The 56641-nt window shown below is 72.6% G+C and carries 51 protein-coding genes (1 of these 51 cut by a window edge); 32 read left to right on the top strand and 19 right to left on the bottom strand.

Annotation, left to right across the window (positions count from 1 at the left end; translation table 11 throughout):
• Positions 1-655: 655 nt before the first annotated feature.
• Together KME79_RS16755 and KME79_RS16760 are read right to left on the bottom strand one after the other, a co-directional pair.
• Complete coding sequence (locus KME79_RS16755) at positions 656-1924, bottom strand: FG-GAP repeat protein (RefSeq protein WP_219545205.1); 1269 nt, start codon at positions 1922-1924, stop codon at positions 656-658.
• A 175-nt stretch (positions 1925-2099) separates the two neighbouring features.
• A complete protein-coding gene (locus KME79_RS16760) occupies positions 2100-2564 on the bottom strand; it encodes a winged helix-turn-helix transcriptional regulator (protein WP_219545206.1) in 465 nt (154 codons plus the stop codon).
• Between the two features lie 95 nt (positions 2565-2659).
• Between KME79_RS16760 and KME79_RS16765 the strand changes: the two genes are divergently transcribed.
• The 10 genes from KME79_RS16765 to KME79_RS16810 all read left to right on the top strand — a co-directional run bounded on the left by KME79_RS16765 (position 2660) and on the right by KME79_RS16810 (position 10554).
• The gene (locus KME79_RS16765; protein WP_219545207.1) at positions 2660-3313 is read left to right on the top strand and encodes a DUF899 domain-containing protein; all 654 of its coding nucleotides are present in this window, start codon (positions 2660-2662) and stop codon (positions 3311-3313) included.
• 36 nt (positions 3314-3349) lie between these two features.
• The gene (locus KME79_RS16770; RefSeq protein WP_219545208.1) at positions 3350-3868 is read left to right on the top strand and encodes a pyridoxamine 5'-phosphate oxidase family protein; all 519 of its coding nucleotides are present in this window, start codon (positions 3350-3352) and stop codon (positions 3866-3868) included.
• Positions 3869-4108: 240 nt separating this feature from the next.
• Entirely contained in the window at positions 4109-4678 is a 570-nt protein-coding gene (locus tag KME79_RS16775; RefSeq protein ID WP_219545209.1) for a hypothetical protein, read from the top strand.
• Positions 4679-4731: 53 nt separating this feature from the next.
• Positions 4732-5340 (top strand): sensor histidine kinase, encoded by a 609-nt coding sequence (locus KME79_RS16780; RefSeq protein ID WP_219545210.1) that lies wholly within the window; start codon positions 4732-4734, stop codon positions 5338-5340.
• A complete protein-coding gene (locus KME79_RS16785) occupies positions 5337-5756 on the top strand; it encodes a response regulator (RefSeq protein WP_308248938.1) in 420 nt (139 codons plus the stop codon). The genes KME79_RS16780 and KME79_RS16785 overlap by 4 nt, the downstream gene beginning before the upstream one ends.
• 65 nt (positions 5757-5821) lie before the next feature.
• Positions 5822-6541 (top strand): ABC transporter ATP-binding protein, encoded by a 720-nt coding sequence (locus KME79_RS16790; RefSeq protein WP_219545211.1) that lies wholly within the window; start codon positions 5822-5824, stop codon positions 6539-6541.
• Positions 6538-7263 carry an ABC transporter permease gene (locus KME79_RS16795; RefSeq protein ID WP_219545212.1) on the top strand — a complete coding sequence of 242 codons (726 nt, stop codon included), beginning with the start codon at positions 6538-6540 and terminating at the stop codon, positions 7261-7263. The genes KME79_RS16790 and KME79_RS16795 overlap by 4 nt, the downstream gene beginning before the upstream one ends.
• Complete coding sequence (locus tag KME79_RS16800) at positions 7257-8471, top strand: sensor histidine kinase (protein WP_219545213.1); 1215 nt, start codon at positions 7257-7259, stop codon at positions 8469-8471. The genes KME79_RS16795 and KME79_RS16800 overlap by 7 nt, the downstream gene beginning before the upstream one ends.
• A gap of 4 nt (positions 8472-8475) precedes the next feature.
• Positions 8476-9120, top strand: a complete 645-nt coding sequence (locus tag KME79_RS16805) for a response regulator (protein ID WP_219545214.1) — start codon at positions 8476-8478, stop codon at positions 9118-9120.
• 54 nt (positions 9121-9174) lie between these two features.
• Positions 9175-10554: a N,N-dimethylformamidase beta subunit family domain-containing protein gene (locus tag KME79_RS16810; protein ID WP_219545215.1), complete on the top strand. Its 1380-nt coding sequence runs from the start codon at positions 9175-9177 to the stop codon at positions 10552-10554.
• A 12-nt stretch (positions 10555-10566) separates the two neighbouring features.
• On the opposite strand, the gene KME79_RS16815 is transcribed toward KME79_RS16810, so the two are convergent.
• Positions 10567-10974, bottom strand: coding sequence for a PPOX class F420-dependent oxidoreductase (locus KME79_RS16815; protein ID WP_219545216.1), 408 nt, complete (start codon positions 10972-10974; stop codon positions 10567-10569).
• A gap of 52 nt (positions 10975-11026) precedes the next feature.
• Between KME79_RS16815 and KME79_RS46320 the strand changes: the two genes are divergently transcribed.
• Positions 11027-13393: a glycoside hydrolase family 95 protein gene (locus KME79_RS46320; RefSeq protein ID WP_281429398.1), complete on the top strand. Its 2367-nt coding sequence runs from the start codon at positions 11027-11029 to the stop codon at positions 13391-13393.
• Here the strand turns inward: KME79_RS46320 and KME79_RS16825 are convergent.
• Positions 13380-14546, bottom strand: a complete 1167-nt coding sequence (locus KME79_RS16825) for a cytochrome P450 (RefSeq protein ID WP_246639973.1) — start codon at positions 14544-14546, stop codon at positions 13380-13382. The genes KME79_RS46320 and KME79_RS16825 overlap by 14 nt on opposite strands.
• A gap of 172 nt (positions 14547-14718) precedes the next feature.
• Here KME79_RS16825 and KME79_RS16830 point away from each other — a divergent pair, with 172 nt between their 5' ends.
• The 13 genes from KME79_RS16830 to KME79_RS16890 all read left to right on the top strand — a co-directional run bounded on the left by KME79_RS16830 (position 14719) and on the right by KME79_RS16890 (position 28654).
• Complete coding sequence (locus tag KME79_RS16830; protein ID WP_219545218.1) at positions 14719-15921, top strand: cytochrome P450; 1203 nt, start codon at positions 14719-14721, stop codon at positions 15919-15921.
• Complete coding sequence (locus KME79_RS16835; RefSeq protein WP_219545219.1) at positions 15918-17120, top strand: cytochrome P450; 1203 nt, start codon at positions 15918-15920, stop codon at positions 17118-17120. The genes KME79_RS16830 and KME79_RS16835 overlap by 4 nt, the downstream gene beginning before the upstream one ends.
• Before the next feature lie 10 nt (positions 17121-17130).
• Positions 17131-18621, top strand: a complete 1491-nt coding sequence (locus KME79_RS16840) for an acyl-CoA synthetase (RefSeq protein WP_219545220.1) — start codon at positions 17131-17133, stop codon at positions 18619-18621.
• Positions 18622-18693: 72 nt separating this feature from the next.
• A complete protein-coding gene (locus KME79_RS16845) occupies positions 18694-19617 on the top strand; it encodes a PaaX family transcriptional regulator (protein ID WP_308248939.1) in 924 nt (307 codons plus the stop codon).
• A gap of 97 nt (positions 19618-19714) precedes the next feature.
• On the top strand, positions 19715-20620 hold the full coding sequence (locus KME79_RS16850) for an SDR family oxidoreductase (RefSeq protein ID WP_219545221.1): 906 nt from the start codon (positions 19715-19717) through the stop codon (positions 20618-20620).
• Between the two features lie 9 nt (positions 20621-20629).
• Positions 20630-21085: a MaoC family dehydratase gene (locus KME79_RS16855; protein ID WP_219545222.1), complete on the top strand. Its 456-nt coding sequence runs from the start codon at positions 20630-20632 to the stop codon at positions 21083-21085.
• A gap of 163 nt (positions 21086-21248) precedes the next feature.
• A complete protein-coding gene (locus KME79_RS16860) occupies positions 21249-22142 on the top strand; it encodes a transporter substrate-binding domain-containing protein (RefSeq protein ID WP_246639970.1) in 894 nt (297 codons plus the stop codon).
• Positions 22139-22978 (top strand): amino acid ABC transporter permease, encoded by an 840-nt coding sequence (locus KME79_RS16865; RefSeq protein ID WP_219545223.1) that lies wholly within the window; start codon positions 22139-22141, stop codon positions 22976-22978. The genes KME79_RS16860 and KME79_RS16865 overlap by 4 nt, the downstream gene beginning before the upstream one ends.
• Positions 22978-23799 (top strand): amino acid ABC transporter ATP-binding protein, encoded by an 822-nt coding sequence (locus tag KME79_RS16870; RefSeq protein ID WP_219545224.1) that lies wholly within the window; start codon positions 22978-22980, stop codon positions 23797-23799. The genes KME79_RS16865 and KME79_RS16870 overlap by 1 nt, the downstream gene beginning before the upstream one ends.
• Positions 23796-24917, top strand: coding sequence for a CapA family protein (locus KME79_RS16875; RefSeq protein WP_219545225.1), 1122 nt, complete (start codon positions 23796-23798; stop codon positions 24915-24917). The genes KME79_RS16870 and KME79_RS16875 overlap by 4 nt, the downstream gene beginning before the upstream one ends.
• Positions 24910-26148, top strand: a complete 1239-nt coding sequence (locus tag KME79_RS16880; RefSeq protein ID WP_219545226.1) for a CaiB/BaiF CoA transferase family protein — start codon at positions 24910-24912, stop codon at positions 26146-26148. Before KME79_RS16875 ends, KME79_RS16880 begins: the two co-directional genes overlap by 8 nt.
• A 245-nt stretch (positions 26149-26393) precedes the next feature.
• Positions 26394-27386: a 2-hydroxyacyl-CoA dehydratase gene (locus tag KME79_RS16885; RefSeq protein WP_308248940.1), complete on the top strand. Its 993-nt coding sequence runs from the start codon at positions 26394-26396 to the stop codon at positions 27384-27386.
• Positions 27374-28654 carry a 2-hydroxyacyl-CoA dehydratase family protein gene (locus KME79_RS16890; RefSeq protein ID WP_246639971.1) on the top strand — a complete coding sequence of 427 codons (1281 nt, stop codon included), beginning with the start codon at positions 27374-27376 and terminating at the stop codon, positions 28652-28654. The genes KME79_RS16885 and KME79_RS16890 overlap by 13 nt, the downstream gene beginning before the upstream one ends.
• An 87-nt stretch (positions 28655-28741) precedes the next feature.
• Here KME79_RS16890 and KME79_RS16895 read toward each other — a convergent pair whose 3' ends face one another.
• The 10 genes from KME79_RS16895 to KME79_RS16940 are packed head-to-tail and all read right to left on the bottom strand — an operon-like array spanning position 28742 to position 40657.
• A complete protein-coding gene (locus tag KME79_RS16895; RefSeq protein WP_219545227.1) occupies positions 28742-29881 on the bottom strand; it encodes an ABC transporter ATP-binding protein in 1140 nt (379 codons plus the stop codon).
• Between the two features lie 9 nt (positions 29882-29890).
• Entirely contained in the window at positions 29891-31609 is a 1719-nt protein-coding gene (locus tag KME79_RS16900; RefSeq protein ID WP_219545228.1) for an ABC transporter permease, read from the bottom strand.
• On the bottom strand, positions 31606-32658 hold the full coding sequence (locus tag KME79_RS16905) for an ABC transporter substrate-binding protein (RefSeq protein ID WP_219545229.1): 1053 nt from the start codon (positions 32656-32658) through the stop codon (positions 31606-31608). Before KME79_RS16905 ends, KME79_RS16900 begins: the two co-directional genes overlap by 4 nt.
• Entirely contained in the window at positions 32655-33794 is a 1140-nt protein-coding gene (locus tag KME79_RS16910; RefSeq protein WP_219545230.1) for a CapA family protein, read from the bottom strand. Before KME79_RS16910 ends, KME79_RS16905 begins: the two co-directional genes overlap by 4 nt.
• The gene (locus KME79_RS16915) at positions 33791-35254 is read right to left on the bottom strand and encodes an MmgE/PrpD family protein (protein WP_219545231.1); all 1464 of its coding nucleotides are present in this window, start codon (positions 35252-35254) and stop codon (positions 33791-33793) included. Before KME79_RS16915 ends, KME79_RS16910 begins: the two co-directional genes overlap by 4 nt.
• Positions 35251-36297 (bottom strand): ABC transporter ATP-binding protein, encoded by a 1047-nt coding sequence (locus KME79_RS16920; protein ID WP_219545232.1) that lies wholly within the window; start codon positions 36295-36297, stop codon positions 35251-35253. Before KME79_RS16920 ends, KME79_RS16915 begins: the two co-directional genes overlap by 4 nt.
• Entirely contained in the window at positions 36294-37274 is a 981-nt protein-coding gene (locus tag KME79_RS16925; protein WP_219545233.1) for an ABC transporter ATP-binding protein, read from the bottom strand. The genes KME79_RS16920 and KME79_RS16925 overlap by 4 nt, the downstream gene beginning before the upstream one ends.
• Complete coding sequence (locus tag KME79_RS16930; RefSeq protein ID WP_219545234.1) at positions 37271-38107, bottom strand: ABC transporter permease; 837 nt, start codon at positions 38105-38107, stop codon at positions 37271-37273. Before KME79_RS16930 ends, KME79_RS16925 begins: the two co-directional genes overlap by 4 nt.
• The gene (locus KME79_RS16935) at positions 38104-39081 is read right to left on the bottom strand and encodes an ABC transporter permease (RefSeq protein ID WP_219545235.1); all 978 of its coding nucleotides are present in this window, start codon (positions 39079-39081) and stop codon (positions 38104-38106) included. Before KME79_RS16935 ends, KME79_RS16930 begins: the two co-directional genes overlap by 4 nt.
• A 4-nt stretch (positions 39082-39085) precedes the next feature.
• Complete coding sequence (locus tag KME79_RS16940; RefSeq protein ID WP_219545236.1) at positions 39086-40657, bottom strand: ABC transporter substrate-binding protein; 1572 nt, start codon at positions 40655-40657, stop codon at positions 39086-39088.
• Positions 40658-40876: 219 nt separating this feature from the next.
• On the opposite strand from KME79_RS16940, the gene KME79_RS16945 reads away from it, so the two are divergent.
• Genes KME79_RS16945 through KME79_RS16955 form a run of 3 tightly spaced genes read left to right on the top strand, consistent with a single transcriptional unit; the run spans position 40877 to position 45426 of the window.
• Positions 40877-43015 (top strand): acetate--CoA ligase family protein, encoded by a 2139-nt coding sequence (locus tag KME79_RS16945; protein WP_219545237.1) that lies wholly within the window; start codon positions 40877-40879, stop codon positions 43013-43015.
• A complete protein-coding gene (locus KME79_RS16950) occupies positions 43008-44234 on the top strand; it encodes an FAD-dependent oxidoreductase (protein WP_219545238.1) in 1227 nt (408 codons plus the stop codon). Before KME79_RS16945 ends, KME79_RS16950 begins: the two co-directional genes overlap by 8 nt.
• A gap of 10 nt (positions 44235-44244) precedes the next feature.
• Positions 44245-45426, top strand: a complete 1182-nt coding sequence (locus tag KME79_RS16955) for a thiolase family protein (protein ID WP_219545239.1) — start codon at positions 44245-44247, stop codon at positions 45424-45426.
• Between the two features lie 37 nt (positions 45427-45463).
• Here KME79_RS16955 and KME79_RS16960 read toward each other — a convergent pair whose 3' ends face one another.
• Positions 45464-46510, bottom strand: coding sequence for an NAD(P)-dependent alcohol dehydrogenase (locus KME79_RS16960; RefSeq protein WP_219545240.1), 1047 nt, complete (start codon positions 46508-46510; stop codon positions 45464-45466).
• A gap of 70 nt (positions 46511-46580) precedes the next feature.
• Positions 46581-46754, bottom strand: coding sequence for a hypothetical protein (locus KME79_RS16965; RefSeq protein WP_219545241.1), 174 nt, complete (start codon positions 46752-46754; stop codon positions 46581-46583).
• Between the two features lie 212 nt (positions 46755-46966).
• Between KME79_RS16965 and KME79_RS16970 the strand changes: the two genes are divergently transcribed.
• A complete protein-coding gene (locus tag KME79_RS16970; RefSeq protein ID WP_219545242.1) occupies positions 46967-47959 on the top strand; it encodes a LacI family DNA-binding transcriptional regulator in 993 nt (330 codons plus the stop codon).
• Positions 47960-47993: 34 nt separating this feature from the next.
• Here the strand turns inward: KME79_RS16970 and KME79_RS16975 are convergent, their stop codons facing one another.
• Positions 47994-48962, bottom strand: a complete 969-nt coding sequence (locus KME79_RS16975) for an SDR family NAD(P)-dependent oxidoreductase (RefSeq protein ID WP_219545243.1) — start codon at positions 48960-48962, stop codon at positions 47994-47996.
• A gap of 65 nt (positions 48963-49027) precedes the next feature.
• Between KME79_RS16975 and KME79_RS16980 the strand changes: the two genes are divergently transcribed.
• Entirely contained in the window at positions 49028-49585 is a 558-nt protein-coding gene (locus tag KME79_RS16980; protein ID WP_219545244.1) for a TetR/AcrR family transcriptional regulator, read from the top strand.
• 3 nt (positions 49586-49588) lie between these two features.
• Here the strand turns inward: KME79_RS16980 and KME79_RS16985 are convergent, their stop codons facing one another.
• Positions 49589-51217 (bottom strand): FAD-dependent oxidoreductase, encoded by a 1629-nt coding sequence (locus KME79_RS16985; protein WP_219545245.1) that lies wholly within the window; start codon positions 51215-51217, stop codon positions 49589-49591.
• A 138-nt stretch (positions 51218-51355) separates the two neighbouring features.
• On the opposite strand from KME79_RS16985, the gene KME79_RS16990 reads away from it, so the two are divergent.
• Both KME79_RS16990 and KME79_RS16995 read left to right on the top strand, forming a co-directional pair.
• Complete coding sequence (locus KME79_RS16990; protein ID WP_308248941.1) at positions 51356-52504, top strand: SGNH/GDSL hydrolase family protein; 1149 nt, start codon at positions 51356-51358, stop codon at positions 52502-52504.
• Positions 52505-52684: 180 nt separating this feature from the next.
• Positions 52685-53953, top strand: coding sequence for an aKG-HExxH-type peptide beta-hydroxylase (locus KME79_RS16995; RefSeq protein WP_219545246.1), 1269 nt, complete (start codon positions 52685-52687; stop codon positions 53951-53953).
• A 9-nt stretch (positions 53954-53962) separates the two neighbouring features.
• On the opposite strand, the gene fxsT is transcribed toward KME79_RS16995, so the two are convergent.
• Positions 53963-56467 carry an FxSxx-COOH system tetratricopeptide repeat protein gene (gene fxsT / locus KME79_RS17000; protein ID WP_219545247.1) on the bottom strand — a complete coding sequence of 835 codons (2505 nt, stop codon included), beginning with the start codon at positions 56465-56467 and terminating at the stop codon, positions 53963-53965.
• A 135-nt stretch (positions 56468-56602) separates the two neighbouring features.
• On the opposite strand from fxsT, the gene KME79_RS17005 reads away from it, so the two are divergent.
• A protein-coding gene (locus KME79_RS17005; RefSeq protein WP_219545248.1) for a hypothetical protein crosses the window boundary here: on the top strand, positions 56603-56641 show its start. The gene runs 150 nt beyond the window's last position; only the first 39 of its 189 coding nucleotides appear in the window; the start codon lies at positions 56603-56605; its stop codon lies beyond the right edge, outside the window.

Raw genomic sequence — 56641 nt, forward strand, 5'->3', positions numbered from 1 at the left:
AGCCCCGGCACCCCGTCAGTCATCGGATCCGCTGGTCACGGTGGCGACGTCGGCATCAGGCCCGCGCCCGTCGCTGTCATTACCAACGTCAGCGACGACTCATCGATCACTAAATGCGGCTGGAGTATTAGGAGCAGGCGGAGTCTCGACCTTGGTGTACCTGTTCAAGAATCCAGACAAGATCGGCCGGTGGTGGCCGAAGGTCCAAACCTCTTGGTACGACGGTCGCTTGGAGGCTGAGAAGGCCAAGCGGGCGTACGAAGCTCTGCGCACAGTTGGAACCGAGATGCGTGAGCTTGAACCATGATCAGGTTCCGCCTAGTCCGCCGTACAGGTCCATGTCGACCGCTCCCTCGGGGAGTTGCTCGTCACAGTCGCCGTGGTACAGCTCGCATCGAGAGCTTCTCGCCTTCGCCCACGAAAGCGTGGCTTCAGCGCCGCCCATCTGTTCGGCGCCGCCTTCTACTCCGGCGGGCATCTCCGCCGCGCGCAGGGATTTCCTGGGTGAGACGGGCAGGGGAGTGCCGAATCCTGCCGTGGGCGGCCGCGTCGCTCACCCCAGGCCGCCGCTACGCCCGCGTGGTACGCGACCTCGGCCTCACCTGGAACGACGGCGGAGGCAGCTCCGACCCCACCCCAGGTGGTCTGCGGAAGGTCATCGGCAGCCTCGGGCCATGCCGCCGCAGGAGAAGCTGGTCAGGACCCTCCTGCCATCGGTCACCCAGATCTTGACACCGTTCGCGGGGACACCGCCGGACAGGGGAGCGGCGAGGAGCAGTTCGTCGTCCCCGTCCCCGTCGTAGTCTCCCGCCGCCAGCGGCGCTGCGTCCATCCCGCCGATGGCCTCACTCGTCCGCAGTCCTCCCGCTCCGCCCCAGAAGATCCGGGACGGAGTGGGAGGCTGCCACCCGTAGCTCCTCCCGCCGAAGGCGAGGTCGTCCCGGCCGTCTCCGTCGAAGTCTCCGGTGACCGCCGCGCCGGTGCCTTCGAACATCCCACGACGGCCGTTGCCGTAGAGGACGGTCAGCCGGTTGCCGTCCTGGGGTGCCTCGAAACCGACCGCGAGATCTCTGCGACCGTCACCGTCGAAGTCACCGAACGCGGCCACAGTCCCCCATTGAAGTCCACGCCCCTGTTTCGCCAGGCCGTCCCGGTCCGCGCTGAAAAGCTGTGTGGTGGTCTCTTCGGCATGTCCTGCGACCAGCGCTGTGGAACGGCGCCCGTCGATCTCGTCGGCGGTGAAGCTCTGGAAATCGACGGACGTCGGCTGGCTGGTGTGGCGGGCCGGGAGCCCGGTGCGGCTGAACGGGCCGTACAGCACCATCAGGCTCCCTTTCCCCTCACCCCATGCGCCCGCTCCGTCATAGGGGGCCAGCGCCACGTCGCCGACGCCGTCCCCGTCGAAGTCACCGGCGACCATGGCCTCCACCGCCTTGTCCTTCGGCAGAGGTACTCGGGTCGGGGTAGGGGTCCTGAGGCCGCGCGGACCGCCCCAGGAGATGAGCGGCCGGTCCTGGCACGATGGAACGGGGCTACACCCTTTGAGCAGGATGTCGTCGAAGCCGTCGCCGTCGAAGTCCGCCCTGTTATCCGTATGAAGCAACTCGAACGCGTTCACGGCCGGTGCGGACAAGCCCTGCTCGTCGCGTACCGGCAGGACCGTCCGAGATTCGGGGTCGAGCCCTCGGGGCGAGCCGTAGACGACGCCTAATGAACCGAAATCGAAGAACAGATCCGCGTAACCGTCACCGTTGACATCGTCGGCACGTCGGCTGCCGAGACCTGTGGATGGCGTGGACGCGGTGATCGGCGTGGGCGGTGAGGCACTGTGACCGGCCGCCGTAGGCAGACCCTTGATGTAGGGCGCGCCGCACCCTGGCAGAGCCAGTATCAGGACCAGCCAGGCGCCCAGTCTTCGCCGCATGAGGCCACAGCCTACGACCGGCCTGCTATGACCGCGGTGAGTCGGTCTCTCGGCGGTCGTTCGTAGGAGATGCCGACGCCGGCACCCTCGTCGGACATCGACATTCCCCTTGTCCTGGCCAGCACGCGCTGCGTCATGGAGGTGCCGGTCTGAGCAGCTGGTGGCGGGGCTTCGGTCAAGCGCCGCCGTCTTCTGCTCCGGGGCCCGGCAGCATGTCGACGTCCGTCGCGCGCATCGGCTGCCCGCAGGCCGAGCAGCGCAGTTCCACATGGCTGGTCCGGCCGCAGGCGTGGTGACGGTACAGCGTGGGCGGACCGGAGTCTCCGGACGTCCAGCGGTCGCCCCAGCGCGCCAACACCAGCAGCAGGTCGCACAGCTCCAGGCCCTTCTCGGTGAGGGTGTACTCGTGCCGGACGGGACGCTGTGAGTACTCCCGGCGTTCCAGCACACCGCTTTCGACCAGCCACTTCAGCCGGCCGCTCAGCACTTTGCTGGAGATGCCGAGGTCGCGCTGGAGATCGTCGAAGCGCTCGATGCCGACATAGACGTCGCGCAGGATCAGTGGGGACCACGGCTCGCCGATGATGTCCAGGGTGCGGGCGATGGAGCAGGTCATGTCGCCGAACCGGGTGCGCTGCATGAGCCCCAGCCTAGCCGACCAGCTTCCCTTAGGGAATCGACTCCGGTAGGGTCTGGCCCGTCACTTTCCTTAAGGAAGCAACAAAGGAGCGGCCGATGACCCGACCCCCGATCGTCTCGGAGCAGGAGTGGCGCAGCGCCCGGGACGCCCTGCTGGTCAAGGAGAAGCACCTCACCCGCGCGCAGGACGCCCTGGCCGCCGAACGGCGGCGGCTGCCGATGGTCAGGGTGGACCGCGAGTACCGGTTCGACGGCCCGGACGGCACGAGAGGGCTGCCGGACCTCTTCGACGGGCGCAGCCAGCTCATCGTGTACTCCTTCATGTGGCACGGAGCCCACGAACTCTGCTCCGGCTGCGCGATGTTCACTGACAACGTCGGCCACCTGGCGCACCTGCACGCCCGCGACGTCTCCATGGCGCTGGTCTCCACCGGGCCGCTGGCCGAGATCATGCCGTCCAAGCGGCGCATGGGCTGGACCATCCCGTGGTACGCGGCGCCGGACGGCGCCTTCAACCGGGACATGGACGCGGGCGACGGGTTCGCGGTGAACGTCTTCCTGCGCGACGGCGCGGACGTCTATCGCACGTACGTCACCACCGGACGAGGCGTCGAACGACTCGGCAGCAACTGGACCTTCCTCGACCTGACCCCGTACGGACGGCAGGAGACGTGGGAAGACTCACCCGAAGGCCGGCCGCAGAGCCCGCCCTACCACTGGTGGCGGCTGCACGACGAGTACGGCTCCTGAACCGTCCCGCGATCCATCCGAAAGGGAAACACTGCCATGTCCTACCCGACTCCCCGTGCCGAGCTTCTGTTCAGCGAGGCCGACGCGACACCGATGAGCACCGACCCCGCCTCCGTGCGACCGTGGACCCACGCGCAGGCGTGCGTGGGGGAGACGCCGAAAGCGTGGCTGTCGACGGTACGGCCCGACGGGCGCCCCCATGCCATGCCGTTGATGCCGGTCTGGGCCGACGGAGCCCCGTGTTTCACCACCCGCCCCGGCTCGCGCAAGGGCCGGAACCTGGCCCACAGCGGCCACTGCGTCCTCACCGTCGCCGGGGCGGACCTCGACCTCGTGATCGAGGGCGTCGCCGCCCCTGTCCTCGACCCGGACCGGCAGCGGGAGGTGGCCGACGCGTTCGTGGCGAAGTATCAGTGGCGACTCTCCCCGCGCGACGGCCGCGTCTACGACGACAGCCTGCCCGGCTCACCGGAGTACGGTCTCTATCGGATCACCCCCCTTCGCGCCTACGGCTACGGCGCCGACGGCCGGACCGCCACCCGCTGGCGCTTCTGACGCGGTCCCCCACCACTTGACGGGACAGGCCGCCGCTCGTCCTGGTGGCGAGATGTCCGCCAGATGCCCGGCTGCCGCCCTGGCCGTGCGATCTTCGGCGATGGAGGGTGAGGAGTGCGGCGTCACGCCGCTGCCAACCGGCCCCGGAGCCCTCTCCGCCGACTCGGACGAAGGTCTTCGCGCAGGCCGTCCGTGGCCCCCCTTGACGGGGGCGTTCCACGTCAGCAGAAGGAGACTGACATGCGTACTCGCCCGAAACCTCCGACGATCGCCACGGCCCGCAGGCACAGCCGCTCCATCGCCGCGCTCGCCCTGGTGGCCTGCGGCGTCGCCGCCGCCCCGGCGGCGGCGGCGTCCACCGAGAGCCCCGCCCCCACCCGCTCCTGCTCCGTCCTGCTGGAGCCGATCAAACCGGGGGAGACGTTCTCCCGAGTGGTCAAGGAGGTGTGCGCGGACACCATCGAAAAGGCGGACCTGGCCGCCCTCGGCGGGACGCGGACCGCCGCGGAGGCGACGCTGCTCCTGGAGGCCGCCGACAACATCAACCAGGGCCTTCCGAGGTACCGCTGGTGGGGCTACTCCGGCCCCTGCGACACCGCCGGGTACGGCATCCGCGACCTCGGCGTCATGTGGAACGACAGGATCTCCTCCTGGCGGCAGGGTCATTCCCGCTGCAACTACCTCAACGTGTGGGAGCACAACTCGTACCAGGGCGCGAAGAGGTACTGGCACAACTGGACCAAGGTGGACTACGTCGGCGACGCCTGGAACGACCGGATCTCCTCGATGCATATCCATTACGAGCCGTAGGGCGGGCGGACCGCCGGGGACCCGTTCGTCATCCTCTCGGCCCGTAAGCCGACATGAGGACGTGTACGGCGACGAGGACGACGATCCAGACCACGGCACGCCTGGTCGGCGGGGGGCCGTCGCCCTGGCGCTGGCCGTCGGCTACGCCGGTGCGCGCCGCCCTGGCCGTCATCGAGCGGACCAGCCGGGGCACGCTCGCCGAGATCCACCGGGTGCTCGGTCTCCTGCGGTCCGACGGCGACCTCGCGGAGGGTCCCGTGCCCGTTCCCGGCATAGCGGATCTGCCCGAGCTGGCCGCCCCCGCCCGCGCGGCCGGGGTCGAGGTCGACCTGACCGTCCGCGAGGAGGCCCGCCTCCCACCCGCGCTCGCCGTGTCGGTCTACCGGATCGTGCAGCAGGCGCTGACCAACGTCGTCACCCACGCGGGGCCCACTCGCTGCTCGGTCACCGTGGACATCGACGAGTGGGCAGCCGCCATCGAGGTCGTCGACGACGGCCCCCGCCACGGCCGCCCCCCGCGCGCGGCCGGCGGCGGACACGGCCTGATCGGCATGCGCGAACGGGTCAAGCTGTACGGAGGCTCGTTCAGCGCCGGATTCCGGCCGGACCGCGGCTTCCGCGTCACGGCTCGCCTGCCCTGCGAGAACGGCACCGTGACGTGAGCGGCGACGCCCCCGCCCCGCCGATCCGCGTCCTGCTCGCCGAGGACCAGCTCCTCGTACGCGACAGCCTCAAGGTCCTCATCGACGCCACACCGGGGCTGACCACCGTGGGCGAGGCCGGCACCGGCGCCGAAGCCGTGCGCCTGGCCCGGCTGCGGCGACCGGACGTCGTCCTCATGGACGTCAGGATGCCGGACCTGGACGGCATCGAGGCGACCAGGCGCATCTGCGCCGACCCCGCCGGCGCAGGGATCCGCGTGCTGATCCTCACCACGTTCGACCAGGACGAGTACGTGTACGCGTCACTCAGAGCCGGTGCCAGCGGATTCCTCCTCAAGAGCGCCTCGGCGACCGACCTCCTGGCCGCCATCCGGGTCGTCGCCGCCTACGAGAGCGGGCTCGTCACCCGCCGATGACCGCCCGGCCCCCATCAACCGATCGGTGGATGTCGGCGGCGGCGCCCGGCGGCGAGGCTCGAAGCATGACAGCGATCATCGAGATCAACGAGCTGAGCAAGAGCTACAAGGCGGGCAAGGCGGTCGACGGCGTCACCCTGACCGTGCGGCGCGGCGAGATCTTCGGCATCGCCGGCCCCAACGGCGCGGGCAAGACCACGCTCGTGGAGTGCGCCTCCGGGCTGCGCCGGCCGGACGGCGGCACCCTGCGCGTGCTCGGCCTGGACCCGTACGACGACCGTCGCGCGCTCCTCCAGCGCATCGGCGCCCAGTTGCAGGAGGCGGCCCTCCCCGACGCCATCAAGGTAGGCGAGGCGTTGCGGATGTACGCCTCCTTCTACGACAAGCCGGCCGACTGGCGGGCGGTCATGGACGAATGGGGGCTCGCGGACCGGAGACGGGCCCGCTTCGGGAACCTGTCCGGCGGCTGGAAGCAGCGCCTGTTCATCGCGCTGGCCCTGGTCGGCAACCCCGAGGTCGTCTTCCTCGACGAGCTCACCACCGGCCTTGACCCCGCCGCCCGCCGCACCACGTGGGGCCTCATCCGCGAGATGCGCGGGCGCGGCGTCACCGTCGTGCTGGTCACCCACTTCATGGACGAGGCGGAAACGCTGTGCGACCGCCTCGCCATCGTCGACCGCGGCCGCGTCGTCGCCGAGGGCAGCCCGCGTGAGCTGATCGCCGAGGTGGGAGCCGACTCCCTGGAGAACGCGTACTTCGCCCTGACCGAAAGGGAAATGGCATGAAAGGCCTCGCGAACGTCGTCGCCGTCGAGCTCAAGCTGATCGTCCGTGACCCGATGTCGGCCTTCTTCGCGCTCGTCTTCCCAGCGATCATGCTCTGGGTCAAGCTGCGCGGCGGCAACAAGCCCTTGCGGGGCGGGACGCCGCTGATCGACGCCACCGTGCCGATGCTGACCGTGTTCGTCATCGGCCTGGCCACGCTGGTCGTGCTCCCCGCCACGCTGGCCCACTACCGGGAGCGCCGGGTCCTGAAGCGGCTGCGCGCGACCCCGGCCTCCCGCGCCATGCTGTTCGGGGCACAGTGGGCGGCGCACATGCTGCTGGCGGTGCTCGGCTCGGCGCTGCTGATCGTCATCGGCCTGGTCGCGTTCGGGCTGACCGCGCCGGCGAACGTCGTGGGCGTCCTGGTGGCGTGGCTGCTGGGCGCGCTCAGCCTGGGCTCCATCGGGCTCCTGCTCGGCGCGCTCGTCCCCACCGGCCGCGCCGCGACCGTGATCGGGCTGGCCGTGTTCTTCCCGATGGTGTTCCTGTCCGGCGCCATGATCCCCCGGGAGACCATGTCCGGCTCGATGCGCGCGATCGGCGATCTCCTCCCCATGGCTCCGGCGGTCCAGGCGGTCCGCGACGGCTGGGCGGGCGGCGCCCCCTCACCGCTTACGCTGGGCGTCATGGTCGCGATCTCGATCGTCGCGGGCGGCCTCGCCCTCAGGACGTTCCGATGGTGACGACCGACCCGGGCCTGACGCGCTGGGACCGGGTCCAGGCCGCGCTGCCGTACCTGCTGGTCCTGCTTCCCGCGCTCTTCGCCCTGCTGCGGGAGTGGCGGCTGGAGGTGCTGGTCCTGGCGCTGTTCGCGGTGGCCTGGCACTGGCTGATGGTGACCTCCCACCCTGGCTGGATCGCCCGCCCGGTGGTGCTGATCGCCTACTTCGCCGTCCTGCTCGCCGTCATCGGGGTCCTGGTCAGGATCGACAACGTGTTCACGGTGACGGGGCTGGGAGCGTTCGTCCAGTGTTTCGCCCTGCTGCCGGGGTTGTGGGCGTACGGCGGGGTGGCCGTGACGGTCGGCGTGCTGATCGCCGCCCGCCCGCAGCTCGGGCGCACCCCGGTCGAGCTGCTCGGCTCCTTCGTCGTCGGGGTGCTGGCCGCCTCCACCGTCGGCCTGGTCATCAAGGCCGTCTCCGACCAGAACGACCAGCGCAAGGTGATGATCGCGGAGTTGCGGGAGACGAGCGCCAAGCTGGTCGCGCTCGCCGACGACAACGCGAACCTCCAGGCCCAGCTGCTGACCCGGGCCCGCGAGGCCGGCGTGCTGGAGGAACGGCAGCGGATGGCCAGGGAGATCCACGACACCGTCGCGCAGGGCCTGACCGCCATCCTCACCCAGATGGAGGCCGTCGGCGACGTGCCGCCTCCGGCCCGTGCCCGCCTGGACACGGTTCAGGCCATGGCCAGGGAGAGCCTGACCGAGGCCCGCCGCTCGGTGCAGGCGCTGCGCCCGGCGTCTCTCCAGCACGAGGGCGAGCTGGCGGCCGTTCTGGAGAGGCTTGCGGCGACCTGGTCGCGGAACACCGGCGTGCCCGCCGCCGTGTCGATCACCGGCGACCCCCGGCCGCTGCACGCGGAGGTGGAGACGGCCCTGCTGCGGGTGGCGCAGGAGGCACTGGCCAACGTGGCCAAGCACGCCTCGGCCGGGCGGGTCGGCCTCACGCTCTCGTACATGGACGACGTGGTGGCGCTGGACGTCCGCGACGACGGCGCCGGCTTCGCCCCGGCGGCCGCGTCCCACGGCGAGGGCTTCGGCCTCGTCGCGATGCGCCAGCGCGTCACCCGCCTGGCCGGGAGCTTCGCGATCGAGTCCGCCCCCGGCCAGGGCACCGGCGTCTCCGCCACCGTCCCGGCCATCCCCGCCGACCCCGACCCGGGACTGTGAGGCCATGCCGCCGATCCGTTTGATCATCGTGGACGACCACCCGATCGTCCGCGACGGCCTGCGCGGCATCTTCGCCGCCGACGCCGGCTTCGAGGTCGTCGGCGAGGCGGCCGACGGTCCCGAGGCCCTCGCGGTGGCCCTGCGTACGGACCCTGACGTCGTGCTCCTGGACCTGCGCATGCCGAGGATGAGCGGCGTGGAGGTCATCCGCCGGCTCCGCGAGCAGACGCCCGGCATCCACGTGCTGGTCCTGACCACGTTCGACGATGACGCCGACGTCCTGCCGGCGATCGAGCAGGGCGCCACCGGCTATCTCCTCAAGGACACGCCCCGCGCCGACCTGCGCCGTGCCGTGCTGGCGGCCTCCCGCGGCGAAACCGTGCTGTCTCCGACGGTGGCCGGTGTGCTGACGGCGAAGGACCGCCCACCGGAGGCGCCGCGCACGCTGAGCCGCCGCGAACTCGAGGTGCTCAAGCTGATCGCCCGGGGCGCGACCAATCGCGACATCGCCGGGAAGCTCTTCATCACCGAGGCGACGGTCAAGACGCATCTGCTCCACGTCTTCGCCAAGCTCCAGGTGAAGGACCGGGCGGCGGCGGTGGCGGCGGCGTACGAGATCGGCCTGCTCAGACCGGCCGCCGACGGCTGAGGGTAAGTACTTCGCCAAAGGCGGGCACCCGTCCGCGGACGGGCGTGAGCATGGGTGACCGTGCGTCATGTCCTCGCCGTCCTGGTCCTGCTCACCGCCGGCTGCGCCGCCACCGCGCCGGTCGCCCCCGGGCCCGCCTCGGTGTCCGCCGGAGCCTCAGAACGCGCCGCGCCCGCGCAGGCGCCGCCCGCGCCGTGGCGCATCACCGAACGTGGCGGCGAGCACGAGATCGAGGGGTACGCCGACCGGGTCAGCGTGCTGCCGGGGGAGCGGTTCCGGCTGCTCGTCTCCACGACCGCGCCGCGTTTCACCGCGTCGGCGTTCCGGATGGGCGCCCGGCCGGTGAGGGTCTGGCGTTCCACGCCGGTCGCCGGGACCCGGCAGCCGCCGCCGCGGACCGTCGAGGGCATGGTGACCGCCGCTCACTGGAAGCCCTCGCTCACCGTCGACACCACCGGCTGGGCCGAGGGCGCCTATTTGGTGCGGCTGGACGCCTCGACGGGCGGCCAGCGCTACGTGCCGATCACCGTGCGCTCGTCCTCGGCCGAGGGCCGGGTGGTGATCGTCAACGCCGTGACCACCTGGCAGGCGTACAACCTGTGGGGAGGACGCAGCCTCTACAGCGGCCCCGGCGGATTCGACGACCGGTCACGCAAGGTCACCTTCGATCGTCCGTACGACGGCTCGGGTGCCCGGCTCTTCCTGGACTTCGAGTGGAACGCCATCCGGCTGGCCGAGCAGAGCGGAGTGCCGCTGGCCTATCTGACCAGCCTCGACCTGCGGCCCGGGGCGTTGGGCGGCGCGCGGGCCGTGGTGTCGCTGGGGCACGACGAGTACTGGTCGCCGACGATGCGGAAGGTCGTCACGCAGGCCCGTGACGCGGGCGCGAACCTGGCCTTCCTCGGGGCCAACGCCGTCTACTGGCGGATCGGGCTGCACGGCAGGACGGTCATGTGCGACAAGGAGACCCGGTGCCCGCTCTGGCGGCGGTCGGAGCCGGAGAGCGGGCTGGTCGGGCAGATGTACGACTGTTTCCCGGCCGAGGCGACCTACCGGGTGAGCAGGCCGGGCCACTGGATCTTCGAGGGGACCCGGGGCAGGAGCTTCCCCGGGCTGGCCGGCGTGGAGACCGACAAGGTGTCGCCAGGCTCACCGGACGACATCGAGGTGCTGGCCGAGTCGCCCGTCGACTGCGGCGGCCGGGCCACGGTGAGCCACACCACCTACTACGTCGCCCCCAGCGGCGCCGGGGTGTTCGCCTCCGGCACGATGCGCTGGGTGTGCGGCATGAAGGGCGCGGCCTGCGGCCACGGCGTGACCCGGGCGGCCTCCGCCTTCACCCGCCGCGCCACGCTCAACCTGCTGACCAGGTTCGCCGAGGGGCCGGCGGGGGACTGCTCGAACCCGTCGTCCGGGTGCTCCGGCCGGGCCTGAGACGCCGGCGCGTCACGCCGCGTTCCCCACCACCCGCTCCGGCGTGATGCGGATCGTCACGCGCACCTTGTCCGGGGGCAGCCGGAGGTACTCCTCGCCGGCTCCTTCGCCCTCGTACTCCTCCGCCAGCCGCACCGCCAGTCGCCTTCCCTCGTCCTCGGTGACCGTCGCGACCCCTCGGACCTCGACGTACCTGTCGGGGTCCGCAAGGTCGAACACGCTGAGGCTGACCCGTGGGTCCCGCTCCAGGTTCACCACCTTGCGCCTGCCGGCCTGGGAGGAGATGACCACGTCGTCGCCGTCGGTGCCGACCCAGACGACCGAGGTCTGCGGACTGCCATCGGGGTTGAGGGTGGCGAGAACGCCGAGGTTGGGGGCGCTGAGGATGCTCCGGGCAGTGTCGCTGAGAGAGATGCTCATGATCGGCAGCATAGAGGGCCATATCCGGTGAGATCGCGGGACAATGGCCGCCATGCCCGACGAACTGACGCTCTGGTACGAAGAGCCCGCCGTCAACTGGGAGACCCAGGCGCTGCCCATCGGCAACGGGCCGCTGGGCGCCATGGTCTTCGGTGGCGTGGCCACCGAGCGGATCCAGTTCAACGAGAAGACGCTGTGGACCGGCGGTCCCGGCCACGACGGCTACGACTTCGGCGACTGGAGGACACCGCGTCCGGACGCCGTGGCGGAGGTCCGGCGGCGGATCGACCGGGAGGGCAGGGTGCCGGCCGAGGACGTGGCGGCCGTGCTGGGGCAGCCCAAGACCGGGTTCGGGGCGTACCAGACCTTCGGCGACCTCCACCTGGACTTCGGCGCGCCCGGCGGCGCCGGAGGTTACCGCCGTGAGCTCAGCCTCAGTGAGGCCGTGGCGCGGGTGCGCTACACCGCCGGGGGCGTCACGCACACCCGCGAGTACTTCGCCGCCAACCCCGGCAACGTGATCGCCGGGCGCGTCTCCGCCGACCGGGGTGGCGCGGTCTCGTTCACGCTGCGCCACACCTCGCCCCGGGACGACAAGACCGTCACCGCCGAGGGCGGCCGGCTCACCGTCCGGGGGCGTCTCGCGGACAACGGGCTGGTCTTCGAGGCCCAGGTCCAGGTCATCGTCGCGGGCGGCACCCGTACGGACACGGGGGAGACGATCACGGTCACCGGGGCCGACAGCGCGGTCTTCGTCCTGTCGGCGGGGACCGACTACGCCGACACCTACCCGCGCTACCGGGGCGAGGACCCGCACGCCCGGGTCACTGCCGCCGTGGACGCGGCCGCCGCGCTGGGCTACGACGCGCTCAGGGCCGCCCACGTGGCCGACCACCGCGCGCTGTTCGACCGGGTGCGGCTCGACCTCGGGCAGTCCGCGCCGGAGAGCGGTCCAGGAAAGGGTGAGACCGGCGGGTCCGCTGGTCTGGAACGGGGTGGTCCCGGAAGGGGGCCCGCTGGTCCGGTGCCCACTGACCGGTTGTTGCGGGGTTACACGGGCGGCGACGGTCCGGACGAGCGCGCGGTGGAGGCGCTGATGTTCGCCTACGGCCGCTATCTGCTGATCGCGTGCTCGCGGGAGAACGACATCCTCCCCGCGAACCTGCAGGGCGTGTGGAACGCGTCGACCAGCCCGCCCTGGTCGGGCGACTACCACGTCAACATCAACCTGCAGATGAACTACTGGCCCGCCGGACCGGCCAACCTGCACGAGACGGCCGTCCCGTACGACAGGTTCGTCCGGGCCCTGGTGGAGCCGGGCCGCAGGACGGCGAGGGAGATGTACGGCGCCCGAGGCTGGGTGGTGGGCAACGAGACGAACCCCTTCGGCTTCACCGGGGTGCACGACTGGCCGACCGCCTTCTGGTTCCCCGAGGCGGCGGCCTGGACGGCGCGGCACCTCTACGACGGCTACCGGTTCACCGGGGACCTGGAGTATCTGCGGGAGACCGCCTATCCGGTGATCAAGGGGGCGGCCGAGTTCTGGCTGGACTTCCTGCACACCGACCCGCGCGACGGCCTGCTCGTCGTCTCGCCCAGCTACTCGCCCGAGCACGGCGACTTCTCCGCCGGCGCCGCGATGTCGCAGCAGATCGTACGGGAGGTGCTCGAAAGCGCGCTGGCCGCGGCGGCGGCGCTCGGCGTGGACGAGGAGTTCAGGGCGGCGGCGGAGGCGGCGCTCGGCAGGCTCGACCCGGGGATCCGGATCGGGTCCTGGGGGCAACTGCAGGAGTGGAAGGAGGACCTGGACTCCAGGACCGACACCCACCGGCACGTCTCCCACCTTTACGCGCTGCACCCCGGCGACCGGATCGCGGCAGGCACGCCGGAGGCGGAGGCGGCGGCGGTGTCGCTGGAGGCGCGCGGCGACGGCGGCACCGGCTGGAGCAAGGCCTGGAAGATCAGCTTCTGGGCGCGGCTGCTGGACGGCGACCGCGCTCACCGGATGCTCGCCGAGCAGCTGAGGACCTCGACGCTGGACAACCTGTGGGACACCCATCCGCCGTTCCAGATCGACGGCAACTTCGGCGCGACCGCCGGCATCGCCGAGATGCTGGTGCAGAGCCACCGCGGCGAGGTGCACGTGCTGCCCGCGCTGCCCGCCGTGTGGAAGGACGGCTCGGTGTCGGGGCTGCGCGCCCGGGGCGACGTGACCGTGGACGTCTCGTGGCGTGACGGCGTCGCCGAGACCATCACCCTGCGCCCGGGCCGCACCGGCCCCCTCACCGTCAGGACATCCATCGCGAACCACTGCCACCTCCACGACGACGATGACCGGGAGGCCGCGCCGCGCCGCGCCGGTGACACCCTCACCTGGGAGGGCGTCGCGGGGCGGAGTTATGTGATCAGCCGGTGGTGACGGTGAGGCCGCGGATCTCGTAGCCGCCGATCTCGTCCTTGAAGCCGACCCTGGGCGCCGTCGCCATCCGGATCCCCGGCAGTGCGAAGAGCCGGGTGAGGAACATGTCGGTCTCCAGGATGGCGATGCCCGCGCCGGGACACCGGTGCGGGCCGTCGCCGAAGGAGAGCACCGCCGGCCCGGCGCCCGCGTCGAGGGCCCGGCCGGGGCACGCGGACAGCGGCTCGGAGCCCACCGCCCGGGGGTCCGCGTTCACCTCGTCGACGAGCAGCTCGACCACCTCGCCCGCGGGAACGGTGACCTGCCCGGGGAGTTCGAGGTCCGCCGTGGTGCGCCGCCGCAGCCGCGCCACCGCGGGGTCGAGCCGCAGCAGCTCGTGCAGCACGGCCAGCCGCTCCGGCTCCTCGGCCTTCAGGTACCGGTCGAGCAGCGCCTCGTCGGTGAACAGCTGCCACGCGGCGACGCAGATGAACTCCCGCGTCGTCACCATCCCCGCCGCCGCGAACGTCAGGCACTCGCCGAGGATCTCGGCGTCGGTGCACCCTTCGGCGATCAGGTGGGAGATGAGGTCGTCGCGCGGCTCCCGGCGGCGAGGCCGGACCGCGGGGCGGACGTCGGCCAGGTAGATGCTGCCCCAGCTGTAGATCTGCCGCCCCATCCAGTAGATCCCGCTCAGGCTGGTGAAGCCGGGCCTGCCGAACTTTTCCGGGAAGAAGCGCTCCAGCCTGCGGCGGATGCCCGGCCTGCTCTCGGTGAGGCCGATGACCGCGCTGGCCACGCCGATCGCCATGCCGAAGCTCAGGTCGGACAGCTGCGCCGAGCCGTCCGTACGCAACCTGGCGAGCGCGCGGTCGGCCATGTCCGCCATCAGCTCGCGGTAGTGCTCGTCCACGCGGCGCGGCGTGAAGTAGCGCGCGGTCTGCCGCCGGTGCTCGCGGTGTTCGGGGCCGTCGCGGTAGAGGACGGGCCGACGGATCCCGGCGGGGGCCTTGTCCACCGTCTCGACGCCCAGCCCGGCCTGCACGGTGGCGTCGGCGCGCAGCACGGCCCGCGCCTCGGCGTATCCGCGCACCTGCCAGGTGCCGTCGGCGGCCCGGGTCACCGGGCAGGTCCCGGAGGCGTCGGTGCGCCTGATCTTGCGGGCGTCGTCCATCACCTGACTCGGCTCCTGTCTCGGCGTCTGAGCACACGGATATCACCGCACCGCGATTGTGAGCAAGGGTCGTCTTGCCCAAGCCGTCACTATGTATATGCGTCACGTTGACGTACGCGAAAAAAAATGTCTAATGTTGAGGCGACAAGCCTGTGCGCACCTGAGGAGAGGCATGGCCGAGCCCGCCCGCGAACTCACCCACGACTTCGATCCGCTCGAGCCGGAGACCTTCACCAGCGCGCACGCGCTGTACCAGGACATGCGGTCACGCTGCCCGGTCGCCCACAGCGACGCCTACGACGGCGGGTTCTGGGCGCTGTTCCGGTACGAGGACGTCAGGCACGTCCTGGAGACCCCGGCCGTGTTCACCACGTCGGTGCAGAACACCGTGCCGAAATTCGCCTTCACCGGCCGCCGGCCGCCGCTGCACTTCGACCCGCCCGAGCACACCGCCTACCGGCGGGTGATCAACCGCTTCTTCACCAGGGGCAAGATGGCCGCGCTGGAGCCGCGGGTCAGGGAGTTCGCGGCGAGCCTGCTCCAGCCGCTGATCGACGCCGGCGAGGGCGACGTGGCGGTCGACTACGCGCAGAAGTTCCCCGCGCACGTATTCGCCGCCTTCTTCAATCTGCCGACCGAGCTGGCCGAGCTGATCAAGGAAATCAGCGCAGAATACGTGGCGGCCATCCAGATCGTCGACACGGATAACGTCGTGCGTTTGAGCCGCCGCCTGTACGAGATCGCGCAGGCGGTCATCGACGAGCGTCGCGAGCATCCGATGGACCCGGCCGAGGACCTCACCAGCGCGCTGATGCGGGCCGAGTACGAGGGCGCGCCGCTGCCCGCCGACATGGTGCTGGGCTGCGTCAGGCAGCTGCTCGTCACCGGGATGGTGGCGCCGAGCGTGTTCGTCGGCAACATGTTCGTCCACCTGAGCGGCGACCCGGAGCTCGCCGGGCTGCTCCGGAAGGACCCTGCGCGGATCCCGGCGGCCGTGGAGGAGTTCCTCCGCCTGTACGGACCGTACCGCGGCATGGCCAGGACGGCGCGCGAGGACGTGGTCCTGGGCGGCCGGCTGATCAAGGCGGGGGAGCCGATAGCGCTGGTCTACACCTCGGCGAACCGCGACGAGCGCGTCTTCCCCGACGGCGAGAACTTCCGGTTCGACCGGCCGAACCTCGCCAGGCACCTGGCCTTCGGCGCCGGCGTGCACACCTGCCCCGGCGCGCCGCTGGCCCGGATCATGCTGGTCACCACCCTGGAGGAGGCGCTGGCGCGTACGACCTCGTTCGAGGTGAGCGGGGAGATCGGGATGGCCCGCTGGGCCGAGTGGGGCACCAACTCCGTCCCGATGCGGTTCGAGGCGCGGGCATGACGGCCGGTCCCACCGGACCGGTGTCCGAGGACTTCGACCCTGACAGCGCCGGAACGGTGCGCGAGAGCCTGGACCTGTACGCCCGGCTGCGCGCGGAGTGTCCGGTCGCGCGCAGCGGCAGGTACGGCGGCTTCTGGGCGCTGACCCGCTACGCCGACGTGGCGGCGGCGGCCGGCGACCCCGCGACGTTCATCTCGTCGGTGCGCGCCGTCGTGCCCAGCGACCCGCGCGGACTGCGCCGCCCGCCGCTCAACTACGACGCCCCGGCCCACACGCCCTACCGCAGGGCGCTCGACCGTACACTGCGACGCGCCCGCGTCGCCCGGCTGGAGCCGCGGCTGCGCGAGCACGCCGCCCGCGAGCTGACCCCGCTCGTCGAACGGGGCGGCGGCGACGTGGCCCAGGAGTTCGGCGCCCGGTTCCCCGCCTGGGTCACCACCGAATGGCTGAACCTCGATCCCTCGCTCGCCCCCGAACTGGCCGTCACGGCGGCCCGGTGGGTGCGAGCCTGGCGGGAGCTGGACCGCGACGTCGTCAACGCGATGAGCGAGCGCATGTACGCCATCGCCCGGGACCTCGTCCGCCGCCGTCGCGCCGACCCGCGGCCGGTCGAGGAGGACCCGGCCAGCTCATTGCTGGCCGAGCGGCCGGACGGGGAGCCGCTGGAGGAGGAGCACATCGTCGGCGCGCTGCGTCAGTGCCTGGTCGTCGGCATGGTGGCCCCGCCGATCCTGCTCGGCTCCATCTGCGTCCACTTGTCGCGCGACCAGGCACTGCAGTCGGCGCTGCGCGAGAACCCCGCCCTGATGCCGGCCGCACTGGAGGAGTTCCTGCGGCTCCACACGCCCTACCGGGGCTTCGCCCGCACGGTGTCCAGGGAGATCGAGCTGCACGGGCGCCGCATCCTCCCGGAGGAGCCGGTCACCCTGGTCTACGCCTCGGCGAACCGGGACGAGACGGTGTTCCCCGATCCGGAGGAGTTCGTGCTGGACCGGCCGAACATCGCCGCCCACCTGGCCTTCGGGCGCGGCAGGCACGCCTGCGCCGGGATGCCGCTGGCCCGGCTGTCGATGCGGATCGCACTGGAGGAGCTGCTGCGGCGCACGTCGAGGATCGAGGTGTGCGGCCCCGTGGAGAGCGCGCGGATGCCGGAGATCGGCGCGGTGTCCGTGCCCGTGCGGCTCGAACCGGCTCGCTGAGGAGAGACATATGCGCAATGAGGGAATCGGATCGTGGCCGCGCCGCCGGGCACGGAAGACGCCCGGCCGGGTCGCGGTCGTGCACGACGGCGTGGACCGCACCTACCGGGAGCTGGACGACCGGGTGACGAGGCTGGCCCACGTGCTGCACGCGTCGGGGGTGCGGCGCGGCGACCGGGTGGCCTACCTGGGGGAGAACCACCCGGCCTTCCTGGAGACGCTGTTCGCCGCCGGGGTGCTGGGGGCCGTGTTCGTGCCGCTGAACACGCGGCTGGCGGGTGAGGAGCTCACCTACCTGCTGGCGGACTCGGGCTCGGCCGTGCTGGTGCGCGGCCGGGGCTGCGACGCCCCCGCCGATTTGGGCGTGCCGGTCCTGTACGTGCACGACGGCTACGAGGAGCGGCTCGCCGCGGCGCCCGGCACGGCCTTCGACGAGCCGGTCTTCGCCGACGACCCTTGCCTGATCATGTACACCTCCGGCACGACCGGGCGGCCGAAGGGCGCGGTGCTCACCCACGGCAACATCACCTGGAACTGCCTGAACGTGCTGGTCGACCTCGACCTGGCCGGCGACGAGGTCACGCTCGTCACCGCGCCCATGTTCCACACGGCCGCGCTCAACATGACGTGCCTGCCCACCCTGCTCAAGGGCGGGCGGGTGCTCGTCGAGCCGGCCTTCCGGCCGGAGCCGGCGCTCGATCTCATCGCGCGTCACCGGGTCACGTTCCTGTTCGGGGTGCCCACCATGTTCGACGCGCTCGCGTCGGCGGACAGCTGGGGGTGGGCGGACCTGTCGTCCGTACGCACGATGCTGTGCGGCGGCGCGCCCGTGCCGGAGGCGCTGATCCACACCTACCTCGAACGCGGCCTGTCGTTCGTGCAGGGCTACGGGATGACCGAGACGTCACCCGGGGCGCTCTGCCTGGACCGGGACATGAGCCGGCGCAAGGCGGGGTCGGCCGGGGTGCCGCACTTCTTCACCGACGTGCGGGTCGTCGGCGCGGGCGGCGCGGACGCGGGGGAGGACGAGCCGGGCGAGGTGCTCGTGCGGGGGCCCAACGTGATGCGCGGCTACTGGAAGCGGCCCGCCGACACGCGGGCCGTGCTCGCCGGCGACGGCTGGTTCCGCTCCGGCGACGTGGCGACGGTGGACGGCGACGGCTACGTCTTCATCGTCGACCGGATCAAGGACCTGATCATCTCGGGAGGGGAGAACATCTACCCGGCCGAGGTGGAGAACCTGCTGTACGAGCATCCGGACGTGGCCGAGTGCGCCGTGATCGGCGTGCCGCACGACAAGTGGGGCGAGGTCGGCAAGGCCGTCGTCGTGCTCAGGGCGGGCGCCGTACCCGACGAGGCCGCGCTGCTCGACCACCTGAGACGGCGGCTCGGCCGGTACAAGGTGCCCGCCAGCGTGGAGTTCGTGCCCGCGCTGCCGCGCAGCGCGGCCGGGAAGGTGCTCAAACCACAACTCCGTCGCGAGTACGCGACCAGGACCTGAGGACGTATACCCACATGTCCACGACGATTTGGTAACGCGCGTATGCGGAAGCGTCATACGTATACTGCTGATGTGACTGACGGTGGATGGTCTGAGGCAGGAGAGGTCGATCTCCCGCGCTTTCAGGTGGGCGCGCCCCCACAGCACCTGATTACGACGCTCCTGGGCGACTACTGGTTCCGCAGGGCGGAGCAGTTGCCGTCCGCGGCGCTGGTGCGGCTGGCGGAGGAGTTCCGCGTGTCGGCGGTGGCCGCGCGGGCCGCGCTCAGCCGCCTGGCCCGGCGCGACCTGCTGGAGTCGTCGAAGTCGGGCCGGCGCACCTACTACCGGCTGACCGACAGGGCCTCGGCGGTGCTGTCGGAAGGGCGCCACCGCATCATGTCCTTCGGCCTCGAACAGGGCGTCTGGGACGGCACCTGGGTGGTGGCCGCCTTCTCCGTCTCCGAGGAGCAGCGCGACCTGCGGCACGCGCTGCGCACCAAGCTGCGCTGGCTCGGCTTCGCGCCGCTCTACGACGGGCTCTGGGTCTCGCCGACGGCCGGCGCCGAGGGCGCGGCCGAGACGCTCGCGGAGCTGGAGGTGGCCACCGCCACGATCTTCCGCGCCCAGGCGCTGGACATCCCCGGCATGCGCGCCCCGCAGCTGGCGTGGGACTTCGACCAGCTCAGGCGCAACTACGACGAGTTCCTCGCGCGATACTCGCCGCTTCTGACCCGGGTGCGCAACGGCGCGGTGGGTGCCTCGGAGGCGCTGGTGGCGCGCACCGGGATCATGGACACCTGGCGCACCTTCCCCAACTTCGACCCCGATCTGCCCGCCGAGCTGCTGCCGGACGACTGGCCGCGGGCCGCCGCCCGGGACGTGTTCGTGGAGATCTATGACACGCTCGGGCCGCTCGCGGAGATCCGCGTCAAGCAGATCGTCGCAGAGTTCGAGCCCGATCTGGCCGAGCTGGTCGCCCACCATCGCACCAGCTCCATCCTGGCTGCAAGCTGACACCCCAATCCCGGACGATACAAAACGAGACAGGTTCATTGACGATCGACATATGAGTGCCCTACGTTAGCGTGCAGAGCGTGAGAGAGGGCTGTCGATGGATCTGTCAGACAAGGTGAGCGTCGTCACCGGGAGCGGCCGCGGGCTGGGGCTCGCCTACGCCAGGGCGCTGGCCGCGCGCGGCTCCGCGGTCGTCGTCAACGACGTGGACGCCGCGGCCGCGGCGTCGGCCGTGAAGGAGATCGTCGCCGCCGGCGGCCGGGCCGTCGCGGAGGTCGCCCCGGTGGGCGACACCGAGACGGCCGAGCGGCTGGTGGACCGGGCGGTGACCGAGTTCGGCCGGCTGGACGTGATGTGCACCAACGCCGGCATCCTGCGCGACCGCGTGCTGTGGAAGATGTCCGACGACGACTTCGACGCCGTGGCGAAGGTCCACCTGCGCGGCACGTTCACGTGCGTGCGGGCGGCCGTGCGGCACATGCGCGAGCGCGAGGGCGGCGGCCGGGTGATCGTCGCCGGCTCGCCCGCCGGCCAGCGCGGCAACTTCGGTCAGACCAACTACGCCGCGGCCAAGGCCGGCATCGCGGCCATGGTGCGCACCTGGGCGATGGAGTGCGCCAAGGCGGGCGTCACGGTCAACGCCGTGGTGCCGAACGCCGCCACCGAAATGACCAGGACCATTCCCGCCTTCGCCCCGCACATCGAGGCGCTGGAGCGGGACGGCGTGCCGCTGCCCGCCTCACTGCGCCAGGGCGTCGGGTTCGGCACCGCGGAGGACGTCGCCGGGCTCGTCGTCTACCTGGCCTCCGACGCCTCCGCCGGCGTCACCGGCCAGTGCATCGGCATCGGCGGCGACAAGCTGTCGCTCTGGTCGCACCCGCAGGAGATCAGCGTCGCCTTCCGCGACGGCGGCTGGAGCGCCGAGGACATCGCCGCCGCCTGGCCCGCCTCGGTCGGCGCCCGCCAGGAAACGTACGGCATCCCCGCCCCGGACCTCGGATAAGGAGTCACCATGCCCGTCAGAGTCAGCGGCCTGGACGAGATCAGGACCCTCGCCGGAACCGACCTCGGCGTCACCGACTGGATGGAGATCACCCAGGACCGGGTGAACACCTTCGCCGACGCCACCGACGACCACCAGTGGATCCACGTCGATCCCGTCAGGGCGGCCGAGGGCCCGTTCAAGACCGCGATCGCGCACGGCTACCTGACCATGTCGCTCGTCATCCCGCTGTTCGGGCGGCTGCTCCAGATCGAGGGCATCGGGATGGCGATCAACTACGGGCTCAACAAGGCCCGCTTCCCCGCGCCGGTGCCCGTCGGCGCCCGGATCCGCCTGGCCGGGAAGGTCGTGGAGGTCGAGGAGGTCAGGGGCGGACTCCAGCTCACCGTGGACTTCGCCGTCGAGGTCGAGAACGCGGCCAAGCCGGCGTGCGTGGCCCAGGCCGTCTACCGCTATCTTGCCTGATTTTAGAATCCAGTTCTCTTCCCAGAAGCGCCCATATCACCCTAGAGTGCTGCTAATTCCCGTAGGCACCAGGGCTTCTTGACAGGCGTGTGCCACAAAGTGTGACATTAGTGGCCACGATCGCAACAGCATTTGCATCCCACCGGTCGCGGGAGGACCCACCATGAGATTGTCAAGGACCGCCCTCGCGGCCGTGGCTGCGCTGGCCCTCGCCAGCCTTGCGGCCTGCGGCGGAAGCGACGCACCGAGCTCGCCGGCGCAGGGCGGCACCAAGCTGTACGAGGCGCTACCCGATGCCGTCAAGGAGGCGGGCGTCATCCGATTCGCCGGGGATTCACACCCGCCGTACCGGATCGTCGCCAATGACGGCAAGACCGTCACCGGCATCGACAAGGAGCTCCAGGACGCGCTCGCGAAGGTGCTGGGCGTCCGCACGGAGATCACCATCGTCGGCGGGCTCCCCGCCGCGCTGTCGGGCATGCTGGCCTCCCGGTACGACGCGTTCAACGGCCCGGTCAAGGACACCGCCGAGCGGGAGAAGCAGTTCGACGCCATCGTCTGGATGGTCAGCCGGACCTCCTACCTCGTCCCCAAGTCCGCCTCCTCGACGATCCAGAGCTCCGGTGACCTGTGCGGCAAGAAGGTCTCGGGAACGGCGGGCAGCATCGTGGAGGACCAGGTCAAGCGCCTGACCGAGTGGTGCGTCAAGCAGGGCAGGCCCGAAGTGTCCTTCCTCGGGCTGGCCGACACGAACGGCACCATCCTGGCCGCCAAGTCCGGCCGCGCCGACGCCGCCGGCATGACCGAGAGCGCCGCGCTCGACGCGATCTCCAAGGAGAAGGACGCCTTCACGTACGTGACCCAGACCGACGAGCAGGGGGCCGGCGTCGACCAGCTCGCCATGCTGGTGCCCAAGGCCGGCGGCCTCGGCCCGGTCATGCTCGACGCGTTCAAGGAGATCTTCGAGAACGGCGAGTACAGGCGGATCGTCGACAAGTACGGCCTGCAGAACGTCGCCGTCGACGAGCCCGGGTACAACACCGCGGCAGCCCAATGAGCGAGGCCCGCACGGTCGACGTCGCCGCCGCCCGCCCGCGCGTCCGCCCGATGCGCTGGGTGGCCGGCGCCGTGATGCTCGTGCTGGCCGCGCAGCTCGGCTGGTTCCTCTACACGAACCCGCGCTTCGAGTGGCCGGTGGTCGGCCAGTACCTGTTCCACCCGAACGTCCTGCTCGGCCTCGGCATGACCGTGCTGCTGACCGTCATCTGCATGACGCTCGGCAGCGGGCTCGGCGTGCTGCTCGCGGTCGGCCGGCTCAGCGCGTTCCGGCCGCTGTCCTGGGCCTGCACTCTCTACATCGGCTTGTTCCGCGGGGTGCCGCCCCTGGTGCAGCTGCTGTTCTGGTTCAACCTGGCCTACCTGCTGCCGCGGATCTCGCTGGGCGTCCCGTTCGGGCCCACGTTCGCCTCCTGGCCGACCAACACGGTGATCAGTGCGCTGACCGCCGCGATCATCGGGTTCACCCTGCACGAGGCCGCCTACATGGCGGAGATCGTCCGGGCCGGGATCCTCGGGGTGGACGCCGGGCAGAGGGACGCCGCCCGCGCCATGGGCTTCACCGCCGGGCAGAGCTTCTTCAAGGTCGTGCTGCCGCAGGCCATGCGGGTGATCATCCCGCCCACCGGCAGCCAGTTCATCAGCCTGCTCAAGGGCACCTCGCTGGTCAGCGTGATCGCCCTGGCCGACCTGCTGTACTCGGTGCAGGTCATCTACAACCAGACCTACCAGATCGTGCCGCTGCTGATCGTCGCCTGCTTCTGGTACCTGATCGTGGTCACCCTGCTGTCCGTCGGCCAGCAACGCCTGGAACGCCACTTCGGGAAGGGACAGTGATGAGCGGCGAGCCGGTCCTGCGCGTACGGGAGGTCCGCAAGAGCTTCGGCGACCACGCGGCGCTCGACGGCGTCAGCCTGGAGGTGCGCGAGGGCGAGGTCGTCACCGTGATCGGCCCGTCCGGCTCCGGCAAGTCCACTCTCGTCCGCTGCGTCCACCAGCTGGAGGCCATCGACGGCGGCGCCATGTACCTCGACGGGGAACTGCTCGGCCACGAGTTCCACAGGGGCCACCTGCGCCCCCTTCCCGCCAGGAAGGTGGCCGCCCAGCGCAGCCGGATGGGCATGGTCTTCCAGCAGTTCAACCTGTTCGCCCACTGGAGCGTGCTGCGCAACCTCACCGAGCCCCAGGTCCTGGTGCACGGCACGCCCGTGGAGAAGGCACGGGAGGAGGCGCTGCGCCTGCTGGAGCGCGTCGGGCTGTCGGACAAGGCACAGGCGCACCCCCGCCAGCTCTCCGGCGGCCAGCAGCAGCGCGTGGCCATCGCCCGCGCCTTGGCCACCAACCCGCGGATCATGCTGTTCGACGAGCCGACCAGCGCGCTGGACCCCGAGCTGGTCGACGAGGTGCTGAGCGTGGTGCGCGACCTCGCCGGGGGCGGCATGACCATGATCATCGTCACGCACGAGATGAGCTTCGCCCGCGAGGTCGCCGACCGGTGCGTCTTCATGGAGAAGGGCCGCGTCGTCGAGACCGGCACCCCCGAAGAGATCTTCGAACATCCCCGATCGCCCCGCCTGCGGGCGTTCCTGTCGCGCTTCTCCGGACGCGCGGCCGAGACCCCGCACGACCGCGTGCTCGAGGAGGAGACCGCGTCATGACCCTCACCGTGATGTCCGTCGGCGACCTGGTCGTCGACGAGCCGGACCCCGCGTCGTTCTTCGCGCCCGTCCGCGACACGCTGCGCCGCGGCGACGTGGTGATCGGCCACGTCGAGGTGCCGCACAGCACGTCCACCGCCCAGGTCAGCACCGACGTACCGGCGCCGCCCGCCGACCCGGCCGCGCTGCCCGCCATCGCCGACGCGGGCTTCCACATCGTGACCCTCGCGGGCAACCACGTCTACGACGTCGGCGACCAGGGCGTGGCCGACACCATCAAGTACGCGACGCAGGCCGGGCTGGCCACCGCCGGCGCCGGCATGAACCTCGACGAGGCCCGCCGCCCCGCCGTCGTCGAGCGCGGCGGGCTGCGCGTCGGCGTGCTCAGCTACAACTGCGTCGGCCCGCGCGAGTCCTGGGCCGGCAGCGCCAAACCAGGCTGCGCGCCCATCAAGGTCCTCACCCACTACGAGCTCGACCACGCCAGCCCCGGCGGGCCGCCCACCGTCTACACCTTCGCCGATCCCGGCCACCTGGAGCGGATGGCCGCCGACGTGGCCGCGCTGCGCGAGCGGGCCGACATCGTGCTCGTCTCCCTCCACAAGGGCGTCGGCCACACCCCGGCCGCGCTCGCCATGTACGAGAAGCCCGTCGCCCGCGCCGCCGTCGACGCCGGCGCGCACGCCGTCTTCGCCCACCACGCGCACATCATGCGCGGCATCGAGATGTACCGCGGCGCGCCCATCTACCACGGGCTGGGCAACTTCGTCACCGTCACCCACGCGCTCACGCCCGCCCCCGGCGCCGACGACGACCGCGCCGCCTGGGCGCGCCGCCGCGTCGAGCTGTACGGGTTCGCGCCCGACCCTGACATGCCCTACTACCCCTTCCACCCGGAGAGCCGCAACACCGCGATCGCGACCTGCCGGTTCGACGGGTCGGGGCTGGTCTCGGCCGGGTTCGTGCCCTGCTGGATCGACGACGCGGGCCGGCCGGTGCCGCTCGGCGACGGCGAGGACGGCCGGAGGGTCGCCGCGTACATCGAGCGGATCACCCGCCAGGCGGGGCTGAACGCGGAGTTCGGCTGGGACGGCGACGAGGTGGTGCTGCGTGGCTGACCGCCCCCTCGCCGGACGCACCGTCATCGACCTGACCACCGCGCTCTCCGGCCCGTACGCGACGCTGTTGCTCGCCGGGCTCGGCGCCCGCGTGATCAAGGTGGAGAACCCGCTCACCGGCGGCGACAGCTCCCGCAACAACTCGCCCTACGTCGGCGCCGGTGGGCTGACCGCGGTCCGGGGCGAGGGCGACGACATGTCGGTGTCGATGATGCTGCGCGGGCGCAACAAGCAGAGCGTCACGCTCAACCTCAAGCATCCCCGTGCCCGCGAGGTGCTCGCCGGCCTGGTCAGGGTGGCCGACGTCATGGTCGACAACTACAGCGCGGGCGTCACCGACCGGCTGGGCGTCGGCTACGACTGGGCGCGGGAGGTCAACCCGCGCATCGTGTGCACGTCCGTCAGCGGGTTCGGCGCCCAGGGCGGGCCCGGCTCCGGCAAGGCCATGGACACGATCGTGCAGGCGCTCAGCGGCGTGATGATGACCGCCGGCGCGCCCGGCGAGCCGCCCGTCCGCTTCGGGCTGCCCGTCGGCGACCTGGTCGCGCCGCTCTACGCGGTGATCGGCACGCTCGCCGCGGTCCTGCAGGCCGACGCCACCGGGCACGGGCAGTACGTCGACGTGTCGATGCTCGGCGCGCTCACCTCGCTGGTGGCGTGCGAGCCGTTCGACGCGTACGAGAAGCTGGGGCTGCCGTCGCGGACGGGCGCGACCGTGCCCCGGCTGGCGCCGTTCGGCACGTTCCCGGCCGCGGACGGCTGGTTCGCGCTGTGCGGGCCGACCGACGCGTTCGCCCGCGGCCTCTTCGCCGCCCTGGACCGCGACGAACTCGGCGCCGATCCTCGGTTCGCCACCCGCGACGCCCGCGTCGCCCACGCCGCCGAACTGCACGACCTGCTCGCCGCGTGGGCTGCCGAGCGTCCGCTCGCCTCCGTCCTGGACCTGCTGGCCCGGCACGGGGTGCCCGCCGCCGAGGTCCGCGACCCTGTCGCCGCCGTCCGCGACCCCATCGTCCTGTCGCGCGGCGAGGTCGTCCCCCTGGCGCATCCCCGCCACGGCCGGGTGGAGGACCTCCACGGCACGGGCGTGCCCATCCGCTTCTCCGGCGCCGACGCGGCCCTCGACCAGCCCGCCCCCGCCCTCGGCGAGCACAACAACGAGATCTACGGCGGCCTGCTGGGCTACTCCGACGACGACATCAAGTCCCTCGCCGACGACGGAGTGATCTGACAGTGCCCGCCGGACCCCTCACCGACCCGGAGCAGCCGCCCTCTCCCGCCGGGCGCGCGTCCGCCCCTGCCACCTTCTCTGAGCAGCCGGCTCCTCCCGTCGACCGGGCGTCCACGGAGGAGCGGGTTGGTCGCGGAGCCGTTCATGCCATCCCCGCGGAGGGTTCGCCGGGGAGGGGGTCTTCGGCGCTGGAGGCTCTGGAGGACGCCTACGCGCAGGCAAGCGGGCGTGCCGGGAGCGCGTTCGTGGTCGGGTACGTCGGCGCTGACGTGCCCGTCGAGTTGCTGACCGCCGCCGAGGCCTTCGCCGTGCGGCTCACGGGGGATCCGGACGCGGACTCCGCAGCGGGGGACCTGTATCTGGGTACGGGCGTGGATCCGATGGCGCGTTCCATCCTGTCGAGGCTGCTCACGGGCGCGTACGGTGAGCTGGACCGGATTGTGGTCGCGCATGACTGCGAGGCGTCGCTGCGCCTGTTCTACGCGCTGCGCGAGCTGCGGCGGGTCGAGCCGGGCGCGGGGGTGCCCGAGCCGTATCTGGTCGACGTCCGTCACCTGCCGCACCGCACCACCGCACGTTACAACCGGCGCAGGATCGGCGAGTTCGCCGCCCGGCTGGCCGCCTGGACCGGGCGCCCGCTCGACGTGGCGGGCGCGGTGGCCGCGCACGACGAGCGCCGGCGCCTGCTGGCCGCCGTCGCCGGGCTGCGCCGGGAGAGGCCGGCCCGCCTGACCGGCCGCCAGTTCCTCGCGGTCGCCAACGCCCCGCTGCCCCTACCCGAGCATGTCGCGCTGCTGGAGAAGCTGCTCTCCGAGGCCGCCGGCCTGCCCGCCCACCACCGCCGCCGGGTCTTCCTCACCGGCGGCGACCACGACACCCCGCACGTCTACGAAGCCATCGAGGCGGACGGACACGTCATCGTCGGTGAGGACCACTCCTTCGGCGACCCGTCCTTCGAAAGCCAGGTGGGCGCCGGAGACCTGGACGCGCTGGCCGAGCACTACCACCGGGGCGGCCCGTACGCCCCGGCATCGACCGCGGCCGAGCGGGCCGCCCACACGGCCGCGGCCGCCCGCCGCTGCCACGCCGACCTGCTCGTCGGCTACGCCAGGACCGGCGACGACGCCCCCGCCTGGGACTTTCCTGACCAGCGGGCCGCGCTCGGCATCCCGGCCGTCCTCCTGGACCGTCAGGAGTACGGCCGCGCAGACGTGAAGGAGCTCCGATGCCCAGCGTGAGCAAGCCCGCCGCGGCGACGCGCGGTGTGAAGTCTCTTGCCACCGCCGTCGAGGCCGCGCGGCACCAGCGCGAATGGTTCGCCGGCCTTCGGCGGAGGGTCGCGGCGGGGGAGCCGTTCGCGGTGGTCAACGCCGACGTGCCGCACGAGATCTTCCGCGTCATGGACATCCCGTACGTGGTCAGCCAGTGGTGGGCGTCGGTCGTGGCCGCCAAGCAGCGCTCGGCGCACTACCTGGAGAAGGTGCGCGAGCGCGGTTACCCCGACTACTCCGAGCAGTACAACGCGGTCACCCTCGGCTCGGCGTTCGACCCCGACCCGGGCGCGGGTCCGTGGGGCGGGCTCCCCAGGCCGTCGATCGTGGTGGGCGACGCCTCGGGCGACGTCACCAGGAAGATCTTCGACATTTGGGGCAGGGAGCCCGGCGTCACCTTCTTCCCGCTGGAGAGCGCCGCGGAGAACGAGGTGCCGGCCAACTGGTGGGAGCTCATGCCGCACCGCTGGGAGGAGGCCATCGGCCCGGCCCGGCTCGACCTGCTCACCGCCGAGCTGGAGAACCTCGTCAGGTTCCTGGAGACCACGACCGGCAGGAGGTTCCGCGAGTCGCGCTTCCGCGAGGTCATGGCTCTGGTCAACGAGCAGGAGAAGTGGAACAGGAAAGCGCGCGACCTCATCGCCCGCACCCGTCCCGCTCCGATCGGGGTGACGGACAGCATCCCCAGCGTCATGCTCCCGCAGTGGCACCGCGGCACCGAGTGGGCGCGCGACGCCGCCCGCCGCTTCTACGAGGAGGTTCGCGAGCGGGCCGACGCCGGACGGGCCGCCTGCCCCGGCGAGCGCGCCCGGCTGATGTGGATCGGCCGCGGCCTCTGGTACGACATGGGCTTCTACCAGCGCTTCCAGGACGAGTACGGCGCCGTGTTCGTGTGGTCGATGTACCTGGCGATCGCCGCCGACGGCTACATCCGCTACGGCGGTGACCCCATGCGGACGCTCGCCGCCCGCTTCGCCGCCTTCACCGACCAGCTCTACACGCCGCCCTGGTCCAGCGAGTGGTACGTGAAGGAGGCCCGCCTGCACGGCATCGACGGCGTGGTCCACCTGGTGTCCGACGACCCGCGCGGCAGCTACTTCACCGCCAGGGCGCTGGAGGCGGCCGGCATCCCCGTCCTCGACCTCCGCGCCGACAACGTCGACACCCGGACCTACGACGACGACGCGGTGGCCGGCCGCATCGGCCGCTGGCTGGAGGACGTCGTCCTGAGATAGCAGGATCGGCGCGACCCGTCCCGCACGGCCGGCCTCGCCCTGGCGTGATCGGCCTGGGCGGGCCCCTGGGCCCGATCGCGCCGGGTGTCAGGCGGGGAGGATCAGCAGGCGGTCCGGGTCCACGCCGATCCACACCTCGTCCGCCGTGACGTCGCCGCCCCCGGACCACAGCCGCGACGACAGGCCCTCCGCGTCGAGGTGGTGCTCGATGTGCGGGCCGGCGAACATGGAGATGCGCCGCCGGGCCCGCCACCGGTTCGGCCCGCCCGGTTCGTCCTCGCTCATCCGCCCGTGCTCCGGCCGCCAGATCGCCACGGCCCCCGCGCCCACCTCCAGCCCGGCCCCGCGCACCCCCGTCAGCGTCCCGTACGCCGTCCGTACCGTGGCCGTGCGGCCGTCGACTCCGGCCACCTCGCCGGGCACCTCGTTGGCGATCCCCACGAAGCCGGCCACGTACCGGGTGGCGGGCCGGTCGTAGATCTCGCGCGGTGGGCCGAGCTGCTCCACCCGGCCCGCCCGCATGACCGCGATCCGGGTCGCCAGCTCCATCGCCTCGGTCTGGTCGTGCGTCACGTGCACCGCGGCGAAACCCAGCCTGCGCTGCATGGCCAGCAGCTCGACCCGGAGCCGCTCGCGTACCTTGGCGTCCACGTTCGACAGCGGCTCGTCGAAGAGGATCAGCCCGTCACCGGCGACCAGGGCGCGGGCCAGCGCCACCCGCTGCTGCTGGCCGCCGCTCATCTCGCCGGGGAACTGCCGGGAGAGCTCGGGGATGCCCACCAGCTCCAGCACCTCCACGACCCGCCCGGCCAGCTCGTCCTTGCCCGGCCGCGAGCCGCGCCGGCTCCGCAGCGGGTAGGCGATGTTGTCGAACACGGACATGTGCGGCCACAGCGCGTACGACTGGAACATCATGCTGAGCCCCCGCCCCTCCGGCGGCACGTCCAGGCGCCGGGCGGCGTCGAACACCACCTGGCCCGCGATCTCCACGGTGCCGTCGTCGGGCGTCTCCAGGCCGGCGATCGAGCGCAGCAGGGTCGTCTTGCCGCAGCCGCTCGGCCCGAGCAGCACCAGGATCTCCGCCGGCGCCACTTCCAGCGACACGCCGTCCACGGCCGCGGCCAGCGTGCGGTCGACCCGCCGGTAGTTCTTGCGCACGCCGGTGAGCCGCACGATCGGCGGCTCACCGGTCTGCTGGGAAAGGTCGGTCTTCGCCATGGTCTGCATCGGGACACCTCAGGGCTGAGTTCGGGAGAGTGGGGAGCCGCCGCGCCGGCGCGCGTACCAGGTGACCGGCAGCACCACCAGCGACGTGGCCAGCGTCAGGATGATCGAGATGGCGCCGAGCATCGCGTAGTCGCCGTTGGCGAACACCTCCAGGATGCGGAAGCCGACCACCTCGTTGCCGGTGCCGGCCAGGATCGCCGAGGCGCCGATGTCACCGGCGATGGTCACGAACAGCAGCGCCCACCCGGCCAGCAGGCCCGGCGTCATCAGCGGCAGCGTGATCCTGCGGAAGGTCCGCGACTGCCCGGCGCCGCTGATCCTGGACGCGTCGGTCAGCTCGGGCGCGACCTGGCTGATCGCCGCGTCCGACGCGGTCGTGGCCTGCGGCATGTGCAGCGAGATGTACGCGAGCATCAGGATCCAGAGCGTGCCGCCCAGGTGGAACGGCGCCCCGCTGAACGCCAGCACGAAACCGACCGCGATGACCAGGTGCGACAGCGTCGGCGGGAACTTGATGGCGGCGTCGACCAGCATCCCGGCGCCCCGGCCCGACCTGCGGACCAGCACCGACACCACGGCCGCCGCCAGCACCCCGACGGTCGCGCAGACCACGCCGAGCACGAGGCTGTTGAGCAGCGCCTCCTGGGTGGCGGTGTCGGTCAGCGTGCGGACCACCGCGTCCAGGTTGAGCCGCGACCAGTCGACCGTGTTGCTCCAGAACCCGGTCAGCGACACCAGCACCAGCGCGCCGAGCGGCAGGACCGAGGTCAGCGCCAGATACAGCACGATCGCCGCCCGCACCGGCGTCCGCCACCGGCCCAGCCGCATCGGGCGTGGCCGGGCGCCCTTGCCGCCGATCCCGGCGGTGCGGGTGCTGCGCAGCATCCGGGTCTGCGCGTACCAGACCAGGGTGACGACCAGCATGACGACGAGGTTGAGCGCCACCGCCACACCGGTCTCCGGCGGGTAGGTGAACGACAGCAGCTGTACGACCCGTACGGAAAGGATGTCCAGGCCCGCCTGCGGGGCCAGGATCGCCGGGATGGAGAACAGGCCGAAGCCCGTCCACACCATCAGCAGCGCGGCGGCCCCCATGCTGGGCCGCACCGCCGGCAGCGAGATGCGGCGCAGCGTGCGCAGCGGCCCCGCGCCGCTCATCCGCGACTGCTCCTCCAGCGCCGGGTCGGTGTTGCGCAGCCCGGCCGAGACGATCATGAACACGTACGGGACCTGGTAGATCGTGTAGACGAAGATGATCCCGTACCACGAATGGACGTCGACCGGTCCCGTGCCCTCGATGCCGAGCAGCGGGCGCAGGGCGAGGTTGAGGTAGCCGGAGCGCTCCGAGCCGAGCAGCGACCAGCCGATCGCGCCCGCGATCGGCGGCAGCAGGAACGGCACCAGCGGCACCACGTCGGTGAGCAGCCCCATCCGGGCGTCGGTGCGCTCGTTCACCCAGGCCAGGGACGAGCCGATGACCAGCCCTGCCAGCCCGCTCGCGCCCACCACCGCCGCCGTGTGCCACAGCAGCGTGACCAGGTCCGGCTGGGCGAGCATGTCGCGGATGGGGGCCAGGTCGATCCGGCCGTCGGTGACGAACGGCCGGATCACCACCAGGGCCAGCGGGTAGACGGCCAGCGCGCCCAGCGCCAGCGCCAGCAGCGTGCCGGCGACCTGGAACGGGGTGAGCGCGCCGAGCCGGTCCCGGACCCGGGTCAGGGCGGTCACGTGCCCGCCTCGCCCAGGCCGAGCAGGGTGTGGATCCGCTCGGAGGTGGTGCCGGTCAGGTCACGGTTGAAGGCGTAGCGGGCCGGCAGCGACGCCGGGTCGAGCGGCGATCCCGAGCCGGGCATGGCGTTCAGCCTGGCGTTGCCCTCCTTGCTCATCAGGTAGTGCACGAACAGGCGGGCGGCGTTCGGGTGGACCGCCTTCGCCGCCAGGCCGGGCACGATCTCCGGCCCGGTCGAGGCCTCGGGCTGCACGTACTCGACGGGCGCGCCCTTGGCCTTGAGGTCGTCGGCGATCGACTGCACGCCCGGCATCACGATCGCGCCCTCGCCCGCGGCGAGCTGCTGCGTGGCGGGCGCGGAGCCGGGCGCCACGATCGGGTCCTGCGCCTTCAGCTCGGTGAGGAACTCCTCGCCGTACTCCTTGACGATCAGGTTCCAGAACGGCGTGTACGCGGCCGAGGTGCGCGGGTCGACCAGGATGACCTTGCCCTTCCACTTCGGGTCGAGGATGTCCTTCCAGTCCTTGATCGCGCCGCCCGCCTCCTGGCTGTTGACCGCGATCCCGGACGGCTGGACCTGGACCACCGCGGTGCCGTCGTCGGGCAGCAGGTACTTGTCCGGGTAGCCGTTCGGGTAGTCCGGGATGCCGGCGTCGGCCAGCTTCACCGTCCAGCCCTTCGACAGCGCCTCGGGGATGAACGGCGTGTACGAGCCGACGAACAGGTCGGCGGCCGGCTTGCCGCTCTCGGCCTCGGCGGCGAAGCGCTGGGCGAGGTCGCTGGAGGTCAGCCGGATGAACTTGACCTTGATTCCGTACTTCTTCGCGAAGTCGTCGGAGACGGCCTTGGCGATGTTCTCGGCCGGCACGCTGTACCAGACCAGCTCGCCTTCCTTCTGCGCGGCCTGGATGAGCGTCCGCAGCGCGGGCGGCGCGTCGGCGGGCACGGCCGACGTGACGCCGGTCCCGCCGCCGGAGCCGCCCGCGCCGCACGCGGTGGCGGCCAGGAGCAGGGCGGCCGCGGCGGAGAGGCGCAGACGAGAGATCATGATTCCTCCAGGGGGTGGTCCGTACGGACGATCACGGCGTCGCCGGACGGGTCGAACACGGTGCGGAGTCCTTGGTCCGCGCCGACGTCACGCAGGTAGGCGACGACCTCGCCGAAGCGGGCGTCGGAGCGGGGCAGGAACTCGGGGCGGGACGAGCGGTCGATGTAGGCGGGCAGGAACGCCACCTCGCCGATGCCGTCGCGGGAGATCCGGCAGCGCACCGCGATGGTCTTGCGCGAGTCGTGCGGGAAGTTGTATGTGCTGTCCAGGTCGGGCTCCCAGCCCGGGTGCAGCTTGAGCAGCTCGCGGAAGCCCTTGCTCGCCGCGTGTTCGGCCGTCATCGGCAGGTCCATGGCGAAGTTGCCGAGGCTGTAGAAGATCGCTTTGCCCCGGTAGACCTCGACGCCCTTCAGGATGTGGGCGTGGTGGCCGAGTATGAGGTCCGCCCCCGCGTCGATCGCGGCGTGCGCCACGTCCCGCTGGTAGTCGGCGAGCGCGGCGGGCACGAAGTGGATGCCCCAGTGCAGCGAGACGATCACCAGGTCGGCCCGCTCCTTCGCCCGCGCGATGCCTTCGGTGAGCGCGGCCAGGTCCTCCCGGTGCGGGTACGTGATGATCCGGCAGGGAGTGCCCGGCTGGTCGGGCTCGGTCGGCTCGTACACCGTGTGGGCGCGCATCGGTGCGCACCCGGGCCGCCGCTCGGTCGCCCAGTAGTCGGCGGGCAGGATGCTGCAGGCGGCGAGGAACGCGATCCGCGTGCCGCCGCGCTCGACGATCCGCGGCTCGCGCGCCTCGGCGAGGTCGGCGCCGACGCCGAGCACGGTGATGTGCTCGCCCTCCAGCGCGTCGATGGTGTCGAAGAAGCCGTCCTGCCCCCAGTCCATGCAGTGGTTGCCGGCCCACGACACCACGTCGAACCCGGCTTCGCGCAGCGACCCTGCTGTGGCAGGAGCGGCGCGAGCGGTGTGCCGGACTTGCGGCAGGCGGGTGCCGCGGTCGGTCAGGTTCATCTCCAGCTGGCAGAAGGCCAGGTCACCGCCGCGCAGCGTGGGGCCGACGCGGGCGAACAGGGTGCCGGGATCCGGCCGTTCCGGGCCCACGTCACCCACGGCGTACAGGGTCAGTTCGTCGCTCATGCGCTCCTCCTGGAGTACCGCTCGTGCGCCGGCGCCAGCACGGCCAAGACCGGCCCGTCGTCCGCGAGCGCCAGCACGGCGTCGCGTACGTAACGGGCGGCGCGGCGGCCGATCACCGGTTCGGCGAGGCCGAGGAACTTGGCCTCGATCTCCTCGCCGGACATCGGGGCGGCCGGGCTGCCCGGCGCCTCCGCGAGGCGGCGCAGCTCCCGGCCGTCGCGCAGGCGGATCCGGACCCGGGCCAGCAGCCTGCGCGGGAACGACTTCTCGGCCTCGGCGTCGTGCTCCAGCCGGACGCGTCCGGCCAGCGCGGACACCTCGGGCAGCGCGAAGCCCGCCTGCTCCAGCAACTCGTAGTGGCCGGGGTCGTTGCCGCCGAGCACCAGGTGCATGGCGACCGCGTGGCGGGCGCTGAACTGGGCCTCGGTCATGTCGCGGGGGTACGCCCCGACGGCGCCGACGTGCGCCAGCGTGGCGGCGTCCAACCCGACCACGATCTCCTCGACGTCCCGGGCGTCGAGGCCGGCGACGGGCTTTTCCACGTTCCCGGCTCCGAGGCCGGCGGCGCTCTCTCCCACGTCCGCACTTTCCAGGCCCGCCGCGCGCAGCTCGCTGATCGCCCGCAGCGGCGCCTGGATGCCCGCGCACACGCAGTACCGCTTGAGCGCCAGGCCGTGCAGTTCCCAACGTTCCCCGAGCCCTGCCGTCAGCGCGGCCGGGCGCGGTTCCGCGACGAAGGCGCGCAGCAGGCCGCGCGGGCCCTCCACCGCGGTCCGAGGCCCGGTGAACCCGTCGGCGGCCAGGGTCGCGGCCCGGATCCCGGCCATCGCGGCCAGCCCGGCGTGCAACCGCTTGACCTCGCCGCCGGATCGGGTGTACTCGGTGACGCCGCCCGCCTGACTGGCGGCCAGCCCGTACGCGGACGCGGTCGTGTCCTCGTCCACCCCGCGCAGCCCGCATGCCACGGCGGCCGCGCCGAACACGCCGTGCACGCTGGTGACGTGGAAGCCCCGGTCGGACGTGAGCGACGGGGTGGTGGCCAGCCCGAACCGCACCACGGTCTCGAACCCGGCCGCGGCGGCGGCCAGCACCGCGTGCCCCCGCGCCGCGGTCTCCTCACCGACGGCCAGCGCGACCGGCACCACCACGCATCCGGGATGGGCCAGCGCAGGCAGGGCGTAGTCGTCGATCTCGAACCCGTGCGCCGCGGTGGCGTTGGCCAGCGCCGCCCACTCGGGCCGCCCCGTGCCCGCCGTCCCGTACAGCGTGCACGCGCCCGGTCCGGTCTCCCGCAGCGCGTACCGCCGCACGACCGCGTTCCACGGCTTCGCCGATCCGGCGATCCCGGCCCCGACGCTGTCCAGCACATGCCACGTGACCCGCTCCACCACCTCCGCCGGCAGCCCCGCGAACCTCACCCCGGCCGCGAACCCCGCCAGCTCGGCGGTGATCCCCTTCACCGCGGCCCCCCGTCCTGGACCGCGGTGCGGGAGGGGGCCGATGACCGGGAGACGGGGGACTCCTTCAGGGAGAAGTGACAGGCCACCTGGTGGTCGTCGCCGACGGGGCGCAGGTCGGGGGCCTGCTCGGCGCAGACCGGCTGGGCCAGAGGGCAGCGGGTGCGGAAGCGGCAGCCGGACGGGGGGCGCAGCGGGGAGGGGACCTCGCCCTTGAGCGGTGGTCCGGGGGGAGGCGCGAGCGGGTCGGGCACGGGCACCGCGTCCAGAAGGGCGCGGGTGTACGGGTGCGCGGGCGCGCCGTAGACGCTGTCCACGTCGCCGATCTCGACGATCCGGCCCAGGTACATCACCGCGACGCGGTCGCTGACGTTGCGCACCACGCCCAGGTCGTGGGAGATGAACAGCAGCGACAGCCCGTGCCTGGCCTTCACGTCCTGCAGGAGGTTGATCACCTGCGCCTGCACGGAGACGTCCAGCGAGGCCACCGGCTCGTCGCACACCAGCAGGTCGGGCTCCAGCACGAGCGCGCGGGCGATGGCGATGCGCTGGCACTGGCCGCCTGAGAACTCGTGCGGGCGTCGGTCGCCGACCTCGGCCGGGTTCAGCCCCACCTCGGCCAGCGCCGCGTCCACCCGGCCGGCGATCTCGGCGCGCGGCCGGCCCGCGATGACCGGTCCTTCCGCCACCAGGTCGCGGACCCGCCGCCCCGGGTTGAGCGCCGAGCGCGGGTCCTGCCACACGATCTGCAGGCTGGGCCGTACCCGCCGCATGTCCCGCCGCGAAAGAGCGGTCAGCTCCTCGCCGCGGAACCGTACGCTGCCCGCGTCCGGCGGCGGAAGCTGGAGCACGGCTCGCCCGGTGGTGGACTTCCCGCACCCCGACTCGCCGACCAGCCCGAGCGTCTGCGCGCGCCCCAGCGTGAATCCGACCCGGGAAACGGCCTCGATCACCCCACCGGGCACCCGGAACCGCTTGACCAGGTTCTCCACCCGCAACAGCGGCGGCTCAGGGCGGGGGAGCGGGGTGGGCGGTTCGCTCGTCATGTCGTCTCACCTTCGGCGGGGTGGAAGCAGGCGTGCGCGTGCCCGCCGGACTCCCCTTGGAGCGGGGGCGACTCGCTCTCGCAGCGTTCGCCGCGGGCGGGGCAGCGGGGGGCGAAGGCGCAGCCGGGGGCCGTGCCGGCCAGGTCAGGGGGCGCCCCCGGGATGACCCGGAGACGGGTGTGCGGGGGCGCGTCCAGCCGGGGGATGGCGCCGAGCAGGGCGTCGGTGTAACGGTGGCGGGCCCGGCCGAACACCTCACGGGTGGGCCCGCGCTCGACGATCCGGCCCGCGTACATCACCGCCGTCTCGTCGGCCCGCCCGGCGATCACGCCCAGGTCGTGGCTGACCATGATCAGGCCCATGCCGCGATCCCTGGCCAGGCCGGTCAGCAGGTCGAGGATCTGCCGCTGCACGGTCACGTCGAGCGCGGTGGTCGCCTCGTCCGCGATCAGCAGCTCGGGGTCGCACGACAGCGCCATGGCGATCGTGATGCGCTGGCGCAGGCCGCCGGAGAACTGGTGCGGGTAGTGCCGCAGCCGGCGGCCCGGGTCGGGGACGCCCACCTGCTCCAGCAGGTCCGCCGCGCGGGCGCGGGCGGCGGCCCTCGACAGGCCGTGATGGTGCCGTACGGCCTCGCCGATCTGCCGCCCGACGGGCACGACCGGGTTGAGCGCGGACATCGGGTCCTGGAACACCATGCCGACGTGCCGTCCCACGAAAGCGCGCCTGGCCTCGTACGGCATGTCTGTCAGTGAGGCGCCGGAGACGGTGATGGCGCCGGACACGCTCGCCCGCGCGGGCGCGGCGCCGACCAGCGTCCTGACCAGGGTGGACTTGCCGCAGCCCGACTCGCCGACCAGCCCGAGCACCTGCCCGCGCGCCAGCGTGAGCGAGACGCCGTCCACGGCGCGCACGGTGCCGCGCGCGCTGGGGATGTGGCAGCGCAGGTCCTCCACGACCAGCAGCGGCCCCTTCACCGCGCGTCACCCGCCCCCGGGTCGACCCGGGCGCGCAGGTGCTCGCCGACGGTGTTGAACGACAGGACGGTCAGGAACATGGCCGCGCACGGCACCAGCACGAGCTGGGGAGACATGGCCAGGAAGTCCTTGCCGGCGGCGATCATCGCGCCCCAGCTCGGCGCGGGCGGCGGGATGCCGACGCCCAGGAAGCTCAACGCGCCCTCCACCATGATCATGAGCGCGGCCATCACGACCGCGTACGAGGCCACCGGCGGCACGCAGCCGGGCATCAGCTCGCGGAACAGCAGGCGACCGTGCCCGGCGCCGAGCGCCTCGGCCGCCACCACGTACTCCCGGTTCAGCCGGGCCAGCGCGGCCGCCTTGGCGAGCCGCGCGAACGGCGGGACGAACAGCAGCCCCAGGCTCGCCACCAGGGTGCCGACGCCGGGCCGCACGACGGCGGCGAGGGCGAGCAGCAGGAGCAGCGGAGGGAAGGCCAGGATCGCGTCCAGGACCACGCCGATGACCGACTCGGCGAAGCCGCGCAGGTAGGCGGCCAGCACGCCGAGCAACCCGCCGAGGACGGCCGCGAGGAGCGTCGCGCCGATGCTCACGGTCAGCGAGATCCGCGCCCCGTGGATCAGCCGGGACAGCACCGAGCGGCCGATGCCGTCCGTGCCGAGGATCTCGGGGAAGGAAGCGAACGGCGGCAGGTTCGGCCCGCCTACGGGGGCGTCGGGCGCGGGCAGCGGCAGCAGGCCCACGCCGAGTGCCAGCAGGCCGAGCAGGCCGAGCCAGCCGGAGGCCAGCCACAGAGCGGTGCCGCCGCGCCGGGTCGGAGTGTTCGTCATCGCGCCCGCGTCCTCGGGTCGAGCACCGTGTAGCCCAGGTCGACGAGCATGTTCACGACCACGTACGTGATCGCGACCAGCACCACCAGCCCCTGGATCACCGGGATGTCCTTGGCCGGGATGGACTGCAGCGCGAGCCCGCCCAGGCCGGGCAGCGCGAAGAGGCTCTCCACCACCACCGATCCGGCCAGCAGCCGGCCGAACACCACCGCCGCCATCGTCACCAGCGGCAGCGCCGACGGCCGCAGCACGTGGCGGAACAGGATGTAGCGGCGGGGCAGCCCGCGGGTGGCGGCGGTCCGCACGAAGTCCTCCCTGAGCGTGGCCACCACGTCGCCGCGCAGCAGGCGCAGCAGCGTGGGCGTCTCGCCGACTGCCAGCGCGACCGCGGGCAGGAACGCGAAGCGCAGGTTCTCGGCGAGCCCCGCCGACAGCGGAGCCCAGCCCGAGACCGGGAACCAGCCCGTCGTCAGGGCCAGCAGGTAGATGAGCACGACCCCGGCGACGAACACCGGGATCGACATCAGCGCCGACGCCCCCGCCGTGACCACCCGGTCCAGCGGCCCGCCGACCCGGGCGCCGCTGTAGACGCCCAGCGGCACCGCGACCAGCAGGGAGATCCCCACCGCGAGCAGGGCGATCTCCAGCGTCACCGGCAGCCGCTCCAGGATCGTGCCGAGCACCGGCTGACCGGACTGGACGGACCGGCCCAGGTCGCCGGTGAGCAGCCCGCCGACCCAGTCCAGGTAGCGGACCGGGAACGGCCGGTCGAACCCGTACTCGGCGTCCATCGCGGCGAGCTGCTCGGGCGTGGCGGTCGGGCCGAGGATCGCCGCAGACGGCGAACCGGGCATCAGGTCGACCAGCGCCGCCGCGGCCAGCGTGACCAGCAGGAGCACGGCGAGGAGGTGGGCGGCGCGCCGCGCGGACCGGCCGAGCCGGACGCGCGGCGCGGCGAGAGCGCCGGCAGTCATGGGCTCAGCTCCCGGCCAGGCCGAGCCGGTCGTAGAGGAGGCAGCCGTCGCCGTGCAGGGTCAGCCCGCTCAGCTTGTCACTGTGCACGGTGTAGGCGACCTGCTGCCGGATGGGCAGCACCGGCAGGTCGGCCACGACCAGCCGCTCCACCTCCGCGTACGCCTCGCGCCTGGCGCCCTCGTCGGAGCTGCCGCGGCCCATGTCGAGCGCGGCGTCGACGTCCGGGTTCCGGTAGCCCATGTAGTTGGTCTGGCCGCCGCTGTGCAGCAGCTTGTACAGGTTCGGCTCGGGGTCGGCCACCGGCACGATCTGGGCCGAGAGCGCGAAGTCGCGGTTGGTGAACACCTGGCGGTCCAGCGAGGCGTTGTCCAGCACCTCGATCTCCACCTGGAGGTTCTTGAGCGTGCTGAGCCTGCTCTGCAGGTACTCGCTGGTACGGCGGAAGAACCCGCTCGCCGGCATGGAGATCGTGAACTTCAGCGGCTCGCCCGCGGCGGCCAGCTCGTCGAGCAGCTCCTGCGCCCGCGCCGTGTCCTGCTCCGGCATGACGCCGGTGCCCGGATGGAACGGCGACGAGGTCCCGTACAGGCTGTCGGGCGGCGTCGAGCCCGGGTCCACGACCTGGGCCAGCTCCTTGGTGTCGAGCGCCAGCACCACGGCCTGGCGGGCGCGGAGGTCGTCGAAGGGCGGCTTCGCCGTGTTGAAGATCAGCATGGGGCCGCCGCCCGCCGGGGCCTTGGCGGCCTTGAGCCCGGAGCCTTCGGCTCGCGCCATGAACGACAGGTCGGAGCCGGGCACCGCGGCCTGGGCCTGTCCGCTGGCCACGGCGTTGATGCGCTGTGCCGGGTCGGCGATCACCTTGAAGGTGAGGGTGTCGAGCAGCGGCTTGCCCTGCTCGAAGTAGCCGGGGTTGCGCGCGAGCGTCATGTGGTCGTCGCGGACCCAGTCCTGGAGCGTGAACGGGCCGGCGCCGACGGGGTTCTGCGCGAACGCGGCGGCGTCCTTCTTGATGGCCGTGGGGGAGCCGATGTGGGTGAGGTTGGTGGCGATCACCCGGTCGAAGGCGTGGTTGGCCTCCTTCAGCTTGATCACCAGGGTGCGCGGGCCGACGGCCTCGAACGTGACGCCCTCCAGCAGCGGGGCCAGCGGCGACTTGGTGTCTGGGTCCGCGATGCGCTCGTAGTTGAACTTGACGGCCTCGGCGTCGAGCGGGGTGCCGTCGGTGAAGGTCACGCCCTCGCGGAGCTTCATCGTCCACTCGACGCCGTCGTCGTCGGCCGTCAGGCTCTCGCCGATCCCGGGGTTGACCTTGCCGGTGCTGGTGTCGGACCAGAACAGGACACCGAAGATGGCCGAGAGCCGGTTGGCGTCACCCGACGGGGTCAGGTTGAACAGGTGGGCGGGGTCCAGCCCGCGGACCGCCTCGACGCCCAGGACGACGGTGGCGGCGCTGCCCGAGCCGGTCGCCGGGGTGTCTCCCTGCGGCTGGGTGCCTGCTGAGCAGGCGGCGGACAGGAAGATCAAGGCACCGGCGGCAGCCGCCGCCGTCCTTTTCAGCACGGGTGTTTTCGGCACGGGTCACCCCACGGAGAGTGCTTAGGAGCCGGCGGCCCCGGCAATCGGGGCCGCCCCAGAAGGTTTTCCTATGTGTAACACATGACACATCGAGCGTAAATAGATATGCCTCATGTCATGCTTCCGTATACTTCTACAGCTCTCGCTTGAGTGCGCAGTTAACTTGACGAGCGAAGCAATAAATGTCTACTTTGAGGTGTCCGTGAGAGGGAGGTGCTCGTGAGCCTGTGGCCGCTGTTCAACCCCGCGAGCGTGGCGGTCGTCGGGGCCTCCGCCACGCCGGGCAAGGCGGGCGACGCCATGATGAGATCGCTGGCCGGCCTGCCCGGGCGGCTGCATCCGGTCAACCCGCGCGGCGGGCACATCGCCGGACTCCGGGCCTACCCGTCCGTCACCGGCATCCCGGAGTCCGTCGACCTGGCCGTGCTCGTCGTGCCGCCCGCCGCCGTGCCGGCCGCCCTGGAGGAGTGCGGGCAGGCCGGCGTGCGCGCCGCAGTCATCTGCGCCGGCGGTTTCGCCGAGAGCGGCGCCGCCGGGATTGAGCTGCAGGAGCGGGTACGGGCCATCGCCCGCGCGCACGGCATCCGAGTCCTCGGGCCCAACACCTCCGGCTTCATGAACCCTTCGGCTGGAGTGGCGGCGAACTTCCTGCCCGGCGTTTCCGAGCTGCGGCCGGGGCCGGCCGCCTTCGTCGCGCAGAGCGGCGGCGTCAACCTCGCCCTGTCCTTCCTCGCCGCGGCCGAAGGGCTCGGCCTGCGGCTCGGCGTCGGCCTCGGCAACGCCGTCGACGTCGGCTTCCACCACGTGCTCGACCACCTCGCCGACGACGAGGGCTGCCGCGTGGTCGGCCTGCACGTCGAGGGCGTGACCGAGGGGCGCGCGCTCTGCGAGGCCGTCGACCGGCTCAGCGCGCGCAAGCCCGTCGTGGCGCTCAAGGTCGGCCGCGCGGATGTCGGCGACTTCGCCCGGTCCCACACCGGGGCGCTGACCGGTGACTACGCCCTCACGCGGGCCGCACTGGCCCAGGCGGGCGCGGTCGTCGCCGACGACCCGACCGAGCTGGTCGACGCCATGCGCGCGCTCGCCGCCCGGCGGGTCCGCCCCCGCGCCCGCCCCGGCATCGGGCTGGTGACCGGGCAGGCCGGGCCGGGCCTCATCATCGCCGACACCCTGCGCGGCAGCGGGGTCTCGCTGCCCGAGCTCGCCGACGCCACCACGCGCCGCCTGGGCGAGCTGCTGCCGCCGCTGACGTACCAGCGCAACCCCGTCGACACCGGCCGCCCCGCCGAGACGTTCGCCGACGTGGTGGCGGCCGTCGCGGCCGACCCCGGCGTGGCCGCGCTCGTGATCCACGCCCTCGACGAACCCGGCGCCCTCGATCCGGTCGCCGCCGTCAAGGCCGTCCCCGACACGTTGCCCGTCCTCTACGCCTCCGGCGGCCCCGCACCCATCCTGGACACTCGCGGGCAGGAACTGTCCGCACTCGGCGTCCCCCTCTTCCGCTCTCCCGACCGCGCGGCCCGGGCCGCCCGTGCCCTCATCACCGACGCCACCACCCGGCACCGCCTCTCCCGCACGGCGGAGGGTTCCGACGGCGCGGCCCTCGCCGCCGATGTCCGCCCCCGTCCTTCCCACTCGCCGGTGGGCGGCGGAGGGGGAGGCGCCTCCGGCGAGGCGGCGGACGCCGGTGATCGGGCGCCGGATGAGTACGGGGCGAAGGCGGTGCTGGCCGCGGCCGGGATCCGGGTGCCCGAAGGACGTGCCTGCGCGGATCGGGAGCAGGCCGGGCGGGCGCTGCTGGAGCTGGGCGGGCCGGTCGTGGTCAAGATCCTGGACGCCTCCGTGACGCACAAGTCCGATCACGGCGGGGTGCGCACCGGCGTCCGTACCCAGGACGACCTGGGGGTCGCGCTGGACGCGCTGGACGGGCTCGCCGCCCGGCTCAGGATCCGTCCTCGGTACCTCGTGGAGCGCCAGGCGCCACCGGGCCCGGAGCTGATCGTCGGCGGTCTCCGTGACCCCGCGTTCGGCCCGGTGGTGCTGCTCGCGCTCGGCGGCGTAGGCGTCGAGCTGGCCCCGGACCCGATACTCCGCCTGGCCCCGCTCTCCCGGGCCGACGCCGAGGAGATGGCCGGGTCACTCCCGGCGCCGCTGCTCGCCGGCTACCGGGGCGCGCCGCCTGTCGACGTCGACGCCGTCGCGGACGTCCTGCTCGCCGCAGCCGCGATCCTCACCTCCCGCACCGACATCGCCGAACTCGACATCAACCCGCTGCGGCTGACCCCCGAGGGCCCGGTCGCCCTGGACGCCCTCATCGTGGGCGGCCGGCAGTCTTCTCGAAAGGACACCGATGACTGAAAGCGCGGCCGGCCGGAACCACCGGCCGGTGATCGTGGTCGGAGCCGGCCCGGTAGGCCTCAGCGCGGCGCTCGCGCTGCGCGCCCTCGGCCGCCCCGCCACGGTCCTGGAGGCGGGAGAGCAGGACAGGCTGCGGCCGGGCAGCCGCGCCATCTTCGTCCACCGGGCCACCCTGGAGATCCTCGACCGGTCCCATCCCGGCCTGGCGCACGACCTCGCCGCCCAAGGCCTCCTCTGGCACACCAAACGCACCTACTACGCCGGCGACGAGGTATTCAGCCGCAGCTACGCCCCGCCGCCCCCCGGCAAGCTGCCGCACTTCACCAGCCTGCCGCAGGTGGAGACCGAGCGGCTGCTCCTGCAGGCGTGCAAGGCCGCCGGCGTCGAGTTCGCCTGGAACCAGGAGGTGACCGCGGCCGCCACCGGCGAGACCGGCGTCACCCTCACCACCGGCGACGGCACGCGCTGGCAGGCCGACTACGTGATCGCCGCCGACGGCGCCCGCTCGGCGGTCCGCGAGTCGCTCGGCATCGAGCTGCGCGGCAGCCGGTCGGACGGCTGGTACATCGTCGTGGACACCGAGGAGGACCCCGGCAACCCCCTGCCGGTGGAGCGGATCTTCCACTACGCGCACCCGGCGGTCGACGGGCGGAACGTGCTGCTGGTGCCGTTCGCCGGGGGCTGGCGGGTGGACCTGCAACTGCACGACCACGACGATCCCGAACGGCTCAGCCGGGGCGAGGGCCTGCGCGAGTGGCTGAGCGCCGTCATGCCCGCCCCGTACGCCGGACGGGTGACCTGGGCGTCCACGTACCGGTTCCTCCAGGTGATCGCCGAGAGCTTCACCGATCCGCACCACCGGGTGCTGCTGACAGGCGAGGCGGCCCACCTGTTCGCGCCGTTCGGGGCGCGCGGCATGAACTCCGGCGTCCCCGACGCCGAGGCCGCCGCGAACGCGGTCCATCTGGCGCTGGCCGCCGGAGCGCCGGCCCGCGCCGCCGCGGCGGTGGCCGAGTTCGCGCTCTCGCGCAGGCGCTCCGCCGAGCACAACTGCGACGCCGCCGGCGCCGCGCTGGCCCACCTGCGCCCCGGCCCGGAGGAGCGCGCCAAACTGGAGGCCGCGGCCGCCAGCGACGACCCGAGCATGGGCCACTGGCTCGACACCGCCCCGTACGGACCCCGCGAGGCGGCGCCCGGCAACACCATCTACAAGTACTGAGGGGAAGCCGATGAAACTGCGGAACAGCGCCATCCCGCTGGCCTGGTCGTCGCCGTTCGCCCGCTGGCAGGGGCCGCTGGCCGAGTTCGGCAGCCTCGACCTCGCCGTCGACGTCGCCGCCCGCGGGCTGTCGGCGGCGGGCTTCGACACCGGCCGCGTCGGCGGGCTCGTCCTCGGCATGACGGTGCCGCAGCACACCTCGTTCTACGGCGCCCCCACGGTCGCCGCCCGTCTCGGCCTGGACGCGGTCACCGGCCCGATGATCGCGCAGGCGTGCGCCACCTCGGCCGCTGTCGTGCAGGCCGCCGCCACGCAGGTGGAGAGCGGCGCGCACGAGGTGATGCTGGCCGTCGCCACCGACCGCACCAGCAACGGCCCGCTCATGATCTACCCGTCAGGCGCCGGCGCGGGCGGCGCCCCCGTCAGCGAGCACTGGGTGCTCGACCCGATGCGCGGCGACCCGTCCACCGGCCAGTCCATGCTGGACACCGGCGAGAACGTGGCCGCCGACGAGGGCTACACCCGCGAGGAGATCGACGAGGTCGCCCTGCTCCGCCATGAGCAGTACCGCGCCGCCCGCGCCTTCCGCGACCGCTTCCTGGTGGAGGCGCACGTGCCGCGCCGCAAGGGCGCCGTCACCGTGGTCGCCGAGGACCACGGCGTGCACGACACCACCGCCGAGGGCCTGGCCAAGCTGTCGCCCGTCACCCCCGGCGGGGTGATCACGTACGGCTCCCAGACCCATCCGGCGGACGGCACGGCCGGCATGGTCGTCGCCCGCGCCGAGGTGGCGCGCGAGCTGAGCGGGGGAAAGGGCGTGGCCCGGCTGCTGTCCGTGGCCTTCGCCCGGGTAGAGCGCGCCCGGATGCCCAAGGCTCCGGTCCCGGCCGCCCGCGCCGCCCTGCGCGACGCCGGTCTGGACATCGCCGGCATCGACGTGGTGACCACACACAACCCGTTCGCCGTGAACGACCTCTACTTCTCCCGGCAGACCGGGTTCCCGCTGGACCGGATGAACCCGTACGGATCGAGCCTGGTCTACGGTCACCCGCAGGGGCCGACGGGCGCGCGCGCCATCGCCGAGCTGATCGAGGCGCTGCGCGCACGCGGCGGCGGGCGCGGCCTGTTCACCGGCTGCGCGGCCGGGGACACCGCGGGCGCGGTGGTCGTCGAGGTCGGCGACTCCTCATGACGGCGAGCGAGGCGGGGTCGGCGGGAAGCCGTGACGCTCAGGCGGGGGTGATGACGGCGCGGCCGGAGATCTCGCCGTTCTCCAGCCGGTGATACGCCTCCACGGCGCGCTCCAGCGGGAACGTGGTCACCTCCGCGGTGATCAGCCCGCGGGCCGCGAGGTCCAGCACCTCGATCAGCTCCGGCCTGGTGCCCCAGTACGTCGACTGCACCGACACCTCGTACGGTGGCGAGCCGAACGTCACCGGCAGCGCGCCCCCGGCGATGCCGACGATGGTCACATCACCGAGCATCCGCGCGACCGCGCCCGCCAGGGCCAGCGTCTCCTGCGCGCCCACGCAGTCGACGACCACGTCCGCGCCCCGGCCGCCGGTGGCCTCGCGGATCTCCGCCGCCGCCCGCTCGCCCGGCGCGACCGCCTGGTCGGCGCCGTGCCGCAGCGCGCTGGCGCGGGCCTGCTCGCGGGTGTCGACGGCGATCACCCGGGCGGCCGTCGTCGCCTTGAGTATCTGCACCGCCATGTGGCCGAGGCCGCCGACCCCGATCACCACGGCCGTGCTGCCCGGCGGCAGCTTCGTCCACGACCGGCGCACCGCGTGGTACGGCGTCAGCGCGGCGTCGGTCAGCGGGGCCGCGGCCACCGGGTCGAGCCCGTCGGGCAGTGGCACCAGGAGCCGGGCGTCGGGCACGAGCAACAGGTCGGCCATGCCGCCGTCGAGCCCGAGCCCGCCGCCGCCCCCGGGCACCGGCGCGCCCGCCGGGTTCTCGCAGTAGTTCTCGACGCCGAGCCGGCAGCGGTCGCAGACCCCGCAGCCCCACGGCCCGTAGACGGCCACCGGCAGTCCCGGCTCCACGCCGGCGACGCCCGCGCCGACCGCGTGCACCCAGCCCGCGTTCTCGTGGCCGAGAGTGAAGGGCGGCTCCCAGGGCAGGCCGCCCGTGAAGTCGCGCATCAGGTGCAGGTCGGAGTGGCAGGCGCCGGCTCCGCCCACCTTGACCACCACCTGCCCCGGCCCCGGCACGGGATCGGGCACCTCCACCAGTTCGGGCTCGGACTTCCAGGCCGGCAACCGCAACGCGCGCATCCACGCCACCTCCCGGCCCTGTCGTACCCATGACAGAGCCGGGCATCTCACCCGTATGCCATCGAAAGCGTCAGCGGCGTTCGCTGTACGGGGCGATGGTGATCTTGTCGACGATCGGGGCGTGGCGGGAGCGCAGCAGGACCCTGGGGAAGGTGTCCGACGCGTACGTCTCGCCGTCGAAGTTCGGCAGTTCCTGCGCCGCGAACCGTACCGTGTTCGTCCCCTTCCTCAGCTCCACCGGCACCGTCAGCTCCCAGAAGTTGTTCGCGTGGAAGCTCCGGGAGTAACCCGGCCCTCATGAGGGCCGGCACAAGGGTCCTTATTTGTGTGAGCGCTGACATCTCAAGTCGGGAATCGTTCGCCGGACGACGGAAGTTTCGCGTAGATTACGTAGCCGCGCGCGGCGCGTCAATGGGTCGGCAGAGATTTCGAACCGGTTCGATTATGGAGACGAGAATGGCGACGATCGGTGACGTGGCGGCCGCGGCCGGAGTCAGCCGCAGCACGGCCTCCTACGCCCTGTCCGGCAAGCGGTCCATCTCCGAAGGGGCGCGCAGGCGGGTGCTGGAGGCCGCCGAGGCGCTCGGCTACACGCCCAACGCCGGCGCCCGCGCGCTCGCCACCTCCCAGACGATGGTGCTCGGCCTGCTTGCCCGGTTCCACGCCGGCGAGTTCGCGCCCGCGATGACGCAGTACATCCTCGGCGTCACCGACACCGCCCGTGACCTCGGCTACGACACCCTGCTGGTCACCGAGCCCGACGGGGCCGGGGCGCTGCGGCGGATCACCGACTCGCGGATGGTCGACGGCGTGGTGCGGCTGAACGTCGCGCACGACGACCTTCGGCTCCCGGTCCTGCGGGCCGCGCCGCAGCCCGGCGCGCTGGTCGGGCTGCCCGGCGACTGTTCCGGCGTGGACGTGTTCGACCTGGACTTCGAGCAGGCCGGGCGGGTCATGGTCGACCGTCTGCACGGCCTCGGGCACCGCGAGCTGATCCTGGTCTCGCAGCCGGAGCACGTGGTCGAGCGCGGCGGCGCCTACGTGTGGCGGCTGCGCGACGCCGCGCTGGAGCGGGCACGCCGGCTGGGCGTCCGGCTGCACGCGGTGTACGGGGAGTCGCGCAGGCCCGCCGCGGAGCGGATGCTCGGCGCCCTGCTCGACGCCCGTCCCGGGGCGACCGGGCTGCTGCTCGACAACGAGGCGGCCGCCGCCGCGCTGCCCTCCGTCACGCGGGCGCGCGGGCTGGAGGGCCTGTCGGTCGTCGGGCGCTACTCCGCGGAGTTCGCCGAGACCTTCGCGCTGCCGTACGCGTACGTCGAGAGCGCGCCGGACCGGCTCGGCGAGATGGCGGTCCGGCAGCTGGTGCGCCGGATCGAATCCGCGCGGGCCCGGGCGGAGCCGTTCGTGGTGCGGCTCGTCCCCGCCGAGCTGACGTCCCCGCCGAGCTGACGTCCCCGCCGAGCTGACGTCGCCGGGCGCCTGATCAGCCGGCGGACCAGCCGCCGTCCACCGGCACGATCGCGCCGTTGACGAACGAGGCCGCGTCCGAGGCGAGGAAGAGCGCGGCGTCGGCCATCTGCTCCGGCCGGGCGAGCTGGTCGCCGAGCGCGAGCACGGGGCTCAGGCGGGCGGCGCCGGTCGGGTCGAAGGTGGCGCCGTCGGCGATGCCGGTCAGGGTGGCGCCGGGCAGGATGGCGTTGCAGCGGATCCCGTCCTTGGCGTACGCCCAGGCCACGCTGCGGGTCATGCCGACGACGCCGTGCTTGGACGCGGTGTAGGCGGCCCCCGCCGCGCCGCCGCGCACGCCGGCCTCCGACGCGGTGTTGACGATCGCGCCGCGGCCCGCGCGCAGCATGTGCGGCAGCACCGCGCGGGTCACCAGGAAAGTTCCGGTCAGGTTGACCCGCAGCACCCGGTCCCACAGCTCGGGTGAGATGTCGGCGGGCAGCGCCATGTCGTCGATGATCCCGGCATTGTTGAAGAGCGCGTCGATCCGCCCGTACGCGCTGATCGCGCTCTCCACGAGCGCCGCGACCGCCCCCTCATCACCCACGTCCGCCGCCACAGCCACCGCGACCCCACCGCCGCCTCCACCGTTCGGCCCGCCGACCGCTCCACCGTTCGGCCCGCCGACCGCCCCGCCGTTCGGCTCGCCGACCCCGCCGTTCGGCCCACCGTTCGGCCCGGCGACCGCCCCGCCGACCGCCTCGCCGTTCGGCCCGTTGTCGGGTGTCGCGTCCGGTGCGCCGGTCTTTCCGGACGACCGGTCGCCGGTATTCGAGGGGGCGCCGCTCGCGGCGTGGATCTCCGCGGCCGTCCGGGCGGCGCGGTCCTCGTCGATGTCGCAGACGACGACGCGGCCTCCGGCGGCGGCGAAGGCCAGGGCCATCGCCCTGCCGATTCCGGAGCCCGCGCCGGTGACGAGGGCGACGCGGTCGTCGAAGGTGGTCACAGAGGTCGTCCTCTCGCTGGGCGGGCCAGACCGGACAATGTTGTCCGGTTGCTACGATAGCCGCCATGCCTGCCGAGCGTCGACCGAATCGTGGACCGAGCGCCGCGGCGGAGAACCGCGCGGCGCTCATCGCGGCGGCCCGCGAGGTCTTCGCCGGTGCCGGCTACGACGCGCCGCTGAGCATGGTCGCCCGCGCGGCCGGTGTCGGGCAGGGCAGCCTCTACCGCCACTTCCCCGACCGGGTCAGCCTCGCGCTGGCCGTGTTCGAAGACAGCGTGGCCGAGCTCGAGGCGCTCGCCGCCCGCCCCGGCGCCACGCTCGACGACCTGCTCGCCCTGATCACCGAGCAGGCCATCGCCTCCACCGCGTTCGTCGCCATGGTGACCGTGCCGCCGCAGCCCGACGAGCGCATCCTGGAGCTGCGCGAGCGCGTCGCCGAGCTGCTGGCGGCCCGGCTCCCGGCGGCGCGGGAGGCCGGCCGGGTCCGCGACGGCGTGACGGCCGGCGACCTGATCCTGGCCGTCGGCATGCTCGCCCTGCTGCTCTCCAAGGTCCCGGCGCCGGAGCGGCCCGCGACGGCCGAGCGGATGTGGGCCCTGCTGCGCCGGGGCGTCGAGCCCTGAGCGTCACCGCGTGGCGGCGTGCCGAGACGCGAGATAGCCGAAGACGACGGCAGGTCCGATGGTCGAGCCGGGCCCCGGATACGTGCGCCCCATGACCGACGCCGTCGTGTTGCCCGCCGCGTACAGGCCCGTGACGACCGAGCCGTCCTCGCGCAGCACGCGCGCGTGCTCGTCGGTGAGCAGCCCGCCCTTGGTGCCCAGGTCGCCGGGATGCACCCGGACGGCCCGGAACGGCCCCTTCTCCAGCGGCCCCAGGTTCGGGTTCGGCTTGACCCGGGGGTCGCCGTAGTAGTTGTCGTAGACGGTCCGGCCGCGCCCGAAGTCCTCGTCCACGCCGGTGCGGGCGAAGCCGTTGAACCGCTCGACGGTCGCGAGCAGCCGCTCCGGCGCCACGTCGATCTTCCTGGCCAGCGTCTCCAGCGACGCGGCTTCGAAGAGGATGCCGGCCCGCGTCCACTCCTTCTTGTGGCCGAGCAGGGAGGTGTTCAGGTAACGCCGCGCGTGGCGGGCCTCGGTGATCAGCCACATCGGCCCCGGCACGTCGTGCCGGAGCATGTGGTGCCCGAGGTCGACGTACGACTCCGACTCGTTGGCGAAGCGGTCGCCGCGCGCGTCCACCATGAGCCCGAAGGGCATGGACCGCTCGGCGACCATGAAGTGGGCGTCGCCCCCGGTGCCGAGCACGCTCGCGCCCCACCAGGCGTCGTCCATGAGCGCCAGCGCGCCGCCCGCCCGCGCGCCCGCGTCGATGGCGGTGCCCAGGTCGCCCTCCGGCGCCGAGGAGTAGCCGGGCAGGCCGTGGTGCTTCTCACGCCACTCCCGGTTCCGCGCGAAGCCGCCGCCGCCCAGCACCACGCCGCGCCGGGCGCGGACCCTGCGCCGCCGGCCGTCCTTCTCGACGACGGCGCCGGTCACCTCGCCGTCCTCCACGACCAGTTCGACGACCGGGGCCGAGAGCCAGACCGGCGTCTGCTGCGTACGGACGATGTGCATGAGCGAGCACACCAGCGCCCCGCCGAGACCGACCGGCCGCTTCCCGCTCGCGTACGCGCCGAGCGACCGGAACACGAACCGCGCGCCGCGCACGAACCCGCTGACGGTGGACCAGGCGCGCGTCAGCAGCCACACGTCGTCTGTCATGAGGGGGAGCGGGACGCCGTCCCGGGCGCGTGAGGAGGCGTACCAGTCGCCGAGCAGCCTGGTGTCGAAGGCGGCGACCTCCAGCGAGCGGCCCACCTTGCCGCCCGGCCGGTCCGGGTAGTAGTCGGGGTAGTCGGGCGACCTGCGCCAGCGGACCCCCTTGCGGCCGAGGAACCGCACGACTTCGGGGCCGGTGCGGAGGAACGCCATCCTGCGCTCCGGCGACGAGGCCGGTCCCGCGTCCCCGATGACGTCGTCCATGTACTCCAGGGCCTCCTTGGTGGAGTCCCGGACGCCGTCCCGGATCATCAGCGGGTTCGCCGGCATCCACAGCCCGCCCCCGGAAATGGACGTGGTGCCGCCCCACTTCGCGGTGCTCTCCACCACCAGCACGTCCAGGCCCTGGTCGGCGGCGGTGACGGCGGCGGTCAGCCCGGCCGCGCCCGTGCCCGCGACGAGGACGTCCACGAGGTAGTCCCACTGGTCGCTCATCCAGCTCTCCTCCGGATCCGCAATACCGGACAATACTGTCCGGTACGGTCCAGTCTGCGTGATCGCCGAGCGTGGAGTCAAACGCCTGCCGTAGGCTGAGAAATCATCATTCGGCGGGCGAAACTTTCGGGGGAGCGCGTGGGGCGCTGGGTGCACACGTGGACGTCGGCGCCGCAGCTCACCGAACCGGAGAACTTGCCGCCCGCCCCGTACGCCGGGCGCGGCCCGGTCATGGCCCGCAGCACCCTGCGGCAGACCGTGCGGGTGTCGATCGGCGGCGAGCGGCTGCGGCTGCGGTTCTCCAACGCGTTCGGCGGGACGCCGCTGCCCCTCACCCGGGTCACGGTCGCGCTGCCCGCGGGCGGGCGGGCAGGGGAGAGCGCGGTCGTGCCGGAGAGCATCCGGGCGGCGACGTTCCACGGTCGGCCCTCGGCGGTCGTGCCCGCCGGCGCGCAGGTGGTGTCCGACCCGGTGGACCTCCCCCTGGCCGCGGGCGCGGTGCTGACGGTGAGCCTCCACCTCGCCGACGGGCGGGCGCCGGAGGACGTCACCTCGCATCCCGGCTCCCGTACCACCTCCCACCTGGCCGGAGGCGACCAGACCGGGAGCGCGGACCTGGCCGGCGCGACGCCGGTGGAGCACTGGTACTTCCTGAGCGGCGTCGAGGCGGAGGCGCCGGCGCCGCTGCTCGCCCTCCTCGGCGACTCGCTCACCGACGGCAGAGGATCGACGACCGACCACAACGACCGCTGGCCCGACCAGCTCTTCGACCGGCTGGGCGGCTTCGCGATCGCCAACCAGGCGGCCGGGGGCAACCGGGTGCTCAACGACGGACTCGGCCCGAGCGCGCTGGCCCGGCTGGACCGCGACGTGCTCGCGCTGGGCGGGGTCAGGTGGCTGATCGTGTTCGAGGGGGTCAACGACCTCGGGACCGCCGACGTCGACGCCCAGGAGAGCGTCGCCGCCGACCTGGTCGCCGCCTACGAGCAGATCGTCGTGCGCGCGCACGCGCACGACATCCTCGTGTACGGCGCCACGCTCACGCCTCTGGGCGGCCATCCCTACGACGATTCGCGGGGCCGCCGCGAGGCCGCCAGACAGGCGGTCAACGCGTGGATCCGCACCGGTGACGTGTTCGACGCGGTGATCGACTTCGACCGGGCGGTGCGCGACCCGGCCCACCCGCGCAGGCTGCTCCGGGCCTGCGACGCCGGCGACCACCTGCACCTCTCCCCGGCGGGCTACCGGACCCTGGCCCACGCCGTGCCCGCGAGCCTGCTGGCCTGAGACCCGGATCCGCGCGCGCTTTTCCCGCCACAGTCGTGACTGTTGAGATCATTGTTAGGCGTGGTTCCGATTTCCGGCGGCCGCCTCATGAATGGCGCTCTTTCCCATGGCATAGTTGTCCACGGACAGTTTCCGGGGCGATCCTTTTTCCACGCGCACGATCGAACGGGGCAGATATTCGTGAATCGTCTCGTGATTCCGCACCACATGTTCGAGGCCCTCGCCGCCGGTCACGGGGGTGCCGCGGCCGGCCGGTTTCTGGCCGACGCGGCCCGCGACCGCAATCTCGTGCTCGTCAAGGCAGTGGCCGGCGCCGAGGCGATCGGCGACGCTTTCGAAGCGCTGGCCCGCATGCACGAGACGGCTCCCCGGCAGGTCGATCGCCTTCTGCGTTACCCCGCCGTCGGCGCGTGGGCGCTGGCCGCATCACGCGCCTTACGCGACGGCGACCACATTCCGCAGCCCAGCCGGCCGGCCGTTCTGGCGGCCGTCGCGGCGCTGCGGGCGCGGGTGCCCTTCGAGACCCGCGTGACCGCGCGCCCGGGCGAGCTCATGTTCCCCTCGCTGGGCCGCGCCTCGATCGGCGGCGCGGATTGCTCGATCGAGATCACCCCGGAGGGCGGCGCGATCACCTCCGCCCGGTCCCGGGTCGAGATCCCCGCCGACCCCGCCCGCGACGGCGGGGGATGGCTCGGGCTGCGACGCCTCACCGCGCGCCACCCGCTGGGCGACCTCCATCTCGTGCTGGACGACCTCGACCCCTACCGGTTTCCGCGGGAGGGCCGGCTGGCCGGGCGGCTCACCGCGGCCGAGGTCGCCGCCTGGCGCGAGGTGCTCCAGGAGGCCTGGGAGATCCTGCGGGCGGGCCACGCGCGGTCCGCCGACGAGATCGGCACGATGATCTCGGTCATGGCGCCGATCGCGGGAGGGGGATGGCCCGCCAGCGGCACGTCGCGCACGACCTTCGGCTGCGTCGCGCTGGCCCGTCCCTCAAGCGCGCCGAACCTCGCCGCGACACTGGTGCACGAGGTGCAGCACGCCAAACTCACCATGCTTCTCCATCTGGTCGACCTGATCGCGGTGGATCCCGGCGCGCGCTACTACGCGCCGTGGCGTCACGACCCGCGGCCGATCAGCGGGCTGCTGCACGGCACGTACGCCCATCTCGGCGTCGCGGGCTTCTGGCGGCGGCAGCGGCAGGTGGACGACAGCCTCACCGCGCACGCCGAGTTCGCCCGGTGGCGCGCGGCCGCCGCCTCGACCGCGCGGGTGATCTACGACAGCTCGGCGCTGACCCCGGTCGGGCGCCGGTTCGTGGAGGGCATGATGGCGACCCTCCGCGCCTTCGACGACGAGGAGGTACCCGCCCGCGCCGCCGAGCTCGCGCGCCAGGCCGCCGACCGGCACCGGCGCGACTTCGGCCGGGCCGGCGGCGAAGCGCGGGTCTGACCCCGTCCGCTAGATCGGCGGCGGGTCGAAGTCGAAGTCGAGCCGTCCGCCGTTCACGACCGCCTGGTGCGCGGGGTGCCCGTCGCCCAGCCGCCGCCGGATCCCCTCCAGCGCCTCGGCGCGCATGGCTCGCGCGTCGTCGGCCCTGCCCAGCTCGGACAGGTCGAGCGCGAGGTTGGCCATGCAGCCCAGCGTCATCGGGTGGTCCGGGCCGAGCAACCGCCGCAGTTCGTCGAGCGCCCGCTCTCCGGTGTCCACGGCCCGGTCCAGCTTGCCCAGCGCCGCGCGGTCGCCGGCCAGGCCGAGCACGGCGGTCAGCGTGTAGTGGTGGGTGGGGCCGAGCAGCTCGCTCAGCCGGGTGACGATGAACTCGTGCAGGTCGTGGGCCTTGGCATGCTCGCCCGCCAGCCGCATCAGCAGCGCCAGGTTGCCCCGGCAGCCGTGGGCGTAGGGATGGTCGGTGCCGTAGACGTGCGCGTAGGCCAGCGTGGTCAGCTCGGCGATCGGCATGGCCTCGTCGATCCGCCGGGCCTCACGGTAGGCGTTGACGAGGGCCATCTCGGCGGCGAGCTTGTCGGGATGGCGGTCGCCCATGAGACGCCGGTAGCGATGGACCAGGTCCTCGGCGTAGTGCAGGACCTCGGGGCTGCCCGACTCCGCCTTGCGCATGGCCACGGCGAGGTCGCTGGCGGCCCGCAGCGTCGTCGGGTGGTCGGCGCCCAGGGTGCTCACGCCCACCGCGTAGACGTCCTCGCCGAGCTCGCGCGCCTCGGCGTAGTCGCCGCGGAGCCTGATGACGCGTACGAGGTTGTTCATGACGATCTGGGCGGTCGGGTGGTTGGGCGTGCCGTAGAGGTCGCGCAGCGCGCCGTAGACATGCTTGAGCAGGCGCTCGGCCTCTTCGTATTGGCTGGTGAGCGTCAGGTCGAGGGCCAGGCTGGTGTGCATCCTGAGGGTGCGTTCGTTGTCGTCGCCGAACACGTCGCGGTGGCGCTGCGCGGCGGAGGTGGCGAGCGCGAACGACTCCGAGAAACGCCCCATGGCGCGCAGGTCCGTGCAGTGGTTGTTGGTCAGCCGCAGCGTCTCCTCGTCGTCGGCGCCGAGGGCGGTCTCGGCGTCCTGGAGCGCCTGCGAGCCCACCCTGAAGGCCTCTTCGTACTCGCCCACGAAGCGGAGCGAGACACTCAGGTGCCGCTTCATCGTGCACAGGTCGCGCGCGTCGGACGAGGGGTCGGCCTCCCACGCCTCCAGGCACGCCTTGGCCAGGGAGAGCGCTCCGGGGGCGTTTCCCGACTGGTAGAGGTAGCGGACCATGTCGTGCATCGGCCGCCGGACGGCCGGATCGGCGGACCGGGCGATCTCCGACGGCTCCAGGTGGGGCATCAGCCGCGCGAAGGTCGGCCAGGTGGCGGTGTCGTCAGGCGGGCCGGGCACCGCCGCCGCCAGGAGCCGCTGGACGTTCAGCCTGAACCGGTCGCGCTCGCTCTCGCTGACGTCCTCCCTGAGCAGCGCCTGCACGAGGCGGTGCACCAGCAGGGTCTGGTTCTCCCTGTCGATCTGCACGAGCGCGTAGCGGCCCAGCGCACCCACGCCCCTGCTGAACCTGAGCGGGTCGTCGAGAATGCCGGACAGCGGGGGTTCGACGGTGCCGCGGCTGGTGCTGAAGACGTCTCGCGGGATCGGGTCGGAGCCGAAGAAGGCCAGCAGGTGGAGCAACTCCACCGCGTCCGGCTGCTCCTCGCGCAGGGTGGTCACCGACAGGGCCCACGTCGCCGTCAGCGGGACGTCGTACTCCATCGGCCTGCCCTCGGCGAGCAGCTTGCCGGTCTGGTCGCGCAGCAGCGTCAGGTATTCGCGCACCGGCATGCCCGTCTCGGACTGCATGGCGCCCGCCTGGTCGAGGGCGAGCGGCAGGTCGCCGAGCGCCTCGGCCAGCGCGTCCGCCTCGGTGCCGCCGATGCCGGGCACGCGCCGGTCCAGGAACCGCCGGCTCTCCTCGCGGGAGAACACGTCGACGGTGAGGGTGCTGACGACGCCGTCCCAGGCGAAGTTGCGCGAGGTGATCAGGATGCCCCCGGGCCCGTCGGGGACGTACTGCATGATCGACTCCGGCGCGTGCGCGTTGTCGAAGATGAGCAGCCACCGGTCGTAGGGCTCGCCCCTGCGCAGCGCCTCGACGACCGCCTCGGCCGACTCGGCGACGCCGATCTCGTTGGCCTTGGGCAGGTCGAGGTGGGGCGCGAGCCGGGCGATCGAGGAGGCGATCAGCATCGGCTGGTCGGACGGCACCCACCAGACGAGGTCATAGTCCGATTTATACCTATGCGCATATTCTGCGGCGATTTGCGTCTTCCCTACCCCACCGAGCCCGTGGAGCGCGGTCGGCAGCACCGCCGTGACGCTGCCGCTGACGCCCTGGCGTAGCCGCTCAAGAAGATCCTCGCGGCCGGTGAAGTCCTTGTTGCGGGGAGGAATCCGGCCCCACACCTGAGGTCTGCGCCGTATCTCGGTCATGACCGCTCCATAAAACTCAGCACACGGCCATCGTAGACATGAAAGCCAAGGTTTTTGAGCAGGGAAGAGAGTAGCCACGGCTGCGGTCGTCGGTGATGATGTTCGACGGGTCGAACGGAAGGGGAAAGGGCCGCGATGGCGCAATTTTCGCGCGACGTCGAGACCGAAATCATC

Origin of the sequence: Nonomuraea harbinensis, assembly GCF_019396385.1 — a bacterium.
GTDB lineage: Bacteria > Actinomycetota > Actinomycetes > Streptosporangiales > Streptosporangiaceae > Nonomuraea > Nonomuraea ferruginea.

What these genes read in the sequence shown, in the direction of transcription:
- KME79_RS16755 (WP_219545205.1), bottom strand. Translation starts at nt 1,924, where the DNA reads ATGCGGCGAAGACTGGGCGCCTGGCTGGTCCTGATACTGGCTCTGCCA.
- KME79_RS16760 (WP_219545206.1), bottom strand. Translation starts at nt 2,564, where the DNA reads ATGCAGCGCACCCGGTTCGGCGACATGACCTGCTCCATCGCCCGCACC.
- KME79_RS16765 (WP_219545207.1), top strand. Translation starts at nt 2,660, where the DNA reads ATGACCCGACCCCCGATCGTCTCGGAGCAGGAGTGGCGCAGCGCCCGG.
- KME79_RS16770 (WP_219545208.1), top strand. Translation starts at nt 3,350, where the DNA reads ATGTCCTACCCGACTCCCCGTGCCGAGCTTCTGTTCAGCGAGGCCGAC.
- KME79_RS16775 (WP_219545209.1), top strand. Translation starts at nt 4,109, where the DNA reads ATGCGTACTCGCCCGAAACCTCCGACGATCGCCACGGCCCGCAGGCAC.
- KME79_RS16780 (WP_219545210.1), top strand. Translation starts at nt 4,732, where the DNA reads ATGAGGACGTGTACGGCGACGAGGACGACGATCCAGACCACGGCACGC.
- KME79_RS16790 (WP_219545211.1), top strand. Translation starts at nt 5,822, where the DNA reads ATGACAGCGATCATCGAGATCAACGAGCTGAGCAAGAGCTACAAGGCG.
- KME79_RS16795 (WP_219545212.1), top strand. Translation starts at nt 6,538, where the DNA reads ATGAAAGGCCTCGCGAACGTCGTCGCCGTCGAGCTCAAGCTGATCGTC.
- KME79_RS16800 (WP_219545213.1), top strand. Translation starts at nt 7,257, where the DNA reads ATGGTGACGACCGACCCGGGCCTGACGCGCTGGGACCGGGTCCAGGCC.
- KME79_RS16805 (WP_219545214.1), top strand. Translation starts at nt 8,476, where the DNA reads ATGCCGCCGATCCGTTTGATCATCGTGGACGACCACCCGATCGTCCGC.
- KME79_RS16815 (WP_219545216.1), bottom strand. Translation starts at nt 10,974, where the DNA reads ATGAGCATCTCTCTCAGCGACACTGCCCGGAGCATCCTCAGCGCCCCC.
- KME79_RS46320 (WP_281429398.1), top strand. Translation starts at nt 11,027, where the DNA reads ATGCCCGACGAACTGACGCTCTGGTACGAAGAGCCCGCCGTCAACTGG.
- KME79_RS16825 (WP_246639973.1), bottom strand. Translation starts at nt 14,546, where the DNA reads ATGGACGACGCCCGCAAGATCAGGCGCACCGACGCCTCCGGGACCTGC.
- KME79_RS16830 (WP_219545218.1), top strand. Translation starts at nt 14,719, where the DNA reads ATGGCCGAGCCCGCCCGCGAACTCACCCACGACTTCGATCCGCTCGAG.
- KME79_RS16835 (WP_219545219.1), top strand. Translation starts at nt 15,918, where the DNA reads ATGACGGCCGGTCCCACCGGACCGGTGTCCGAGGACTTCGACCCTGAC.
- KME79_RS16840 (WP_219545220.1), top strand. Translation starts at nt 17,131, where the DNA reads ATGCGCAATGAGGGAATCGGATCGTGGCCGCGCCGCCGGGCACGGAAG.
- KME79_RS16850 (WP_219545221.1), top strand. Translation starts at nt 19,715, where the DNA reads ATGGATCTGTCAGACAAGGTGAGCGTCGTCACCGGGAGCGGCCGCGGG.
- KME79_RS16855 (WP_219545222.1), top strand. Translation starts at nt 20,630, where the DNA reads ATGCCCGTCAGAGTCAGCGGCCTGGACGAGATCAGGACCCTCGCCGGA.
- KME79_RS16860 (WP_246639970.1), top strand. Translation starts at nt 21,249, where the DNA reads ATGAGATTGTCAAGGACCGCCCTCGCGGCCGTGGCTGCGCTGGCCCTC.
- KME79_RS16865 (WP_219545223.1), top strand. Translation starts at nt 22,139, where the DNA reads ATGAGCGAGGCCCGCACGGTCGACGTCGCCGCCGCCCGCCCGCGCGTC.
- KME79_RS16870 (WP_219545224.1), top strand. Translation starts at nt 22,978, where the DNA reads ATGAGCGGCGAGCCGGTCCTGCGCGTACGGGAGGTCCGCAAGAGCTTC.
- KME79_RS16875 (WP_219545225.1), top strand. Translation starts at nt 23,796, where the DNA reads ATGACCCTCACCGTGATGTCCGTCGGCGACCTGGTCGTCGACGAGCCG.
- KME79_RS16890 (WP_246639971.1), top strand. Translation starts at nt 27,374, where the DNA reads ATGCCCAGCGTGAGCAAGCCCGCCGCGGCGACGCGCGGTGTGAAGTCT.
- KME79_RS16895 (WP_219545227.1), bottom strand. Translation starts at nt 29,881, where the DNA reads ATGCAGACCATGGCGAAGACCGACCTTTCCCAGCAGACCGGTGAGCCG.
- KME79_RS16905 (WP_219545229.1), bottom strand. Translation starts at nt 32,658, where the DNA reads ATGATCTCTCGTCTGCGCCTCTCCGCCGCGGCCGCCCTGCTCCTGGCC.
- KME79_RS16910 (WP_219545230.1), bottom strand. Translation starts at nt 33,794, where the DNA reads ATGAGCGACGAACTGACCCTGTACGCCGTGGGTGACGTGGGCCCGGAA.
- KME79_RS16920 (WP_219545232.1), bottom strand. Translation starts at nt 36,297, where the DNA reads ATGACGAGCGAACCGCCCACCCCGCTCCCCCGCCCTGAGCCGCCGCTG.
- KME79_RS16930 (WP_219545234.1), bottom strand. Translation starts at nt 38,107, where the DNA reads ATGACGAACACTCCGACCCGGCGCGGCGGCACCGCTCTGTGGCTGGCC.
- KME79_RS16935 (WP_219545235.1), bottom strand. Translation starts at nt 39,081, where the DNA reads ATGACTGCCGGCGCTCTCGCCGCGCCGCGCGTCCGGCTCGGCCGGTCC.
- KME79_RS16950 (WP_219545238.1), top strand. Translation starts at nt 43,008, where the DNA reads ATGACTGAAAGCGCGGCCGGCCGGAACCACCGGCCGGTGATCGTGGTC.
- KME79_RS16955 (WP_219545239.1), top strand. Translation starts at nt 44,245, where the DNA reads ATGAAACTGCGGAACAGCGCCATCCCGCTGGCCTGGTCGTCGCCGTTC.
- KME79_RS16960 (WP_219545240.1), bottom strand. Translation starts at nt 46,510, where the DNA reads ATGCGCGCGTTGCGGTTGCCGGCCTGGAAGTCCGAGCCCGAACTGGTG.
- KME79_RS16970 (WP_219545242.1), top strand. Translation starts at nt 46,967, where the DNA reads ATGGCGACGATCGGTGACGTGGCGGCCGCGGCCGGAGTCAGCCGCAGC.
- KME79_RS16980 (WP_219545244.1), top strand. Translation starts at nt 49,028, where the DNA reads ATGCCTGCCGAGCGTCGACCGAATCGTGGACCGAGCGCCGCGGCGGAG.
- KME79_RS16985 (WP_219545245.1), bottom strand. Translation starts at nt 51,217, where the DNA reads ATGAGCGACCAGTGGGACTACCTCGTGGACGTCCTCGTCGCGGGCACG.
- fxsT (WP_219545247.1), bottom strand. Translation starts at nt 56,467, where the DNA reads ATGACCGAGATACGGCGCAGACCTCAGGTGTGGGGCCGGATTCCTCCC.